The sequence below is a fragment of the Alphaproteobacteria bacterium genome, from assembly GCA_040905865.1.
In the GTDB taxonomy this organism is placed as follows: Bacteria; Pseudomonadota; Alphaproteobacteria; order UBA8366.
On sequence record JBBDQU010000029.1, the window covers coordinates 1 to 40,693 of the forward strand.

At 63.6% G+C, this 40,693-nt stretch carries 43 protein-coding genes and 2 tRNA genes; 24 read left to right on the forward strand and 21 right to left on the reverse strand.

What is annotated here, in order from left to right; all coding sequences use genetic code 11:
• Positions 1-140: 140 nt before the first annotated feature.
• Genes WD767_06020 through WD767_06030 form a run of 3 tightly spaced genes read left to right on the forward strand, consistent with a single transcriptional unit; the run spans position 141 to position 1,698 of the window.
• Positions 141-1,028, forward strand: a complete 888-nt coding sequence (locus WD767_06020; GenBank protein ID MEX2615633.1) for an NAD(P)-dependent oxidoreductase — start codon at positions 141-143, stop codon at positions 1,026-1,028.
• 42 nt (positions 1,029-1,070) lie between these two features.
• Positions 1,071-1,400 carry a type II toxin-antitoxin system RelE/ParE family toxin gene (locus WD767_06025; protein ID MEX2615634.1) on the forward strand — a complete coding sequence of 110 codons (330 nt, stop codon included), beginning with the start codon at positions 1,071-1,073 and terminating at the stop codon, positions 1,398-1,400.
• Positions 1,393-1,698, forward strand: a complete 306-nt coding sequence (locus tag WD767_06030; GenBank protein MEX2615635.1) for a helix-turn-helix transcriptional regulator — start codon at positions 1,393-1,395, stop codon at positions 1,696-1,698. Before WD767_06025 ends, WD767_06030 begins: the two co-directional genes overlap by 8 nt.
• 43 nt (positions 1,699-1,741) lie before the next feature.
• On the opposite strand, the gene WD767_06035 is transcribed toward WD767_06030, so the two are convergent.
• On the reverse strand, positions 1,742-2,659 hold the full coding sequence (locus WD767_06035; protein MEX2615636.1) for a TIGR03619 family F420-dependent LLM class oxidoreductase: 918 nt from the start codon (positions 2,657-2,659) through the stop codon (positions 1,742-1,744).
• Between the two features lie 62 nt (positions 2,660-2,721).
• On the opposite strand from WD767_06035, the gene WD767_06040 reads away from it, so the two are divergent.
• Positions 2,722-4,077, forward strand: coding sequence for an MmgE/PrpD family protein (locus WD767_06040; GenBank protein ID MEX2615637.1), 1,356 nt, complete (start codon positions 2,722-2,724; stop codon positions 4,075-4,077).
• A 2-nt stretch (positions 4,078-4,079) separates the two neighbouring features.
• Here the strand turns inward: WD767_06040 and WD767_06045 are convergent, their stop codons facing one another.
• Positions 4,080-4,898 carry an alpha/beta hydrolase gene (locus WD767_06045; GenBank protein MEX2615638.1) on the reverse strand — a complete coding sequence of 273 codons (819 nt, stop codon included), beginning with the start codon at positions 4,896-4,898 and terminating at the stop codon, positions 4,080-4,082.
• A 251-nt stretch (positions 4,899-5,149) separates the two neighbouring features.
• Here WD767_06045 and WD767_06050 point away from each other — a divergent pair, with 251 nt between their 5' ends.
• The 6 genes from WD767_06050 to WD767_06075 all read left to right on the forward strand — a co-directional run bounded on the left by WD767_06050 (position 5,150) and on the right by WD767_06075 (position 10,681).
• The gene (locus WD767_06050) at positions 5,150-6,169 is read left to right on the forward strand and encodes a hypothetical protein (GenBank protein MEX2615639.1); all 1,020 of its coding nucleotides are present in this window, start codon (positions 5,150-5,152) and stop codon (positions 6,167-6,169) included.
• Positions 6,170-6,294: 125 nt separating this feature from the next.
• Positions 6,295-6,804 (forward strand): tripartite tricarboxylate transporter TctB family protein, encoded by a 510-nt coding sequence (locus WD767_06055; GenBank protein ID MEX2615640.1) that lies wholly within the window; start codon positions 6,295-6,297, stop codon positions 6,802-6,804.
• A 1-nt stretch (position 6,805) separates the two neighbouring features.
• Positions 6,806-8,326, forward strand: a complete 1,521-nt coding sequence (locus WD767_06060) for a tripartite tricarboxylate transporter permease (GenBank protein MEX2615641.1) — start codon at positions 6,806-6,808, stop codon at positions 8,324-8,326.
• 29 nt (positions 8,327-8,355) lie between these two features.
• A complete protein-coding gene (locus WD767_06065) occupies positions 8,356-9,291 on the forward strand; it encodes an alpha/beta hydrolase (protein ID MEX2615642.1) in 936 nt (311 codons plus the stop codon).
• A 5-nt stretch (positions 9,292-9,296) separates the two neighbouring features.
• Positions 9,297-10,205, forward strand: coding sequence for an alpha/beta hydrolase (locus WD767_06070; GenBank protein MEX2615643.1), 909 nt, complete (start codon positions 9,297-9,299; stop codon positions 10,203-10,205).
• A gap of 119 nt (positions 10,206-10,324) precedes the next feature.
• Complete coding sequence (locus WD767_06075) at positions 10,325-10,681, forward strand: VOC family protein (protein ID MEX2615644.1); 357 nt, start codon at positions 10,325-10,327, stop codon at positions 10,679-10,681.
• Here WD767_06075 and WD767_06080 read toward each other — a convergent pair.
• Complete coding sequence (locus tag WD767_06080; protein ID MEX2615645.1) at positions 10,673-11,716, reverse strand: Ldh family oxidoreductase; 1,044 nt, start codon at positions 11,714-11,716, stop codon at positions 10,673-10,675. The two genes, WD767_06075 and WD767_06080, sit on opposite strands and share 9 nt — an antisense overlap.
• Positions 11,717-11,911: 195 nt before the next feature.
• Here WD767_06080 and WD767_06085 point away from each other — a divergent pair, with 195 nt between their 5' ends.
• Entirely contained in the window at positions 11,912-13,105 is a 1,194-nt protein-coding gene (locus WD767_06085) for an MFS transporter (protein ID MEX2615646.1), read from the forward strand.
• Between the two features lie 9 nt (positions 13,106-13,114).
• On the opposite strand, the gene WD767_06090 is transcribed toward WD767_06085, so the two are convergent.
• From WD767_06090 to WD767_06105, 4 genes are all read right to left on the reverse strand, one after another.
• Complete coding sequence (locus WD767_06090; GenBank protein MEX2615647.1) at positions 13,115-14,098, reverse strand: 2-dehydropantoate 2-reductase; 984 nt, start codon at positions 14,096-14,098, stop codon at positions 13,115-13,117.
• Between the two features lie 9 nt (positions 14,099-14,107).
• Positions 14,108-14,797 (reverse strand): alpha/beta hydrolase, encoded by a 690-nt coding sequence (locus WD767_06095; GenBank protein ID MEX2615648.1) that lies wholly within the window; start codon positions 14,795-14,797, stop codon positions 14,108-14,110.
• 15 nt (positions 14,798-14,812) lie between these two features.
• The gene (locus WD767_06100; GenBank protein ID MEX2615649.1) at positions 14,813-15,604 is read right to left on the reverse strand and encodes an SDR family oxidoreductase; all 792 of its coding nucleotides are present in this window, start codon (positions 15,602-15,604) and stop codon (positions 14,813-14,815) included.
• Positions 15,605-15,712: 108 nt separating this feature from the next.
• Positions 15,713-15,789: transfer RNA gene (locus WD767_06105), tRNA-Ile, on the reverse strand.
• Between the two features lie 192 nt (positions 15,790-15,981).
• Here WD767_06105 and WD767_06110 point away from each other — a divergent pair.
• The gene (locus tag WD767_06110) at positions 15,982-16,314 is read left to right on the forward strand and encodes a rhodanese-like domain-containing protein (GenBank protein ID MEX2615650.1); all 333 of its coding nucleotides are present in this window, start codon (positions 15,982-15,984) and stop codon (positions 16,312-16,314) included.
• A 749-nt stretch (positions 16,315-17,063) separates the two neighbouring features.
• Here WD767_06110 and WD767_06115 read toward each other — a convergent pair.
• Positions 17,064-17,957, reverse strand: a complete 894-nt coding sequence (locus tag WD767_06115) for a LysR family transcriptional regulator (protein MEX2615651.1) — start codon at positions 17,955-17,957, stop codon at positions 17,064-17,066.
• Positions 17,958-18,066: 109 nt separating this feature from the next.
• Complete coding sequence (locus tag WD767_06120) at positions 18,067-19,041, reverse strand: mitochondrial fission ELM1 family protein (protein MEX2615652.1); 975 nt, start codon at positions 19,039-19,041, stop codon at positions 18,067-18,069.
• 171 nt (positions 19,042-19,212) lie between these two features.
• Here WD767_06120 and WD767_06125 point away from each other — a divergent pair, with 171 nt between their 5' ends.
• The 5 genes from WD767_06125 (at position 19,213) to WD767_06145 (ending at position 23,206) form a co-directional block, all read left to right on the forward strand.
• Entirely contained in the window at positions 19,213-19,689 is a 477-nt protein-coding gene (locus WD767_06125) for an Lrp/AsnC family transcriptional regulator (GenBank protein ID MEX2615653.1), read from the forward strand.
• Between the two features lie 91 nt (positions 19,690-19,780).
• Entirely contained in the window at positions 19,781-19,966 is a 186-nt protein-coding gene (locus WD767_06130; protein ID MEX2615654.1) for a CbtB domain-containing protein, read from the forward strand.
• A gap of 10 nt (positions 19,967-19,976) precedes the next feature.
• Positions 19,977-20,675 (forward strand): CbtA family protein, encoded by a 699-nt coding sequence (locus WD767_06135; GenBank protein MEX2615655.1) that lies wholly within the window; start codon positions 19,977-19,979, stop codon positions 20,673-20,675.
• A gap of 5 nt (positions 20,676-20,680) precedes the next feature.
• On the forward strand, positions 20,681-21,427 hold the full coding sequence (locus WD767_06140) for a DUF2470 domain-containing protein (GenBank protein MEX2615656.1): 747 nt from the start codon (positions 20,681-20,683) through the stop codon (positions 21,425-21,427).
• A 183-nt stretch (positions 21,428-21,610) separates the two neighbouring features.
• On the forward strand, positions 21,611-23,206 hold the full coding sequence (locus WD767_06145; protein ID MEX2615657.1) for a phosphoenolpyruvate carboxykinase: 1,596 nt from the start codon (positions 21,611-21,613) through the stop codon (positions 23,204-23,206).
• A gap of 6 nt (positions 23,207-23,212) precedes the next feature.
• Here the strand turns inward: WD767_06145 and WD767_06150 are convergent, their stop codons facing one another.
• The 11 genes from WD767_06150 to WD767_06200 all read right to left on the reverse strand — a co-directional run bounded on the left by WD767_06150 (position 23,213) and on the right by WD767_06200 (position 34,601).
• Positions 23,213-23,644 carry a YqaA family protein gene (locus WD767_06150; protein MEX2615658.1) on the reverse strand — a complete coding sequence of 144 codons (432 nt, stop codon included), beginning with the start codon at positions 23,642-23,644 and terminating at the stop codon, positions 23,213-23,215.
• A 21-nt stretch (positions 23,645-23,665) separates the two neighbouring features.
• Positions 23,666-24,259 carry a hypothetical protein gene (locus WD767_06155; protein MEX2615659.1) on the reverse strand — a complete coding sequence of 198 codons (594 nt, stop codon included), beginning with the start codon at positions 24,257-24,259 and terminating at the stop codon, positions 23,666-23,668.
• A complete protein-coding gene (locus WD767_06160; protein MEX2615660.1) occupies positions 24,256-24,879 on the reverse strand; it encodes a nitrile hydratase subunit alpha in 624 nt (207 codons plus the stop codon). Before WD767_06160 ends, WD767_06155 begins: the two co-directional genes overlap by 4 nt.
• A gap of 46 nt (positions 24,880-24,925) precedes the next feature.
• Positions 24,926-25,228 (reverse strand): SH3-like domain-containing protein, encoded by a 303-nt coding sequence (locus WD767_06165; GenBank protein ID MEX2615661.1) that lies wholly within the window; start codon positions 25,226-25,228, stop codon positions 24,926-24,928.
• Complete coding sequence (locus tag WD767_06170; protein MEX2615662.1) at positions 25,225-25,554, reverse strand: ScnB-like protein; 330 nt, start codon at positions 25,552-25,554, stop codon at positions 25,225-25,227. The genes WD767_06165 and WD767_06170 overlap by 4 nt, the downstream gene beginning before the upstream one ends.
• A gap of 84 nt (positions 25,555-25,638) precedes the next feature.
• Entirely contained in the window at positions 25,639-29,070 is a 3,432-nt protein-coding gene (locus WD767_06175) for an acyl-[ACP]--phospholipid O-acyltransferase (GenBank protein ID MEX2615663.1), read from the reverse strand.
• A 1-nt stretch (position 29,071) separates the two neighbouring features.
• Entirely contained in the window at positions 29,072-29,698 is a 627-nt protein-coding gene (locus WD767_06180; GenBank protein ID MEX2615664.1) for a WHG domain-containing protein, read from the reverse strand.
• Positions 29,699-29,785: 87 nt separating this feature from the next.
• Positions 29,786-30,406: a glutathione S-transferase gene (locus tag WD767_06185; GenBank protein MEX2615665.1), complete on the reverse strand. Its 621-nt coding sequence runs from the start codon at positions 30,404-30,406 to the stop codon at positions 29,786-29,788.
• Between the two features lie 25 nt (positions 30,407-30,431).
• Entirely contained in the window at positions 30,432-31,511 is a 1,080-nt protein-coding gene (locus WD767_06190; protein ID MEX2615666.1) for a malate/lactate/ureidoglycolate dehydrogenase, read from the reverse strand.
• A gap of 47 nt (positions 31,512-31,558) precedes the next feature.
• A complete protein-coding gene (polA, locus tag WD767_06195) occupies positions 31,559-34,360 on the reverse strand; it encodes a DNA polymerase I (GenBank protein ID MEX2615667.1) in 2,802 nt (933 codons plus the stop codon).
• Positions 34,361-34,421: 61 nt separating this feature from the next.
• Positions 34,422-34,601: a zinc-finger domain-containing protein gene (locus WD767_06200; protein MEX2615668.1), complete on the reverse strand. Its 180-nt coding sequence runs from the start codon at positions 34,599-34,601 to the stop codon at positions 34,422-34,424.
• A 107-nt stretch (positions 34,602-34,708) separates the two neighbouring features.
• Between WD767_06200 and WD767_06205 the strand changes: the two genes are divergently transcribed.
• From WD767_06205 to WD767_06220, 4 genes are all read left to right on the forward strand, one after another.
• The gene (locus tag WD767_06205; protein ID MEX2615669.1) at positions 34,709-35,749 is read left to right on the forward strand and encodes a lysophospholipase; all 1,041 of its coding nucleotides are present in this window, start codon (positions 34,709-34,711) and stop codon (positions 35,747-35,749) included.
• An 84-nt stretch (positions 35,750-35,833) separates the two neighbouring features.
• Positions 35,834-35,910: transfer RNA gene (locus tag WD767_06210), tRNA-Arg, on the forward strand.
• A 213-nt stretch (positions 35,911-36,123) separates the two neighbouring features.
• Positions 36,124-36,366, forward strand: coding sequence for a type II toxin-antitoxin system ParD family antitoxin (locus tag WD767_06215; protein MEX2615670.1), 243 nt, complete (start codon positions 36,124-36,126; stop codon positions 36,364-36,366).
• A 7-nt stretch (positions 36,367-36,373) separates the two neighbouring features.
• Complete coding sequence (locus tag WD767_06220; protein ID MEX2615671.1) at positions 36,374-36,667, forward strand: type II toxin-antitoxin system RelE/ParE family toxin; 294 nt, start codon at positions 36,374-36,376, stop codon at positions 36,665-36,667.
• A gap of 153 nt (positions 36,668-36,820) precedes the next feature.
• Here the strand turns inward: WD767_06220 and WD767_06225 are convergent, their stop codons facing one another.
• Complete coding sequence (locus WD767_06225) at positions 36,821-37,228, reverse strand: hypothetical protein (protein MEX2615672.1); 408 nt, start codon at positions 37,226-37,228, stop codon at positions 36,821-36,823.
• A 173-nt stretch (positions 37,229-37,401) separates the two neighbouring features.
• Between WD767_06225 and WD767_06230 the strand changes: the two genes are divergently transcribed.
• The 3 genes from WD767_06230 to WD767_06240 all read left to right on the forward strand — a co-directional run bounded on the left by WD767_06230 (position 37,402) and on the right by WD767_06240 (position 40,656).
• Positions 37,402-38,457, forward strand: coding sequence for a Fic family protein (locus WD767_06230; GenBank protein MEX2615673.1), 1,056 nt, complete (start codon positions 37,402-37,404; stop codon positions 38,455-38,457).
• Between the two features lie 379 nt (positions 38,458-38,836).
• Positions 38,837-39,808, forward strand: a complete 972-nt coding sequence (corA, locus tag WD767_06235) for a magnesium/cobalt transporter CorA (GenBank protein MEX2615674.1) — start codon at positions 38,837-38,839, stop codon at positions 39,806-39,808.
• Between the two features lie 17 nt (positions 39,809-39,825).
• Positions 39,826-40,656: an undecaprenyl-diphosphate phosphatase gene (locus tag WD767_06240; GenBank protein MEX2615675.1), complete on the forward strand. Its 831-nt coding sequence runs from the start codon at positions 39,826-39,828 to the stop codon at positions 40,654-40,656.
• The last annotated feature ends 37 nt before the right edge of the window (positions 40,657-40,693 follow it).

The following is a 40,693-nucleotide window of genomic DNA, read 5'->3' on the forward strand; positions in this document are numbered from 1 at the left end:
AGAATCACGCCAACGGAAACACGTAAACAGCGTTAACCTGAGTTCGGGGCCCTGCATCGGACACACCATGAATCAACCCGCCCCTTGCTGTACCGGCAAAAAAACCGAACACTCCGGCCTGAATCTCCAGGGAGGGGCGTATGGCAGCAATAATCGGCTATATCGGCGTCGGCGACATGGGCGGCCCCATGGTGCGCAACATGATGAAGGCGGGATTCGACGTCGTCGTCTACGACACGCAGGCTGACCGGCTGGACGCGCTGGTCGCGGATGGGGCGCGGCGCGGCGCCAGCGCCGCCGATGTGGCGAACCGGGCGGAGATCGTCATGGTCTGCCTGAACACGCTGGGCGCGATGCGCAGCGTCGCCGCCGAAGCGGCAACGGGATCGGCGATCAGGATCTATGTGGACATGTCGACCACCGGCCCGACCCCGGCGCAGGAACTGCGCCGTATCTTCGACGGCACCGGCATCGCGACCCTGGACGCGCCGGTCAGCGGCCATATCAGCAAGGCGGTGGACGGCACGCTGACGGTCATCGCGTCCGGCCCGCGCGATGCGTTCGACGCCTGCAGGCCGGCCTTCGAGGCGATGGGCGAGAACGTCTTCTACCTGGGCGATATTCCCGGCGGCGGCCAGATGATGAAACTGGCCAACAACTACGTGAACAATGTCCAGGCGGTCGGCACCTGCGAGGCCCTGACCATGGGGATCAGGTTCGGGCTCGACCCTTCGGTCATGCTGGACATCCTGAATGTCAGCACCGGCCGCAACAGCCAGACCGAGGGCCCGCTGGCGGAGGCGGTGCGGACGGGCCGGTTCCTTGGCGGCGCCAACATGAAGATCAGCCAGAAGGACATCACGCTCGCGGTCGAGGAAGCGCAGCGCCTGGGCGCGCCGACCGATATGGGCGTGGCGGCGAAGGCGGCCTATGACAACGCCATCGCCCATGGCGGCGACAACGAACGCTCCACCGCGATCATGAAACATGTCGCCGCCAGGGCGGGGCTGACGATTGAGAGAAAATGAAATGGCTATCGACAAAAGTTATCTTATTTGATAATATTTTCCATGCCGTGGACAATCAGTTTTTACAGCGAGGTCGTAAAAGACGAGGCCCTGGGATTGCCGACGGGGATATTGGCGAACCTACTGCATATCCTGGAAATGATCGAAACGTTCGGTCCCTCGCTCGGTCGTCCGCATACAGCGCCACTGGGCAAGGGATTGTTTGAAATTCGTGCGAAGGGCCGGGAGGGAATTTCCCGATCGCTTTTCTGCACCCTGAAGGGTCAGGAAATTGTGATTCTGCATACGTTCATCAAGAAAACGCAGCAGATTCCAAAAAAGCACATGGCAGTGGCGCGCAAACGCATGCAGGAGGTACGCAACAATGACTGACCGACCGACATTCAAGTCATTCCGCGACGAAGCGCTGCGGCGTCCGGACGTGAAGGCCGCCTATGACGAGGTGGCTCCCGCCTATGCGATGAAGCGCGACATGATCGCCATGCGCAAGGCGAGAGGTTTTACCCAGGAAGAGATGGCGACCCTTCTCGGTACCAAGAAAAGCAATATTTCGAGGCTGGAGAGTGTCAATACTGACAGTTCGCCGCGCCTGACAACCATTGAGGAATATGCCCGTGTGCTGGGCTATCGGGTCAGGATAGAGTTCGAACCCGATCCAGCCAAGCCATAGATGCGCCTCCGGTTTCACGGAATACTGCAATCTTTCATGGCAATCACCGCACCGTTTCTCCCGCCAGGTCGAGCACCTGTTCGGCCATGACGGCGAGCATGCGCCAGGATGCCTCGACATCCCGCGTCGCCTCGATATCGTCGTAATAGGTGTCCAGCAGCACATGGGTGCAGCCCAGCGCCTCCAGCGCCCGCATGTCGGCGAGCACCTGTTCGACTGTGCCCTCGCCGGCGATGCGGTCGGCTTCGGGCTGCGGCGCGTCGGTCAGACGCAGCCGGATGCGCGGGCACAGGGCCGGTACCGGCATGCCTTCGGCGGCGGCGATTTCGGTGAGGCGCGGAATGCCGGTATCGCGCAGCCAGGAAAGCTTTATGCGGATCGGATGCCAGCCATTGCCGTAACGGACCGCGCGGCGCATCGCCGCGTCGCTGGCCCCGCCGACCCAGATCGGCGGGTGCGGGTCCTGGACCGGCCTTGGCGACGACCGCACATCCTGAAACCGGACAAATTCGCCCTCGAAACTCGCAACCTCGTTTGTCCATAATTCGCGGATCGCGGCGAGATATTCATTGGTCATCGCGCCACGCCGGTTGAACGGCACGTTCAGCGCCGCGAATTCCTGCTTCGCCCAGCCGACGCCGATGCCCAGGATGCAGCGGCCGCCGCTCAACTGGTCCACATTCGCAAAAGCCCCGGCGGTTTCCAGCGGGCTGCGGTAGGGCAGGATGATGACCGTCGTGCCGATCAGGACCTTCTTTGTGATCCCCGCCAGCCAGCCCATCGTCGTCAGCGGTTCGTGGAACGGCGCGGGATACCGGGCATGCACATCCGCGGTCACCGTGACATGGTCGGAGGTCATGAGCAGGTGATACCCGAGCGCCTCCGTTATTTCCGCCCAGCGGCGCAGGCTCGACGCGCTCGCCGACGGCCCGAAATTGATCAGATTGACCCCGACCTTCATGTTTCATCCCTTCCCTGATAGCGTGTGCTGGACTGACTGTATCGGACCGGCGAGAGGGTGTCATGGACGCAACAACGGAACGGCTCGTCGATTACGCGATGGGCATCGCATACGAAAACCTGCCGGCGGCGACCGTCGCGGCCTGCAGGCAGCGGCTGCTGGATACGCTGGGATGCGTCGCCGGCGCCTATGACCACCCGCTGTCGCAGTCGGTGCGGGCGCTGGCTGGGCGCTACACGATGGATACGCCGGCGACGATTCTCGGCTCCGGCCAGCGGACCGCGCCGGAAATGGCCGCCTTCGCCAATGGCGTGATGCTGCGCTTCATGGACCTCAGCGACATGTACCGGCTGAAAAGCGGCGGCCATCCCAGCGACATCATCGCCGCCGTGCTGGTCGCCAGCGAGATCGGCCGGCGCGACGGCAGGTCGCTGATCGCGGCCATTGCGCTGGGCTACGAGGTGTATTGCAGCTTCTGCGACGGGATCGACATCAACTCCGACGGCTGGGACCAGCCGGTCTACGGCGTCGTCGCCTCCGCCCTGGCCGCCGGCTGGCTGATCGGGCTGGACCGGGAACAGATGGGCCATGCGGTGGCGCTGGCCATCACGCCGAACATGGCGATGTATCAGACAAGGCAGGGCGAGCTCTCCGCCTGGAAGGGCTGCGCCGCCGCCAATGGCGCGCGCAACGGCGTCTTCGCCGCCCTGCTGGCGCAGTCCGGCGTGACCGGCCCCTTCGAGCCCATCGAGGGCAGGGACGGGCTATGGGATGCGGTCGGCAGGTTCGACTGGCCGCTGGAACCCGGCGTTGCGCCCGACCGGATCACCCGCACCCATCTGAAATGCTTCCCGATCTGCTATCACGGGCAGACCGCCGTGTGGACGGCACTGGAACTGCGCGACCGGGCGCCGGCCGACCGGATCGCCGCAATCAAAATCAGCACCTACAACACGGCGAAACGCGTGATGGGCAGCGACCCGAGCCGCTGGGCACCCGAAACCCATGAAACGGCGGATCACAGCCTGCCCTATGTGGTCGGGCTGGCGCTGCTGGACGGCGAAATCGGCGATGCCTCGTTCAGCCCGGCGCGGCTGCATGACCCGCGGATGAAGGCGCTGATGGCAGCGACATCGGTGGAGGAAGACAGCGCCCTGACCGCGATTTATCCGGAATCGTCGCCCAGCGATATCGCCGTGCGCCTGACGGATGGCAGCGAAATCCGCCATGCCCTGCGCTATCCCAAGGGCCACGCCATGGCCCCGATGAGCGACAGCGAGGTCACGGACAAGTTCATCGGGCTGTTCGGCGGCTATCGCAGCCGGGAGGACGCCGCCGCGGTGATCGATCTCGTTGCCCGGCTCGACGACATGACGGATATCGGCGAACTGTTCGCGGTGTTCGCGCGCGGGAACTGATCTTACAGCGCCTTGTGGCCTTCGGTGATGAAGGCCAGGGTTTCCTTGGCGCAGCGGTCCGAATCGCTGGCCGCGACGTGGTAGGAATCGCCCGGCAGGACCAGCAGCCGGGACCGCGCGATGGTCTGCTGCCATTTCCGCGTCGCCTCGACGCTGCCCAGCGCGCTGCCTTCCGTCGTCATGACCAGGGTCGGGCAGGTTATCTTCGGCATGGCGGCGGAAATGTCGGACATGGGGATATTCTGCATGAAGCCGAGCTGCGTCGACGCCGCCGTCCGCCCCATCAGCGCCGTCCACCAGGTCACGCCGTCATCGGGAAAATCACTGCCGAGGCGGCTGCGCATCGTGCGCTCCGCCCAGGACGCCACCCCGCCCGGTTTCCTGAACTCGGCAACCCAGCCCGGCACATTCGCCGCCGCCTCGGCCCGGTCCGGGCGCGGCGTGCCGACCAGGGTCAGCGTCCGCACCATGTCCGGGCGGCGGGCCGCGAAGTGGCGGGCCACCGTGCCGCCGAGCTTTGCCCCGACCAGGTGGAAGCGTTCAATACCGAGCGAATCCATCAGGCGGACGTAATCGTCCACGATCCCGTCGAGCGTCCAGGGAAACGATTCCGGCATCGGCGTGGACTGGCCAAACCCCCGCATGTCGGGCCGGACGATCCGGAAATGGCGCGCCAGATGCGGCACCCAGCCGAACCAAACCGCGCCGCTTTCCGCGTTGCCGTGCAGCATCAGGATCGTTTCCGAGGGACGCCAGGGGTCGGTGAAATCGTCGTCCCGGTAGTGCATGTCGGCTTCGGGGTCCAGTCGGAATACCGGCATCGGCGCCCTTTCTTTTTTATCGGAGAGGCAATCGTAACAGCCGTGCCCCGCCGCGGCCAGCCACCCGTATCAGGCGATCCGGCAAAACGGCAAGGTACCGTTTTTCCTTTATTTTCCCGACCGGCGGGGTGCTTGACCGGTCCGGCGCAATCGACAAGAATTGAGTCATAAAAAAAAGCCTGCCGCATGCGGGGCGCCGGGATCAAAGACCGTAAACACGGCAGTTGTTTCAATAAACGGGAGGAAGAAACATGAGTAAATCCGATAGCAGTTTTTCGCGGCGCGGACTTCTGAAGGGCGCCGGCGCGGCGGCCGGATTTGGCGCCCTGTCGACATTACCGTTCCGCGCGGCCTTTGCCGCCGGGTTCCCGGAACGCAATATCAACGTCTATGTCCCGACCCGCGAAGGCGGCGGCGCGGACCGCAACCTGCGCGCCTTTACCGGCGTATGGAAAAAATATCTGAACACGAATTTCGAACCGACCTTTTATCCGGGCGCGGCGGGCCGGGTCGGCTACGAAACCTATATGGGCAAGGCCGCGGCAGACTGCCATGACCTGATCTTCGGCAATATGGGACCGGAAGTGCTGAACTGGGTGGTGAAGGAACCGACCTTCCCGCTCGATGCCTATTTCTATTTCGCGCAGGTCGATGCCGATCCCGCGGTCATGTTCGTCAGCGACAAGAGCAAGATGCAGACCGTCGACGATGTCGTCGCGGAAGGCAAAAAGCGCACGCTGAGCTGCGCCACCAGCCGGCTGGCGCATCCGGCATCGCTGGGCACGCTGGCGCTCGGCGCCAAGACGGGCGCCAGCTTCAACCTCGTCCCCCTGTCCGGCGGGCGCAACACCCGCGCGGGCGTGACCACGGGCGAGGTCGATTTCGGCTGCCTGCCGGCCTCCAGCGTCATCGCGCAGACGAACCTGAAAGTCATCGCCCTGTTCGAACCGAAGAACACCATGCCGGACCTGATGCCCGACGCGGTTATCGTCAACGACCATTTCGGCATGGACCTGCCGCCGCTGGTGGCGGGCGCCCGCGCCTTCGGCATCAAGAAGGAAGCGGCGGACAAGTATCCCGACCGGTACGACATGCTCGTCTCGTCGCTGGAAAAGGTCTTTCCCGATCCGGAATACAAGGAGGCCGTCATCAAGACCAAGGCGCCGTGGGAGCTGATCGGCTATGGCGACCGCAAGGCCTGCGCCGAATATGTCGAGAACATCACGCGGATCGGCACCGAGTACAAATCGCTGCTGACCGGCAAAAGCTGACCACGGCGACGATTAACCAGCGGACGATTGCGCAGGCGGCCTGATCCTATTCATGCCGCCTGCGGTCCGTATCCCTTCGTATCTGGTCCCCCCTAGCGGAGTGCGCCCCTCCGGCGCAGCATGTCATGGCCGATAAATTCGAACCGACGCCGAAGGCGAAACCGATCGGTGGCGAACTGCTTCTTCCCGCCGCCGCGATCCTGTTTTCGATCTATTATTTCACCACCATCACCGAGGTCCCGTTTTCCGCACAGGTCAGCGCGCTGTTCGTCGGATCGGTCCTGATCCTCCTGTGCTGCCTGCTGTTTATCCGCACATTCCTTCAGGTCCGGCGCGGCGAGGCGACGCTGGGCATCGGCGGGCTGATCGAACCGGTTTCCTATATCCCGATCCGGCTGGGACTGCTGGCGCTGACGCTCGGCTTCATCTTCCTGGTGCAGTGGCTGGGCTTTACCCTGACCACCTTCCTGTTCCTGTCGCTGGCGATGATGCTGCTAAACGGGGGCCGCAGGAAACGCTTCATCGTCGCGGTTTCCGCCGTGCTGTCCTTCGGCGGCTGGCTGCTGTTCATCTACGCCTTCGACACCCGCTTCCCGGCCGGTCCGTTCGAGAACCTGATGGCGTCGGTGCTCTGACATGGAGTTTTCCCTCGATATCTTCATCGAACAGTTTGCGCGGACCTTCACCTTCTGGTGGGTGATCCTGCCGTCGATCTTCCTTGGCCTGGTCGTCGGCGCCATTCCCGGGTTCAGCGCCGCCAACACGATCATCATCCTGCTGCCGCTGACCCTGGCGATGGATCCCGAAACGGGGCTGACCTTCATGATCGCGCTGTATGCGTCGTCCCGCATGGGGGCCGGCATTCCCGCCATCCTGGTGAACATTCCCGGCACCGCCGGGGCGGCCGCGACGCCGCTGGACGGCTACCCGATGGCCCGGCAGGGCAAGGCGCAACAGGCGCTGGCGATTTCCTTCGTTTCCTCCGTGCTGGGCGGGCTGCTGACCACCATCGTCGCGCTGCTGGCGATGCCCTGGCTGTCGCAGGTTGCCTATTACCTGCACAGCGTCGAGATGATCGTGATCATGATCTTCGGCATTTCGCTGATCGCGACCATCGCGGCGCGCGACACGCTGAAGGGGCTGATCGCGGGGTTCTTCGGACTGATGATCGGCTATGTCGGCGCGGATGTCGTCTATGAGGCGCCGCGCGGCACCTTCGGATTCCTGGAACTCTATGACGGCGTGCCCCTGATCCCCGCGCTGGTCGGCCTGTTCGCCGTGTCGGAGGCCTTCGCCGTCATCGAGGGTGAATCCATCCTGACCCAGCGCGGCCGGGAACTGATGCAGAAGGGCGGCTGGGGCGGCACCATCGACGGGTTGCGGGAAACCCTCAAACGCTGGTGGCATGTGGTCTGGACCAGCATGATCGGGCTGGTCATCGGCGTCGTGCCCGGCGCCGGGGCGGCCATCGCCTCCTTCGTCGCCTACCAGCAGTCGCGGACGTTTTCCAAAACACCGGAACTGTACGGCACGGGCCATATCGAGGGCCTTATCGCGCCGGAAGCGGCCAATAACGGCGTTACCTCCGGCACGCTGATCCCGCTGCTGGTGATCGGCGTGCCGGGCGGGGCGACCGCCGCCATCATGGCGGTGGTGCTGCAGTATCACGGGGTCACCGTGGGGCCGGACCTGTTCATGAACTCGCCGGAACTGGCCTATGGCCCCTTCACCGCGATGGCGGTCACCTATGCGCTGATGATGCTGACCGTGCTGCCGCTGGCGCGCTACATGTCGAATATCACGGTGGTCTCGACCGTCTACATGGCGCCGATCATCATCGCCTTCACGCTGGTCGGGGCTTTCGTGCCGCGCGAATACACCTTCGACATGTACCTGGCGCTCGGGTTCGGCGTGATCGGCTATATCGCGCGCAAGACCGGCTATCATGTCGCCGCCATCCTGATCGGCGTCATCCTGGGGCCGCTGCTGGAGCAGTATTTCCTGCGCGCTTTGCGCATCGCCCAGGGCGACGTCATGGTCGTCTTCTCGTCGACCATCGGCAACATTCTCTGGGCGATGCTCCTGCTGTCGATTATCTTCCCCTACCTTATGGAAGCGCGACGCCGAAAGGCGCGGGATCGCGACGCCACCGCATAAACCACACCCAACCGGGAGAATTTTTACGAATGAACCAGACCGTCGATGAGAACGCCGAGATCCGCGCCGAAGAATTCTGGGGCAAAAAAGGCGACGTGAACCTGTTCATCTTCCGCAAGCAGCTTGCCGCGCCGGCCGAAGCGCCGCGCCCGGTGCTGTTTCTGGTCCACGGGTCGTCGTTTTCGGCGCGGACGTCATACGACCTGGACGTTCCCGGACATGGCGAATATTCGCTGATGAATGTCTTCGCCCGGTACGGTTACGACGTCTGGACCATGGACCATGAAGGCTATGGCCGGTCGTCCCGCACGGACGGCTATTCCTACATCGCCGACGGGGTCGAGGACCTGAAGGCCGCGATGCCGGTCATGGAGGCCGCGACGGGGCAGAAATCCTGTTCCTTCTTCGGCTCCTCCTCCGGCGCGCTGCGGGCCGGCGCCTTCGCCAATGCCTGCCCCGACCGGGTCGCGAAGCTGGCCATGGCCGCGTTCGTGTGGACCGGCAAGGATTCGCCGACCCTGAAGAAACGCGCCGAGCGGCTGGACGAATGGCGCGCGACCAACCGGCGGCCCGCCGACGAAGCCTCGTATCGCGGCATATTTTCGCGCGATGTGGTCGGCCTGACCATCCCCGAACTGCCGGCGGCCGCGGCGGCGGCGGAAATGGCCAATGGCGGCGGCAGCGTGCCCAACGGCACCTATATCGACATGTGCGCCAACCTGCCGGTCGTCGACCCGCTGAAGGTCGCCTGCCCCGTGATGATCTTCCGCGGCGACCATGACGGCATCGCCGCCGATGCGGACGTGCTCAACTTCTTCTCCGCCCTGCCGAACAAGGACAAGCAGATCGTCATGATGTCCGGCCAGGCGCACAACACCGGCATCGGCATCAACCGGCACCGCTTCTGGCACGTGTTGCGGTCGTTCCTGGAAATGCCGGCGCGCCTCGACAATCTGAAAGGATGACCGCCATGTGGCAGCAGGAATACTGGGCGGACAAGGGCGGCGTGAAGCTGTTCATGTTCCGCAAGCGCCTGGATGCGCCGGCGGCGGGCGAAGCGCCCCGGCCCGTGCTGTTCCTGGTGCACGGCTCGTCCTTTTCCGGACCCAGCGGGTTCGACCTGCATGTTCCGGGGAAATCGGACTATTCGCTGATGGAAAAATTCGCCGAATACGGCTTCGATGTCTGGACGCTGGACCATGAAGGGTATGGCCGCTCCGACAGGACCGAGGGCAATTCGGCGATTGCCGAGGGCGCGCGGGACCTGCATGCGGGGATGGCGGTCGTGACCCGGGAAACCGGCGTTGCCTCGGCGGCATTCTACGGCTCGTCTTCCGGCGCGCTGCGGGCCGCCGCCTTCGCCGACAGGCATCCGGAATATGTCGAACGGCTGGCCCTCGACGCTTTCGTGTGGACCGGCGAAGGCTCGCCGACGCTGAAGGAGCGCGCCAAGAAACTGGACCAGTGGAAGGCCAGCAACACGCGCCCGGTCGACCGCCCGTTCTTCCATTCGATCTTCAACCGGGACATGCCCGGCACGTCGGAGGAAGGCGTGGCCGACGCGCTGGCCGACCGGGAACTGAAGCTGTGCGATTCCGTGCCGACCGGCACCTATCTGGACATGTGCGCCAACCTGCCGGTCTGCGACCCGACGAAGGTGACCTGCCCCGTGCTGATCATCCGGGGCGAACATGACGGCATCGCGACCGAGGAAGACCTGCTGGCCTATTTCCAGGCGCTGCCGAACGGCGACAAGCAGTTTTTCGTCATTCCCGGCGGCGCGCACGTCTCGTTCCTGGGCGTCAACCGGGCCCGGTTCTGGCATGTGCTGCGCGACTTCCTGACCCTGCCCGCGCGGATCGATACGCTGGGCGAATAGGCGCCGGCCGGGGCTTGCCGTCGACGAATACATGACGGTCGCGCAATATCGTCCCTCTCCACCCCGATTTGCCGTAGGTTTGGCGGATATCGCCCGCAAAACGAAAAGGAGGCTTCGCCATGTTCCGGATCATCAGCGCGGTCACCCTCGTCACGCAGGATATGGCGCGGTCGGTCCGTTTCTATGAAAGCCTGGGCTTCGTCGCCCGGGACGGCGCCAGCGACGGTTTCACGAGCTTTCCGGTCGGGCCGACCTGGCTGAACCTGATCGCGGCGACGGAACCCGCCGCCGCGCCGCTGCCGCTCTGGGGCCGGACGATCATCCATGTCGACGATGTCGACGCCATGTATGACCGGGTCCGGAAGGCGGGACACGAAACCGAGGCCCCGCCGTCCGACGCGCCCTGGGGCGAACGCTATTTCCACATGAAGGACCCGGACGGCCACGAACTCAGCTTCGCGAAGCCGCTACCCTAACGGCGCAATGCCGTGTTTGGACGCGTTCTCGTTCAGGTCGATCAGCGTATCCTGCGGCAGGCGCACGCCGTTCCTGCGGTTTTCCGCATCGGCCCGCGTTTCCAGTTCGCCCGGATAGAATATCTCGTCGACCCCTTCGGCGCGCGGCGTGTCCTTCAATCCTTCGATCATCCGTTCCATGTCCGCATTGAATTCGGCGAGCGGCCGGCATCTGGCGATATCGATCGCCATCGCCAGATGGCCGACATTGCTGGCTGCGTCCGCCTGGTAGGGGCCGTTGACCTGCGGCCCGAAGCCGCTGCCGCTGAGCACGCCGGACAGCACATCCATCATCGCGGAAATCGCGTAGCCCTTGTGCCCCGCCATCGGCAGGATGGTCCCGGCGATTCCGGCGACGGGATCGGTGGTCGGGTTGCCGTCCAGGTCCATCGCCCAGGTATCGGGGATCGGTTCTCCGCGCTGCCGGGCGAGATAGAGCTTGCCGCGCGCCACCGCGGTATTGGCGATATCCAGCACCATGGGCGCATAGCGGCCGCCGGGGGCGGCGATGGACCAGGGGTTGTTGCCCACCGTCTTTTCCCGGCCGCCCCAGGGCGCCATCGCCGGGCTGGCATTGGTCGACAGGAAGCCGATGCAGCCTGCCGCCGCCGCCATGCGCGTGAAATACATCGCCGTGCCGAAATGGCCGGAATTGCGGACCGATACGGCGCCGATTCCGTGGATCTTCGCCCGCCGGATCGCATCCTGCATCGCCAGTTTCGTGATGACCTGGCCGATACCGTCGCGGCCGTCCAGCACCGCCAGCGCACCCGCATCCATCACCCATTCCGGTTCCACGTCGCGTTTCATGGCCCCGGTAACGAAGCGGTCGCCATACCAGAAGGTCCGCATGACGCCGTGCGACTGGTGGCCCCACAGGTCGGCCTGCACCAGCGTATCCGCCAGCAGCGTTGCGGATTCCGCCGGGACGTCCAGGGCGCGATAGCTGCGCTCGGCAAAGGCGAGAAGTTCTTCGGCGGAAAAAATATCATTCACGGCGGGATTCTTTCTTCAGGGGACGGCATCGCGCCAGCCTACCGCATGCGGGAGGGAGCCATGCAAAAAAAGAGGCTTCCGAAGCGGTTAATAGGGAATTAGGGTTAGGGTGCTATTCTGCGCAACCTGTCGACCCCTGCCGGTACGGCGCGCCGGGCGCGATCAACCAGCGAACTCTGTATTGGGAAACATTCGGTGAAGTGGCTTCTGCTCGCGCTTGGTTCGATGTTTCTGCAACAGACGTTCATTGCACTGGGCAAGGTCCTGCCGGCGGTCGTGGCGCCCGCGATCTTCGACGACCTCAAGATCGATCCCGCATGGCTTGGCATCTACTTCGCCATTTCCGCCGCCGCCGCGCTGGTTGTCCAGACCGGCTGCGGCAGTTTCATCCTGCGTTACGGGTCGCTTCGAATCAGCCAGTTCGCGCTGATCACCCTGGCCGTCGGCATGGCGATTGCGACCCCGGGTTATCTGATCCTGTTCGCCCTGTCCGCCATTATCGGCGGCGGCTTCGCCCTGTCGACGCCGGCGAGTTCGCACCTGCTCGGCCGCTATTCCCCGCCCAGATACGCGCCGCTGGTGTTTTCCATCAAACAGACCGCCGTCCCCGCCGGGCTGCTGATCGCCGGCCTGATCGGTCCCTATCTGACGGATCATTTCGGCTGGAAAGGCGCCCTGCTGGTCATCGCGGCCGCCTGCGTCGTCTTCGCCATCATGCTGGAACCGCTGCACAAGGAATTCGACAGCGACAAGGACATGACGCGGAAATTCCGCTTTTCCGATTTCAAGAGCACCATCATGCTGGCCATCGGTCTGCCGGAAATGCGCAGTCTTTCCATCGCCTGCTTCATTTTCAACGGGCTGCAGCAGACGGTCACGACCTATTTCATCGTCTATCTGGTGTATCTGGGCCATACGATGGCCGCCGCCGGGATCGTGTTTTCCGTGGCGACGGCCGTTGCCGTGCCGGGCCGTATCTTCTGGGGCTGGCTGAGCAGCGGATACGTGTCCCCCCGGATACTGATGGCGATCCTGTCCATCGGCATGGCGGCGACGGTGGCCGCGACATGCCTGTTCGAGGCAAGCTGGACGACGCTGATGCTCATGGGTATCGCATCCGGCGTGACCGCCACGGTGTTTTCCTGGCACGGCGTGATGCTGGCCGAAGCGGTGCGCCTCGCGCCAAAAGGCGCCGCGGCCGCGGTGACCGGCGGCATGCTGTCCTTCGGGCAGCTTGGCGCGCTGACCATGCCGCTGGTCTATTCGCTGCTGCTCAGCGTGACCGGCAGCTACCGCATCGGTTTCCTGGTCTGCGCCGTCCCGGCGCTGGTCGTCGGCGTTATGCTGTTCTTCCCGCCCCGGAAAACGCCGGCCGCGCCGAACACCTGACCCCGGTGGTTATTCCGGCAGCAGGCCCGCCAGTCTGGCCCGCAGCTTTACCAGCGCCAGCACCGTGTCGATGGTCGGCGTATCGACCCCGGCCAGTTTTCCGACCTCGGCCACCGCGCCGACGATGGGGTTGATTTCCATCATCCGGCCGCGCTCCAGATCCTGCAGCATGGACGATTTGTGACCGGCGGCGCCGTGTCGCGTCCCCACGATCCGTTCCTCGATCGACGCGTTGGGTTCCGCCCCCAGCCCCCGGCCGACCGCGATAACCTCCGCCATGACCTTGCGCAGGATATCCTCCACCCCGGGATCGTTCACCATGTCGCCCATGGTGCCCATCGTCAGCGCGCTGATCGGATTGTAGGCGGCGTTGCCCATGATCTTGACCCAGATATCGCGCCGCAGATCGGTGCGAAGCCGGGCGTCGATGGCGGTCTTGTCGACCACGGCCTGGAAGCGTTTCGCGCGTTCGGATTCCGAATTGTCCGGCTCGCCGATGTAATAGCGCATCTGGCCGCCGGATTCGATTTCGCCGGGCGCGGTGACCTCGCTGGCGACATAGGTGATGCAGCCGATGGCGCGTTGCGGCCCGATTCCGTTCCACTGCTTGCCGTCCGGATCGACCGCCTTGATCTGGTAGTCCTCATGGGCGCCGGCCAGCTTGTAGAAATACCACCAGGGCACGCCGTTCATCGCCGTCACCACGGTCGTATCGGGACCGAGCAGCGGCTGCATCGCATCCACGACGCCCGGCGCCTGATGCGATTTCAGCGAAACGACCACGTAATCCTGCGGCCCAAGCGTCGATGGATCGTCCGTTACCCGCGGACGGGTGACGAATGACTCGCCCTGCATGGTCAGTTTCAGCCCCTTGTCGCGCATCGCTTCCAGATGCGCGCCGCGCGCGACAAGGCTGACATCGACCTCGTTCCGGCTGAGCAGCGCGCCCAGATGACCGCCGATCGCGCCGGCGCCGAATATGGTGATTTTCATGATCCGGTCCTACTTGCCAATGATGATACGCGTCAGTTCGTCCGGCGTGCTGAGCATCGGATAATGGCCGGTGTCGATGACATGCCAGCGCGCCTTCAGCCGGTCCGCCGCACGGCGCTGATGCGCCTCGCCCGGGTTCTCCGCCTGCGGGCACCAGATGACATCCGCGTCCCATTCCTGGTCCCAGAATTTCGGCAGCTTGACCGGCTGCGTGAAGACCAGGGCCGGGTGCAGCGTAACCCGGTCCAGCGCCCAGTTGCCGATTTCCGGGTCGAGCGACTTGAGCAGCCGGCCGGCCGCATCCTCCCGGGAGGGGCCGAGCGAGATATCCGTATTGATCGACGCCTGGCGGGTCACGATATCGCGGATCTTCTCGCCGTCGAACAGCGCCAGCGCATCGGCGAAGACCAGCCGTCCGATCCGGTCCCGCGCCAGTTCGGCGAGTTTGGCCAGGACCATGCCGCCGGCGGAGGTGCCGACCAGCACGACATCCTCCAGGTCCTCGTAATACAGGAACTTCGCCAGCTCCTCGGCCTGCGATTCGACCGTGATGCCGGCGCGAATCTGGTCCGCCCGTTCGCCGCAGCCGTCCAGCGACGGCGCAAACACGAGATGCCCCGCCGCGCGCAGCCGCGTCGCCACCGGTTTCCATATCCAGCCGCCCTGATAGGCGCCGTGAATCAGCAGAAATGTCGTCATGATATGGACTCCCGATCAGTAGAAGATGCCGGGCGTCGACCCGCCGTCGACGGCGATGGCCTGCCCCGTCAACGCCGAGGCATGCGGCGAGGCGAGAAACAGCACCATCGGCGCGATGTCGCCCGGCTCGACGATCCGGCCAATCGGGAAATCCGCAACGAAGGTGGCTTCCGCTTCCGCCAGGCTGACGCCGAGTTGCCTGGCCCGCGCTTCCAGCCGCGCCGGATAGCGGTCGGTCTTGGTGAAGGGCGGATGAATCACGTTGACGGTAATGTTCTCCGCCGCCACGTCATTGCTGAAATGCTTCACGAAGGCGGTGATCGAGGAATTACCAAGGCCGCTGGGCAGCGAGGTCTTGCCCGCCGCCCGCGCCGCGGCGCCGCCGATACAGATGATCCGGCCGCCGCCCGCCTTGCGCAGCCAGGGCAGCATCGCGCGCGAACAGCGCATATAGGCCAGGGTCTTGCCCTGCAGCCGTTCCATCAGTTGATCGTCGGTCAGGGTCTCCAGCGTGCCGCCAACGGTCGTCGAGGCGTTGTTCACCAGGATGTCGACCCCGCCGAAGGCCGCCCCCGTTTCATCCACCGCCCGGCTGCAGCCTTCCGCGGTAAACAGGTCCGCGGCAACCGTATTGGCCTGCACGCCCAGCGCCTCGATTTCGCCCTTTACCGTTGCAAGCGCCTGCGTATCGCGCCCGACGATGGACACATTGGCGCCTTCCCCGGCGAAGGCGAGTGCGATGCCCCGCCCGATTCCCCGGTTGCCGCCCGTCACGACAACAGATTTGTTCTTCAGCCCCAGATCCATGACCCCACTCCCCCCAGATGATGCGAATTTAACCGGACTATAACGCTCCAGGCGGGCGGCACCAACTCCCCGGAAAAACCATCGGCTGCGGGCTGGACAACATGCAGTTGGTGGGCCCGGTAGGACTCGAACCTACGACCCGACCGTTATGAGCGGTCTGTTCTAACCAACTGAACTACGGGCCCAACGGGGGCTTCTATACCAGCGGCGGCCCGCGCCGACAATCTTATGTCGGCAGCCTCGTCCACAATGCCCGGGCGCCGGGCGCAAATTGACGGCAGATCGCCGCCAGGCGCGGAACCCGATTGTGTTTCAGGCGCTTCCCGATCACATTGTTGCGTGACCGATACGGACACTTTAGCGGACAGGAGCGGACGATGACCGACGCTGCGGAAATGGAAATCACGGTGCAGGCATTCGACGCGCTGCGCCGCGACGGCGCCGCCATGACAATTCTGGATGTGCGCAATCCGCCGGAAATCGCCGTCTGCGCCTTCGACGGCAGCACGAATATTCCGATGCATGACATTCCCGCGAACCTGGCCAGCCTGCCGGATGACGGCAGGCTCGTCGTCGTCTGCCATCACGGTTCCAGGAGCCTGCAGGTTACGGCGTGGCTGCGCCGGAACGGCCTGACCAACGCGGTCAGCCTGCGCGGCGGCGTCGATGCCTGGTCGAGGGAAATCGACCCTTCCATGCCGCGGTACTGACATCGCAACAAAAATGGATACCACGGTAAAAAAAAGCCGGTAGGACAAAGTCCTACCGGCAGTTTGAACAGGGAGGCTTCACGTCTGGAAGACGAAGAGTCTTACAACTCTAACTCCCGGGTATTCGCCCGGAAGTCGAAGCATGTGTTACTGCGATACAGTAACGAAGTAGTTGTTAGATACGGTGCTCAGGCGGATACTGCCAACGTCATTTCATCAAATCTGCCATGCAGTGAGTGCATGCCTGAAATTTCCGGGTAATGTTTCCGGCTTTTACGATACTTCGAATCCTATATTTCGCCCTAGCAAATCGTGATTAATCGGAATCACCCGGGTGATTCCGATTAACACGTGAATCTGCTTTTAAAGTGATAGGGCAGATTCACGCCTTTTATCTGACGCAATTATTGCGTCAGATATCAGATAAAAGGCGATCTGCTCTAATGGCGGGACATGTTCGAATGGAACCTGTTGCCGTTCCAATCAAGCCTCATGTGTCAAAGAAAAAAAGCCGGTAGGACAAAGTCCTACCGGCAGTTTGAACAGGGAGGCTTCACGTCTGGAAGACGAAGAGTCTTGCAACTCTAAATCCCAGGCTTGCACCTGAAAGTCGAAGCATGTGTTGCTGCAGTGCAGCAACGAAGTGATTTAAAGGTATGGCCCCCGCGCGAATTCCGGTAACGGAGATTTCTCAATCCTGCCATGCACCGGTTGCATGCCTGTAACGCAGTGTCTCAAGCGAATGCCTACTACTTTGATTCTTCTACTTTTTTTAGAAGAAAATCACGGAAGATGCCGATCCGCTTGGAGTGGCGCAGCTCCTCCGGATAGACAAAATAAGCCTGGATCGTCGGACCGTCGATATCCGGCAGCACCTTTACCAGGTTCACGTCGTCGGGAATCATGTAGTCCGGCAGCCCCGCCAGGCCAAGTCCGCTACGAACCGCGCGGTAAATTCCATAGACATTGTTCACCCGCAGGGCGGGACGCCGCGCGACCCCTTCCAGCGTGCCGAGGTCAAGCAGCCAGTTTGTTGTCGGCGTCGGCGGCGGCAGGTCGTCCCCGTATACGATAAGCCTGTGATCGTTGAGGTCTTCGGGCGTTTTCGGCGTCCCGTGGAGATCCAGGTATTCCGGCGAGCCGTAGATATGCATGGTCAGCGTCAGCAACTGGCGCTGGATCAGGTCGGCCTGTCGCGGCGGCGTCAGGCGGATACCGATATCCGCCTTGCGCATGGAAACATCCAGTTCCGTATCGGTCAGGATCAGGCTGAAATCGATTTCGGGGTACAGTTCTATGAATTCCTTGATCCGGGGCGTCAGCCAGGTCGACCCGAACGAAACCGTCGTCGTCACCTTCAGCGGTCCCGACGGCCGCTCGCGCGTTTCGCTCAGCTCCGCTTCGACAAGCATAAGTTCGTTGAACACGTTCTTGACCGTCGAATACAGCATTTCGCCCTGCTCGGTCAGTATCAGCCCCCGCGCATGCCGGTGAAACAGCATGACGTTGAGGCTTTCCTCAAGCGAACTGATCTGCCGACTGACGGCGGACTGGCTGAGATTCAGGGTTGCTCCGGCGTGCGTAAAGCTGCCCGCCTCCGCGACATCATGAAAGATGCGCAGCCTGTCCCAGTCCGTCTTCATAGATCCTCGACCCCCGTCCGCATCTTTCTTGTTAATTCAACCGTTATATTGGAGGTTGAAGGACATTATCAATAACATCAGCAACCGGACAATTGGCCCCACCCCCTGATCAGTCCAGCGGACCCGGGCTGGAAAGGCCCATGCGGCGACGGATTTCCCGCCCGACCCAGGCGGTTTCGTTGAAGGTTTGACAGGACCAGTCGGCCACCGCGCCCGTGAACGGCCGGGTAATCCCCTCTGTCCTCAGCAAATCGTGAAAGCGGCGGAATTTCGCGCTGCCGCCCGGCAGGTCGTACACATACACCGGCTTTCCGGTCGCGCAGGCCTCCGACACCATACTGACGGAATCGCAGGTTGCCACGATCCGGTCCGCCAGCGCCAGATAACCGAAATACGGATTGCCGCCGGTGCCGTCCCAGATCACCGCGCCGCTATCCCGAAGCGTCGCGCGCAATACGGCCTCGTTCGCCGCGCCCGTCCGCCGCGACGGCGTCACCAGCAGCGTCCCGCCCGTGTCACGGGCGAACGCGGCGAGCCGCGCCGCGAAATCGCCAATGATCTCCGGCGTCACCCGGTAGACCCTGTTCGGGCCGCCGACCAGCACGGCCGTAAACGGGCGCGGCCGTCCGGCCAGCACCGCGGCGTATTCCGCACCCGCATCGCGCAGCCGTTCCGCCGTGACCCGGTGCAGCGCGCCCTTCGTTTCGATGACATTGGGCCCGGAGAGCCGGTCATGCCGCGCCACGACAACCACATCGAAGGCCTGCGGCGGCACATGCGGGTCCTGGACATGGACAGTGAAGCTGCGGCCGCCGCTGCGCCGCTTGATCTCCCGCGCCGGGCCGATGGCCTTGCGGCCGCAGGAAATCACCAGGTCGGGCCAGGGCGGCGACAGGGTGTCGTCGTCGCGCGCAACGCCCAGCACGCCGGGCGGCCAGAACCGTGGCGGCAGCCAGCGCCAGGGCGGTTGCAGCGCGACAGTCTTTTCCGCAAAGGGAAGGCCGACGGCCTCAGCCAGGCCGACAGCCTGCGTGACCGTGCCGGCCATGCCTTCGGTCAGGACCCAGGCGGATTTTTCGGACATCGGGTGCGGCGCGCCTTTCCGGGCCGGTTGAGGGAGCGGTCGGATAGTCGACGCCAATATGCCGCTCCGGCGGAATCCGGGCAAGCGGACAGCGATCTATTGCGTGGCATCCGCTTTTTTGTAATATTATTACCCGCCCGTTCACCATCAGCCGCCGCGTCAGGATCAGCCATGAGTCAGGTCAAGCTGGACCGAATCGATCGCCGTATCCTGCGCGATCTTCAGGAAAACGGACGCATGACCAATGTGGAGCTGGCGCGACGCGCAGGGATTTCCGCGCCGCCCTGCCTGCGCCGGGTCCGCGCGCTGGAGGAAGCCGGCTACATCCACGGATATCACGCCGATCTGGACCCGGAAATGCTGGGGTTCGGCGTCATCGTCTTCGCGCAGGTCGGCCTGACCCGCCAGTCCGAGGCCGATCTGGTCGCCTTCGAGAGGCTGGTCGCCTGCTGGCCGGAAGTCCGCGAATGCCACATGCTAGCCGGGGAGACCGATTTCCTGCTGAAAATCGTCGCCCATGACTGGGATTCCTACAACCGGTTCCTGACGGCAAAACTGACGGCCGCGCCCAATGTCAGCCAGGTCAAATCGGCGCTGGCGATCCGGCGCTCGAAGCAGGAAGCCGGCGTTCCCATCGAAGCGGACTGAAGGCCCCCCGCGGCTGCGTGGCGATTGACGCGCCGGCCACCCTGTTTTAGGTTCGTTACCGAATTCTTTCATGTTCCGGGCAGGAAAAACCATGCAGCAGACCATGCCTTCGACCCATAGCGGCGCAACCGCCGATCTGTCTTCGCGAATTGCGGCGGCGTCCGTCGCCGCGTTGTTCGGCGCCTTCCTGCTGGTCGGCGTCGGATTCGCGCATTCGGATATTCTGCACAACGCGGCGCACGATTCGCGCCACACATTTGCTTTCCCCTGCCATTAGGCGCGACGCCATGATCCGGCGGGTCCTCTTCGCTGCAATCCTGGCCGGGCTGGTTGCCGGTATCGTCGTCACCGCCGTTCAGCAGACCCGCATCACGCCGCTTATCCTGCACGCGGAAACCTTTGAAGCGTCCGCGCCGCCTGCCGTGGAGGGCCACAGCCATGCCCATGACGCCGCGCCCCATGGGCATGACGCCGAAGCCTGGGCGCCGGATGAGGGGCTGGAACGCATGGGGTTTTCCCTGCTGGCCAACATCCTGACCGCGACGGGGTTCGGTTTGCTGCTCACCGCGGGATTTGCCCTCTACGGCAAGCCCGTCGGCGTCACCAGGGGCGTCATGTGGGGGCTGGCGGGGTTCGGCGCCTTCTGGCTGGCCCCGGCGCTGGGCCTGCCGCCGGAACTGCCGGGGCTGCATGCCGCCGAACTGTCCGATCGCCAGGCCTGGTACGCGGGAACCGTTATCGCGACCGGGAGCGGCATCGCGATGCTGGCGTTTCTGCGCGGCCGGATCGCAAAGGGCGCCGGCGTGCTGCTGATCCTCGCGCCGCATGTCATCGGCGCGCCGCATCCCGAAACCCTGGGCGGCGGAACGCCGCCGGAACTGGCGGCGATGTTCGTCATGGCGTCGCTTCTGGGCGCGGCCGTGCTGTGGGTCGTCCTCGGCGGGGTCAGCGGATACCTGTATGACCGCCTGGCCAAAACGGCCTGATCCGCTTGCCGGAAAACGCCCAGAACCCGCCACCGGGCGATACCGCACGCAGCCTGATTCGCGGCGCGCACCGCGCCGCGCTGGCGACCCGGATGCGCGATACGGACGGCGCGCCCTATGCCTCGCTGGTCCTGACCGCGGCGGCGCATGACGGATCGCCCATCCTGCTGATCTCCGGCCTTGCCGAGCACACAAAGAACATCGCGGCGGATCCGCGTGTTTCCCTGCTTGTCGACGGAACCGCGGGGTATGACGACCCGCTGACCGGACCGCGCGTGTCCGTCCTGGGCCGCGCCGTCGTCACCGACAGCGACATCCTGCGCGACAGGTACCTCGCCCGGCATCCGGCCGCCGCCGTATATGCGGGCTTCAACGATTTCGCCTTTTATGCGATCGAAATCGAGCGCGCGCATCTGGTCGCGGGATTCGGGCGAATCGACTGGGTTACGGCGGATCAACTGCTCTTCGACACGGGACCGGCCGCCGCACTGGCGCAGCGGGAAGCGGATATCGTGGCGCACATGAATACCGATCATGCCGATGCAATTGCCCTCTATGCCAGGGAGTTGCTGGGCTGCGACGGGGAAGACTGGCGCATGACCGGCATCGACCCGGAAGGCATTGATTTGGCGTGTAAAGAAATTTCAGCGCGCCTGGCGTTCGACAGCCCGGTCTTCGGCGCCGACGATGCCCGGCTTGCCCTGGCGGGGCTGGCGAAACGGGCGCGGCAATCCGCCACGCAGGGAATCTGACACATTCAGCCGCAAGACGGTTGATTTCCGCGGTATTCGGCCGATATCTTCCGCTACCCGAATGTGTAATGCATTTGGGGGTCTTTCGGCATGCCGGTATCGGCGATTGTCGGTAAAATCGCATTCCGGCCGGAATGCGGGGGAAGGATTCTTTTAACCAGCGGTCGTTCGGAGGAACCATACGTGCCACACATCAGCAAGTACGGGCTGGACAAACATGGGGTCATCAATAGCGCGAACCGCTATTGGAATCAGGGGGCGGAAGCTCTTTATGAAGCGACGATCCGTCTGGGTCTCGGTACTGTTTCGCAAGGCGGCGCCTTATCGGTCAATACCGGCAAATACACCGGCCGGTCGGCCAACGACAAGTTCATCGTCGATTCTCCGGCCAGCCACGACAACATCTGGTGGGGGCCGGTCAACAAGCCGATATCGCCGGAACGCTTCGATGCGATGGAAGCGAAGATGCTGGCCTACTACCAGAATCGCGACCTGTACATTCAGGATCTCTATGCCGGCGCCGACCGGGACTATCGCCTGTCGGTCCGGGTTATCACGGACAGCCCGTGGCACAGCCTGTTCGCGCGCAACATGTTCATCGAGGTTCCCGAGGGTGAACGCCAGGGTTTCGTGCCGGATCTGACGATCCTGCATGCGCCGATGATGCAGGCGGCCGGCGCCGCCGACGGCGTGAATTCCGAAGCATTCATCCTGATGAATTTCGAACGTCAGATGGTCCTGATCGGCGGCACGCGCTATGCCGGCGAAATCAAGAAATCGGTGTTCAGCTATCTCAACTATATCCTGCCGGAACGCGGCGTCCTGCCGATGCACTGTTCCGCCAACCAGGGCGATGACGGCGCGACCAGCATCTTTTTCGGCCTGTCCGGCACCGGCAAGACGACCCTGTCGGCCGACGGCACCCGCGCATTGATCGGCGATGACGAGCATGGCTGGTGCGACAACGGCGTCTTCAATTTCGAGGGCGGCTGCTACGCCAAGGTCATCAACCTGTCGCAGGAAATGGAACCGGAAATCTACGCCACCACGAAACGCTTCGGGACGGTGCTGGAAAATGTCGTGCTGGACCCGCACACGCGCGTACCGGATTTCGACGATGGCAGCCTCGCGGAAAATTCCCGCGCGTCCTATCCGATCGACTTCATCGAAAACATCGTGGAAAGCGGCCGGGGCGGCCAGCCGGCCAATGTCGTGATGCTGACCGCCGACGCCTTTGGCGTGCTGCCCCCGATCAGCCGGCTTTCGGCCGATCAGGCGATGTACCACTTCCTGTCGGGATATACCGCCCGCGTTGCCGGCACCGAACGCGGCGTTACCGAACCGCAGGCGACCTTTTCCACCTGTTTCGGCGCGCCGTTCATGCCGCGGCATCCATCGGTCTATGCGAAGATGCTGGGCGAACGCATCGCCAGGACGGGCGCGCGTTGCTGGCTGGTCAACACCGGCTGGTCCGGCGGCTCGTACGGCACCGGTTCGCGGATGAAAATCTCGCATACCCGCGCCATGGTCCGCGCGGCGCTGGACGGACGGCTGGCGCAGGTGGCGGAAACGAAGGATCCGAATTTCGGCATGCTGGTCCCCGACGCCTGCCCCGACGTTCCCGCCGAGGTACTGCAGCCGCGCAACACATGGCAGGACAAGTCGGCCTATGATTCGACCGCCGGCGACCTGCGGGGTCGGTTCGAAGCGAACTTCAAGCAGTTCGAATCCTATGTCGATGACGGCGTCAAGAAGGCGGGTATCTACAAGGCGGCGTAACGCCCCTCAACCGAAGATCCGGTCCGCGAACGCGGCTATGACGGCATAGCGCGCCGTCTTGCCGGTTCCGGCCAGGATCACGAAGACCCAGAAATTTACCCGCAATAGCCCGGCCGCGAAGGTCAGCGGATCGCCGATAACCGGCAGCCACGCAAACAGCAGCGACCACAGGCCGAAGCGGCGGAACCGTTCCGATGCGCGGGTCAGCGTTTCCGGCGATACCGGAAACCAGCGCCGGTCCCGCCAGTGCAGGCAATAACGCCCCAGCAGCCAGTTCACGACCGCGCCCAGCGTATTGCCAAGGCTGGCGATGGCGACCAGCAGCGCGAGTTCCGCGCCATCCGCCACGCTGAGCGCCGCCAGCACCGCTTCGGAGGAAACCGGAATAAGCGTCGCGGCCAGCAATGCGGTCGCGAAAAGGCCCAGGTAGCCGGTCATCGGTCCGCCGCCGCGCGCGGCTTATTGCGGTTCGAGGATCAGCGAGGGCGGCGTATCGCGCATCGACTGGATCCGCCACTGGTAGACCCTGGGCGATCCTTCCTCCCGCGATTGCGGGGCATTGTGGGAGACGACCTTCGCGTTGGTCCATATGCGGAACACGCCCCGCACATCGAAGCCGTAATCGATCAGCGCATCGACAAGGTTTTCCGGCGGACGGCTGCCGAAGACCTCTATCAGCCCGTCCCGGCGCCGCTTCATGGCCAGGAACACCGCATTGGACCGCACGAAGCTGAAGGTCTTTTCCCGCAGGATATCGCCCTGGCGATCGAACTCGACCCCGTAAATCGCGCCTTCCAGATGCTCGATCTTCCTGAAGCCGGAATCGCGCGCGAGGTCGCGTTCGTAAATCGCGGCGTTTTCGGCCAGGTTTTCCTGCGTCACCTCGCCAAAGCTCAGCTTGCGCAGCAGCGGCACCGCCAGCAAATTGCCCGTATAGCGAAAGGCGAACTTGCCGCTCTCGTCGATATTCAGGTCGGCCTCGAACTTCGCCGGCACATAGCAGCCGCCGGCGAGCAGCAGGATCGCAAGCAGGGAAAGGACGCGAATGATCATGCGCGCGGCAAGGCTACCCCGACCATGCAGTCCCGCGTGACGAGCGCGGCGAGCGCCGCCTCATCCATCCCGTCCGTGCCCTCGGGCCGCATCGGCAGCACCATGTAGCGCATGTCGGCGGTACTGTCATGGACCCGCAATTCGACATCGTCCCCCAGCGCCGTGCCGAATTCGGACAGCACCTTGCGCGGTTCGCTGATCGCGCGGCGGCGATAACTGCGCGACTTGTACCAGTCCGGCGGCGTACCGAGCAGCATCTTCGGGTAGCAGGAACACAGGGTGCAGACGATCAGATTATGGACCTTCGGCGTATTCTCCATCACCAGAATCGGGATCGGGCCGATATCCATGCCGATTTCCGCCGCCGCCGCCTTCGAATCGGCGACCAGCCGCGCCTTGAAACCCGGGTCGGTCCAGGCCCGCGCCACCAGGGTTGCCCCCCGCGCCGGGGTGATCGAATCCATGAAGTCGATCTGGGCGCGCAGTTCCGCCGCCGTGATGATGCCTTTCTCGATCAGCAGTTCGGCCACCGCCATCTGCATGATCTGGTGGTGAGTCAGCCTCGAATCTTCCAGGTCCGGCTGCGGCGGGTGGTAGTGCAGCGGATCGACCGCGTACATGCCGTGGTCGTCTCCATGTTCATGGCCATGATGATGGTCGTGTTCGTCATGCATGATCCGATCCCTCCGCCGGCACCAGCCAGTGTTCGTAGATTTCGATTTCGCATTTGTCCTGCGCCGGACCGTCATAATCCGGCCACAGGTCGGTCTGCGCGAAGCGCACCCGGTACATCGGCGTCAGCGGTCCCTCATAGGCGCCATAGGCAAGTTCTTCGGGATTCCGGAAATCGCCGCAATAGCGCACGACCGTGCCGGACTTGCCCCGGCAGTAGAACGGCGTACGGCAATGTCCCGGCGGGTATGCGGTGCGGACCCGGACAGCATCGCCGGGACTATAGCGCGCGCTCACAGCGGCTTGTTGTCCTGCCGCGCCTCGATCTCGGCCATCTTGCGGCCCAGTTCGTCCACGGTGAACACCTTCTTCTGCAGCATGTTGTTGGTGACCGACGCGATCCAGCGTTCGTAATAACTGTAGCGTTCATAGGCATCGGCGCCCAGATCCTCGATCCCGCGCCGCATCTCGTCGGTCGTCAGCAGCTTGCGTCGGCTGTCCGACAGCAACGTCTTGATCGCGTCGACCCGTTTCTCCCAGGGCTCCAGACTATGACCCGCCTGCGAGATGGGGTCCGTCTCCGGAACCCCGCCCATATCGTGATGCCGCCGCCTGTCCGTCATGTCGCAAATCCTCCAGCGTATAGTATTAATCGGGATCGTTCGCCGTGCAAGGCGTCGCGCGGCAATCTGTAGCAATCCCGGGTGCTAACCGGCTTCCGCGAGCTTTTGGACCGCGGCATAATCCGTCTTGCCGGAGCCCAGAACCGGTACGGAATCGACCCTGACAACCGTCCGCGGCGCCGCGATCTCGGCGATGCCCTTCTCGCGCCCCGCAGCGGCCAGGGCCGCGGCGTCCGCATCGGGGCAATCGGTAACCAGCACGATCTGCTCGCCCCTGCGCGGGTCCGGCAGGGTCACGGCAGCGTGGGCATGACCCGGCCAGACCGCGCTGGCCAGTTCCTCCGCCGCGCCGAGCGACACCATTTCACCGGCAATCTTGGCGAAGCGCCTGGCCCGCCCGATGATTTTCACGAAGCCCTCGTCGTCGATTTCGACGATATCGCCCGTGTCGTACCAGCCGTCGGGGACGGGTTCGAGCACGCCCGGGTTTTCCGCCCGGAGATACCCCAGCATCACGTTGGGGCCGGATACCAGCAGCCGCCCGCCGGTTTCGATGCCGGGCACCGGCTCCAGCCGGCAAGCGATCCCCGGCAGCAGCCGGCCGACGGTTCCGGCACGGAAATGCATCGGCGTGTTGGTGGCCAGCGCCGGTGCGGTCTCCGTCGCGCCGTACCCTTCCAGGATACGCAGCCCGAATTTGTCCGCCCAGGTGTCGCGGGTTTCGGATCGCACCTTTTCCGCCCCGGCGAAGACATGCCGGATGCTGTAGAAATCATAGGCATGGGCGACGCGGGCATAGCCGGACAGGAAAGTGTCGGTGCCAAACGTGATGGTGGCGTTCATATCGTAGGCCAGCGCCGGGACCACCCGGTAATGCAGGGGCGACGGATACAGGAACGTATGGATGCCGAACAGCACCGGCAGGATCGTGCCGCCGGTCAGGCCGAAGGAATGGAAGACCGGCAGGGCGTTCAGCACGCGGTCGGAAGCATTGAAATCGACCCGCGCCGCAAGCTGGTAGCAGTTCGACAGGATATTGGCGTGCGACAGCACGACCCCCTTGGGCGTTCCCTCCGATCCGGAAGTGAACAGGATTGCCGCCGGGTCCCGCGGCGACGCGGGCGACGCGCGCCACCTGGCGAAGCGCCCCGCGATAAACGCCCGTATCCGGGCGGCGGGACCGATCCGGCCGCGCAAATCCTCCAGCCAGATCAGCCGGTGGTCCTCTTCCAGCGCGGCAACCGCATCCTGGAGCTTGCCGATTTCCACGAAGCGCCGCGAGATGACGATGCTACGCAGCCGGGCGGCCTTGCAGGTTGCCAGCAGGTTCGCCGTGCCGGATGAATAGTTCAGCATGGCCGGCACCCGCCCATAGGCCTGAAGGCCGAAGAACGCCGCCAGGACGCCCAGCGAATTCGGCAGGAACACGCCGACCCGTTCCCCCGGCCGCGTTTCGGCGGCGATCCCGCGGCCCAGCGCCAGCGCGGCGGCGATCAGGCGGTTGTAGGTCATCGGCTTGCGGGCGACATCTTCGGCAATCGCCGCGCCGCCGCCATATATCCCGCGCGCATCGACCAGCGCGTCGAACAGCGTCTGGTGTTGCGGGCGGGTTTCGAAGATCAGGTCGGACAGCTCGTCATACAGCTTCAACCCGATCTGCTGCCGGCGGTCGCGCCCGGTTATCCCCTCGGGAATTTCGATCCGGCGCGGGGGCAGGAACGTCATGGTGATCTTCGGGAACCAGCGCAGCCGCACCTTGCCGCGCAGGCGCGAGAACGGCGTGTATTGCGCGCCGTCGATGCGCACCGGAAGGATTTCCGCATCCGCCTTGTCGGCGACCATGCCAGGGCCTTCATGCACTTTCATCAGGGAACCGGTCACGGTAATTCGCCCTTCGGGGAAAATCACGCAATGCCGGCCCTCGGCCACCGCCTTCACCATTTGCTTGATGGCCAGTGGATTGGCGGGATCGATCGGCAGCGCATCGAACAGCGACACGAACGGTTTCAGCCACCAGCGCTGCGCCATCTGCGTATTGATCGCGAATGTCGGCTTGCCCGGCAGGAAGGCGGCAAGCAGGGCGCCATCCAGGAACGATACGTGATTGGCGACGATCACCGCGCGGGGCCCGAGCGCGTCGATATTCTCCCGGCCCCGGATTTCAACCCGGTAAACGCGGCGCAGGATCCAGCCCAGGCATGCCTTCAGCAGCACATCGGGCAGCAGCCCGCAAATATAGACGACGACAAAGAAATTGGCGCAGGCGACGATCAGGAACAGGGCCGGCACCGACGCGCCCGCCGCCAGCAGGACCGACGCGATCAGCGATCCGCCGACCATGAACAGGGCGTTCATGATATTGTTCGCGGCGACCATGCGGGAGCGTTCGGTATGGTCGCTGCGGGTCTGGACCATCGCGTACAGCGGTACGATGTACAGCCCGCCGGACACCGATACCAGCAGCAGGTCGGCCAGGATCCGCCAGTTGCCCGCATCCGCGACGAAGGCGGCGGCGTCCATCAGCGTATCCGGCGGCGTCAGCCCGGCGACGGCGGCGTACAGGTCCAGCATGAAGACGGAGATGCCGAGCGCGCCGAGCGGCGCATAGCGCGCGTCGATACGCCCCTTCAGCAAACGGTTGCACAGCAGCGAGCCGAGCCCGATACCGACGGAGAATACCGTCAGGAACAGGGTGACCACCGTCGCGTCGCCGCCCAGGACATCGCGCGCCAGCGCGGGGAACTGCGCGAGGAAGGTCGCGCCGACAAGCCAGAACCAGGAAATGCCGAGGATCGAGAGGAAGACCGTGCGCTGTTCGGCGGAGCGGACGACGATCCGCCAGGTTTCCGACAGGAAATTCGTGGCGATCCGCAGCGCCGGGTCGGCTGGCCCCGCGACCGGGATATAGCGGCTGCCGCCCCAGCCGACGACCGCGAGCGTCAGGACGGTCGCGGCGATATAGGCGATGCCGTTAACCTGCAGCACCAGCAGCCCGCCGACGACAGTACCAAGAAGAATGGCGAGAAAGGTGCCGGCCTCGACCAGCGCGTTGCCGGCGATCAGTTCGTTTTTCGCCAGATGATCCGGCAGGATCGCGTATTTCAGCGGCCCGAAGAACGCCGACTGCGCGCCCATCAGGAACAGCACGCCGAGCAGGAACCAGGTATCGCCGGCGTACAGCGCGGCCACCGCCATGCCCATGATCGCGATTTCCGCCAGCTTGATCCGTCGGATCACCGATGATTTTTCGAACTTGTCGGCAACCTGCCCGGCCGTGGCCGAGAACAGGAAAAACGGCAGGATGAAAATGCCGGCGGCGGCGGTGACCAGGATCTGCCCGTTCAGCCCCGCCTGTTCCGCGATCCGGTACAGCAACAGGATGGCCAGGGCGTTCTTGAACACATTGTCGTTCATCGCGCCCAGAAACTGCGTGACGAACAGCGGCAGGAACCGCCGGGTCTTCAGGAGAGCCGCGATACCGGAATTTGTATCGGGGCTCGCTTCGGGATTCGCCATGTCATACTCCTGCCGCAAGGAATTTCGCCTGCCGCATCCGCAACCCGGCAACATAGTTTTCGACCAGCGAACTGGCCATGTCGGCGACGGACTGCGCCGATATGACCGGCAGCTTGCCGGATTCGCCGAGCGAACAGATACCGTGCAACGAGGCCCACAGCACCCGCGCCGCCTGCGAGCAGCCGGCCGCGTCATCGGCGGGGAACAGGGGGCGCAGGGCGGCTTCCAGCACGGCCAGTACGCGCGCCACCCTGGCCAGGTACCAGTCCGGCAGCGGCGCTTCATCGGTGCGGCGGTGCTCGAAGAGAGCGCCCCAGAGATTTCCGTTTTCCGCCAGGAACCGCAGATAGGCCGCCAGCATCGCCGCCAGGTCGCTGTCCGGATTTCTGCCGCTGACCGTGGGCGCCAGTGCGTCGTGCAGCATGTCCAGCGTGGCGCCGTTCACATGCACGATCAGCATGTCGAGATTGTCGAACAGGTTGTACAGCGTCCCGACCGCATAGCCGATATCGTCGGCCACCCTGCGCGCCGTCAGCGCCGCCAGCCCGCCCGTTTCGAGCCGCCGCTGCGCCGCCGCCAGCGCCATCCGCCTGATTTCATCCCGGCTGTGATCCGATCGGCGTCCCATGCCGCCTCACTTTCGTTCAATAAATTGAACATAGTTCATTTATTGAACGAAAGCAACTCCCCGTGGCGGGTAGCATCAAATTCCCGGCTACGACAACGGTATCATGCAGTGTTTTCGGTAGGCGGGGCGCTCGGTCAGGCGCCGGTACCAGGCGTCGAAATTCGGCATGGCGGGCCGGTCCTTGACCAGCATCATCCAGCGATGCGCCTGGGGACCGAGCGGAATGTCGCCCATGGTGAAATCCTTCCCGGCAATGAAGTCGCGCCCTTCAAGGTGCCGGTCCAGCATCGACCAGATGCGGATGCCTTCCTGGATCGCCCTGTCGATCTGCGCCATGTCGCGGTCTTCCGGCTTGGTCCGCACGAGTCCCCAGAACACATCGCGCATGAACGGATTGACCGCGTTCAGCTTCCAGTCCATCCAGGCTTCCGCGACAGCGCGGTTTTCCAGGCTTTCCGGATAAAGCATCCCGAAGGAATGTTTCGCGCAGAGATACCGGGTGATCGCGTTCGATTCGAACAGGGTGAAATCCCCGTCCACCAGCGTCGGCACCAGCCCCATCGGGTTCATCGCCCGGTATTCCGGGTCGTCATTGCCGCCGAAGGAACCGCCCCAGTCGACCTGTTCGTATTCGAGGCCGATTTCATCCGCCGCCCAGAGCGGCTTCATGACATTGCCGGATGTGATCCGGCCGATGATCTTCAGCATGCTGTTCGCTCCCCCGCGCCGGAAATCACGACGCGCTGATATCGATGATCCGGTTGCGGCCGAACCCGACGGAATCGCCGCAGGCCAGAATTTCCTCCCAGGTATTGTCGTCGATCGGCACGCCGTTGGCTTCGCGCTCCGCCTTGCGGATGCGCTCCGGGTCGCCGGGGACGAGCACCGGCTTCGCCGGGTCGATCGGCTTCGCGGCCTTCACATATTCCAGGGTCGCGTTGATTTCCGAGGTGAAGAATTCATGATCGATCAGCTTCTCCGGGTCGATGATGATGCTCAGCATGCTGTTCAGGATCGCGTCGCGCGGCTGATTGGTTTCCGGCCGCATCGTGTGGCCGCCGCACAGCACCCCGGCCAGCAGTTCGTTCATCAGCGCCAGCCCGCCGCCCTTGTGGCCGCCGAACGGCATCGCCGCGCCGAAGGGCGGCGTATACATCACGTTCGGGTCGGTGGTTTCGTTGCCGTCCGCGTCGATCAGCGTGCCGGGCGCAACCTGCTCTCCCTTGTTCTTCGCCACCCGCACCTTGCCCATCGCCACCACGCTGGTCGCCATGTCGAGGATCGTCATCGGATTCCTGTCCGTCGCCGGCAGGCCGATGGTATAGGGGTTGGTCGAATAGCGGGCCTCGCGCGCGCCATAGGGGGCGACATGCGGTTTGTGCCCGACCACGTTGGTGTGGTGCATCGACACGAATCCCTGTTCCGCACAGCGTTCCGCCCAGGCGCCGATGCGCCCCAGATGGAAGGACCGCCGGGTCGCGACGATGGCGCAGCCATGCCGGCGCGCCCGCTCGATGCCGAAATCCATGGCCTCGCCGCCGATGACCTGGCCAAGGCCGGCCTGCCCGTCGACGACGATCATCGCGCCGTTGTCGACGATGATCTTGGCATGGGCGTTCAGTTTCGCCTCGCCTTCCCTGGCGCAGGCGACATAGCGGTGCAGCATGCCGACCCCGTGGCTGTCATGGCCCATCAGGTTGGCCGTCACCAGATTGTCGGCCACGAGTTTCGGTTCGTCCCCCGTGCTGCCCGCATGGGCGCAGATTTCGGATATGATGGTGCGCAGCTTGTTATGGTCGATCGTGACGGTCATTCGTTTTTTCTCTTTCAGGAAGCAGAATTCGGGCGGGGATACCGCCGTTAATGGGCTTCGTCCCAGTTGTCGCCAGAGCCCGCATCGACCACCAGCGGCACCTTGAGCGTCAGGCCCGGCTCGGTCGCCTTCTCCATCACGGCGCCGACGACGCGCGCGGTTTCCTCGACCTGCCCTTCCGGCGCCTCGAACAGCAGTTCGTCATGCACCTGCAGCAGCATCAACGCATCCAGCTTCGCCGCCCGCAGCGCCGCCGGCACCCGGATCATCGCCCGCTTGATGATATCGGCGGCGGAGCCCTGCACCGGCGCATTGATCGCCTGGCGTTCGGCGTAGTTGCGGCGCATCGGGTTCTTGTCGTTGATCATCGGCAGGTGGATGCGGCGGCCGAACAGGGTCGTCACATAGCCGTTGGTGCGGCATTCCTCGCGCGCGGCCTCCATGTAGTCCTTTATTCCGGGGAAGCGTTCGAAATACGCCTCGATATAGGATTTCGCCTCGCCCTGCGGAATCGACAACTGCCGCGCCAGCCCGAAGGGGCTGATGCCGTAGATGATGCCGAAATTGATCGCCTTGGCGTTGCGGCGGACAATCGGGTCCATGCCCTCGATGGGCACGCCGAACATTTCGCTCGCCGTCATCGCGTGGATGTCCAGCCCGTCGCGGAAGGCCTGCACCAGCGCCTCGATACCCGCGATATGCGCCAGCACCCGCAATTCGATCTGGCTGTAGTCCAGCGACAACAGCTTTTTCCCGGGCGCGGCGATGAAGGTCTGGCGGATGCGGCGGCCTTCCTCGGTCCGGATCGGAATGTTCTGCAGGTTCGGATCGGTCGAGGACATGCGGCCTGTCTGCGCCCCGGTCATCGCATAGGAGGTATGGATCCGCCCGGTTTCCGGGTTGATCTGCTCGACCAGCGAATCCGCATAGGTGCTTTTCAGCTTCGACAACTGCCGCCAGCTGACGATCCGGACCGGCAGGTCATGCCCTTCGGCGGCGAGGTCCTCCAGCACGCGGAAATCGGTACTGTAGGCGCCGGTCTTGGTCTTCTTGCCGCCGGGCAGCGACATCTTGTCGAACAGGATCTCGCCCAGTTGCTTGGGCGAGCCGATGTTGAACTTTTCCCCGGCCAGTTCGTGGATTTCGGTTTCCAGCGCCGCCATGCGGGTCGCGAAATCGCGGCTCAGTCCGCGCAGGGCTTCCGGATCGACCAGCACGCCCTCGCGCTCCATCTTGGCCACCACCGGCAACAGCGGCCGCTCGATGGTTTCGTACAGCGTGGTCATCCGCTCCTCGATCAGCCGCGGCTTCAGCACCCGGTGCAGTTGCAGGGTGATATCCGCGTCCTCGGCGGCGTAGTTGCACGCGGCCTTCAGCGGCACATAGTCGAAGGTGATCTGGTTGCGGCCGCTGCCGGCGACATCCTTGAAGGGGATACAGGTATGGCCGAGATGCAGTTCCGCCAGTTCGTCCATGCCATGCCCGTGCACCCCGCCGTCCAGCACGAAGGACAGCAGCATCGTGTCGTCGACCGGCGCGATATCGATCCCGTGGCGCAGCAGCAGCAGCGCGTCGTATTTGATATTGTGCCCGATCTTGAGGACCGAGGGGTCCTCCAGCATCGGCCTGAGCAGTTCGAGCGCCCGGTCGCGCGGCATCTGGAGCGGCGCGTCCTCGCCGGCGCCGCCGCCGCCATCGCCCAGGTCGAAGGCGCCCTGTTCCTTCGCCGACTTATGCGCCAGCGGCACGTAACAGGCGCTGCCCGGCGCGACCGACATCGACACCCCCACGAGTTCGGCGCGCATGGCGTCCAGCCCGGTGGTTTCCGTGTCGAAGGCGACCTGCCCGGCCCTGACGGCCGCCGCGATCCAGCGCGACAGGGCGGCTTCGTCCTGCACCAGTTCGTATGCGGCTTCGGCTTTCGGCGCACCCGCCGCGGACGGCCCCACGCCGTGCCGGCTTTCGATCCGGGCAATCACCGACTTGAACCCCTGCTCGCGCAGGAAGGCGATCACCCGGTCCACATCGAGCTCCTGCAGCGCGAAACTGTCCAGGTCGCGGTCAACCGGCACATCGTTCTTCAGCTGCACGAGTTCGCGGCTGATCCGCGCCTGCCCGGCGAATTCGATCAGGTTTTCCCGGCGCTTGTTCTGCTTGATCTCCCCCGCCCGCGCCAGCAGCGTATCGAGATCGCCATATTCCGTAATCAGCTGCGCCGCCGTCTTGATGCCGATGCCGGGCACGCCGGGCACGTTGTCCACGGAATCCCCCGACAGCGCCTGCACCTCGACCACCTTGTCCGGGCCGACGCCGAACCTTGCCAGCACGCCCTCCGGCCCGATTTCGACATTCTTCATCGTATCCAGCATGGTCACCTTGTCGGTGACGATCTGCATCAGGTCCTTGTCGGACGACACGATGGTGACATCCGCGCCGCGTTCGCGCGCCAGCCGGGCATAGGTCGCGATCAGGTCGTCGGCCTCATACCCCTCCATCTGCACCGAGGGCACATTGAAGGCCTCGACCAGCGCCTTGATCAGGTCGAACTGCGGCACAAGGTCTTCCGGCGGCGGCGGCCGCTGCGCCTTGTAGGCGGGGTAGATATCGCTGCGGAAGGTCTTTCGCGCGGCATCGAAGATCACCGCGATATGGTCCGCGTCCGTATCCTCCATCAGCTTCATCAGCATGTTGGTGAAGCCGTAGACCGCGTTGACCGGCGTGCCGTCGGGCCGGGTCATCGGCGGCAGCGCGTGGAAGGCGCGGAAGATAAAGCCGGACCCGTCGATCAGGAAGACATGCTTCGGCGCGGTGGCGGCCCCCGTCTTCGGCGCACAGGCGACCTCGGTCATTGGCGCGACATCGGTTCCGGTCATCGATTCGCCGCCCGGGCAGTGTTGCCGCCTGGCGCCATCAGTGCGCGACCGACCGCTTGGCGCCGGCCTTCAGCGCATACCGCTTGTCGCAATAGGGGCATTCGACGAATCCCGCGTCGCCAATGACCAGATATACCTTCGGATGGCCGGCAGCCCCGCCACCCCCGTCACAACTCACATGCGCGGTCTCGGTCTCGACGGTTTCCGGCGCGTCCATTTGGGCGATTCCCCCTGTTTCCTCAACTTCGTACAAGGCCTTCGCAATTGACCTTGCCGCTTTTTCGATGATACCCAAGGTGACGGAACAATCAAAGCCATTCGCACATGTCCGCTGTACGATCCGCATTGCACAAGGCACGCCGCCAGACCCGCGCCGCTTCGTGGGTCGTCGGCATCTGCATGATGGCGCTCGGCGCCTGCGCGCCCCGGATCGCGCCCATGGGAGCCGCGCCGCAGGCCCCGACCCTGGCCGAAGACCATATCCAGACGGCGGACGGCATCCGGTTGCCGCTGCGGTACTGGCCGGCCAAAGATTCCGCGCCCCGGGCCGTCATCCTGGCGCTGCACGGCTTCAACGATTATTCGAAGAGTTTCGAGAATCCCGCCGCCGCCTGGAACGAGGCCGGGATTTCGGTCTATGCCTATGACCAGCGCGGCTTCGGCGATGCGCCGCATCGCGGGATGTGGGGCGGCATCGAGGCGATGACCGGCGACCTGATCGTCACCAGCCGCCTGCTGCGCCGGCGCCATCCGGGAACGCCGCTCTATCTGCTCGGCGAAAGCATGGGCGGCGCCGTCATCCTGGCCGCCTACGCCGACGGCGGAGGCGGCCGGCCCGAGGCCGACGGCGTGGTCCTGTCCGCGCCGGCGGTCTGGTCGCGCAACCACATGCCGGTCTACCAGCGCGCGGCGCTGTGGCTGGGCGCGCATACGACGCCCTGGCTGACGCTGTCGGGGCGGGGGCTGAAGATCAAGCCGTCGGACAATATCGAGATGCTGCGCGCGCTGGGCCGCGACCCGCGGGTGATCAAGGCGACGCGGATCGACGCGCTGTGGGGGCTGACCGACCTGATGGACCGGGCCCTGGCCGCCGCCCCCGCGCTGGATACGCGGGCGCTGATCCTGTACGGCAAGACGGAAGACCTCATCCCCGACGCGGCGCAGCGCGACCTGCTGGCGGTGCTGCCGGATACCGGGTTGTGGCGGCATACGGAATACGCGACCGGCTATCACATGCTGCTGCGCGACCTGAACGCGGCGGTCGTGCTCCGCGACATCACCGACTGGGCGCTTGCCGCGCCGGAAGCGCCGGTCGAGGACGGCACGGCCATCGCCGAACGCCCCGGCGGGGCCGCGCGGCGATAATCACGCGAATCCGGCGCCGCGGGACAGATCGCGAAAACCCTATGGCGTCCGCGGACAAGCTGTCCTATACATGGTCCCGGTAAAGCGCCAGTAGCTCAGCTGGATAGAGTGTCGCCCTCCGAAGGCGAAGGTCAGAGGTTCGAATCCTCTCTGGCGCGCCATCTGCAACGCATTGATTTAACACTGTATTTTTCAGCGTGAAATTACGTTTATAGTGAACGACCGCATAACTATTTAAAACAGCACACGTTTTCGAGTTCGAGCCCGAACGCCCAGCGCCTCTTGTCGGGAGCCAGCCGTTTTAGCGAGACATGGTAATTGACAAATTTTGTCAATTTATGCCATAATATCAAGATAAGAATGGAGAACTTGATATGGCTACAATGAACGTATCCCTGCCTGACGCCATGAAGGACTGGGTTGAAGCGCAGGCGCAGTCCGGCCGTTATGGCAATGCAAGCGACTACGTGCGTGACCTCATTCGTCATGACCAGGAGCGCAAGGACAAAATCGCCCACATGCAAACACTTGTGGACGAAGCGCTGGAAAGCGGTCTCAGCGAAAAATCCGTTGCCGATATTTTAAAGCAGGCCCGCGCATCGGCGCAGGCTTCATAGGGAGACCATGGCCTATAAGCTCAGCGTCAAAGCCGAAAACGACATCCACAACGCATACCTGGAAGGCATTCGGTTATTCGGCGTCGAGCAGGCCGAAAAATATTACGCCGGTTTGGAGCGCGCATTCGAGTTTCTATCGGATACCCCCAAAGCGGCAAGAGAGCGTCTTGAAATTACGCCGCCAGTAAGGGTTCATCCCTATCGGTCGCACATTATCATCTACCTGATCGACAACGATGATGACGTTCTAATCCTCCGTGTCCGCCATGGCCGCGAAGACTGGAACGACAACCCTGTGTAACGCAAAAATCTTATAATTCCGGTCGCGGCGACGGATCGTTATGCTCAGGAAGCGTCTCAAGTACGGAAGCCCAGTGCTCGAAAGTTTCGAACACAGAGTTCGAACTTTCTCCGCTCAGGCGCGCCAATTTGCTTTTAGAGGTTGAGAAGTCCGCTAAGACCTTGAAAGTAAGGCCAGATCGGCGGTTCCAACCCCCTCATTCCGGACATAAGCGAGGCGGTCGGCAAAGGCGAGTTTGAGCACTGTTTTCTTGTGCTCCAAACGGTCGGAAGCCCATAGTTTCTGCGGGTTTCCGAGGAAATCGAGGGCGGTTCCAAGTGAATCGTCGAAGCCCCTGACCGGACGACCGCATTGCGCGATTTTTTCCTGCGTTTCGATCCTCCGGGATTCCATGTCCCTGATGCGCTTTTCGTAAGCATGGATCACGGAAGGATTGTCCAAATCCACAATCCGGTCGAGCAGTTTTTCAACGTCCTTTTCGATTTTCCTGATCTCCATTTCCAGCGACTGGCTTCCGGCTTTCCGGGAGTGAAGACGTTCGTCCCACAGCTTCCTGAACATCGCATGGGCGACCGTGAACAGACCCTCGGTCGGCTCCCGAGAGGACCCGATAGCTTTGCGCCGGACCCGTAACCGGCTGTGGGAGCCGGTTCGGGCGCATCAGAAATGAGGTGCAAAATCGGGTCTAATCAGGTATTATCGGGTATGGAATCGGATATAAGGGCATCCTCATCATGAAGGAGCCCAAGCTCAGTATCGGCCCGGACCTTGTGAAGCTCGTCGCGGAAATCGACGAGTTCAAAGGCCGCTGGGAAGCCCTCAAGACGCTCTCGCCGGATCGCCTCAATGCGCTGCGCAAGGTGGCGACCATCGAGAGCATAGGCTCCTCGACGCGGATCGAGGGGGCGAAACTGAGCGATGCCCAGGTCGAGACGCTGCTTTCCAACATTGCCATCCAGTCCTTCAAGACAAGGGATGAGCAGGAAGTGGCAGGATATGCCGAAGCGATGGACCTCGTCTTCGAGTCTTTTGCAAACATGGCCCTCACCGAAAACCATATCCGCCAGCTTCACCAAACCCTGCTGCGCCACAGCGACAAGGACGAGCGCCATCGCGGCTCCTACAAGACGCTGCCCAACAACGTCGTCGCCTTCGATGCGGACGGGCGCGAGATCGGCATCGTCTTCGAGACGACCTCGCCCTTCGACACGCCGCGCGAAATGGAAGCGCTCGTCGCCTGGACACGCAAGGCGCTGGATGAGGAAGCAATGCATCCGCTCCTCATCGTCGCCATCTTCGTCGTCACGTTTCTGGCGATCCATCCGTTTCAGGACGGCAACGGGCGGCTCTCACGCGTGCTCACCACGCTCCTGCTGCTGCGGTCAGGTTATGTCTACGTGCCGTATGCCTCGCTGGAGCGTGTGATCGAGGAAAACAAGGACCTGTATTACCGGGCGCTCCGGCGTACCCAATCGACGCTCAAGGGCGAGAAGGCGGATTGGGAGCCCTGGACCGGCTTTTTCCTGCGCTGCCTCAAAAAGCAGAAGGACAGCCTGGCGGTGCGCCTCGACAAGGAACGCAGCGCACAAGATGGCGACGCTGACCTGCCCGCGCTCTCGATTCAGGTGCTCCGGGCGCTGCGGGCCGAGGAACGCCTGAATATCGCGCAGTTGACGGAAGTCACCGGGGCCAACCGCAACACCCTCAAAAAGCGCCTGCGGGAGCTCGTGACGGCCGGCCGGGTGCGCCAGCACGGCAAGGCGCGCGCGACATGGTATTCGCCGCCTTGAGGCTGCGCGGCGTTGCGGCGGGACAAGCCCGGACACTCGCAGCGATGGGCTGATTCAAGCTTACTCCGATGGAATAGTCTCGTTGGGGTAAGCACTACTATCTTGATGGAAGGCCGTAGTAAGTGCAGGGTAGGTTTTCCTGCGCCGTCGTCGATGCTCGCAGCCTGATCACCCAAACCGCATTTCATGGGGCCGTGCTGCAGAGACGACGCAAAACCTGGCAGAGTGTTGGTGCCTTGAACAGTATGTACAGCACTCGGAAAATAATTTGGACAGTAAAAGGAAATTATATTTTCTGTCTCTGTCGTTAAGAGTTGTTATTAACCCGCTGTATATTTAGATTTTTATTGTTGGAAACTCTCTATTACTTGGAAATAACATGATTCGTCAATATACGGCAGCTTCCGGAAAGCTGGTGCTGAAGGACAACGGATTGGATGACATCGAGAATGCGGTCTGGATCGATCTCATTTCCCCCAGCAACGAAGAAGAACGGGCATTGGAAAAACAGCTCGGGATCGATGTGCCGACGCGTGAGGAAATGAAAGAGATCGAGATATCCTCGCGGCTCTATACCGAGGAAAACGCAGCCTTCATGACCGCGACGATTCCGGCGCAATCGGAAAGCGATGAGCCGGTCATCGAGCCTGTTACCTTCGTCCTGGTCGGGAACCGGCTCATCACAGTACGCTATCACGAGCCCCGCGCCTTCCAGACCTTCGCGGCGCGCGCGGCGAAGGTTTCTACGGGGGCAACGTCCGGCAGTCTCGTCATGGTCACGCTGCTGGAGACGGTCGTGGACCGACTGGCCGACGTACTGGAACGGCTTGGCCGGGATATCGACGGCATCTCGCGCGATGTCTTCCAGCACCGCAGCGCCAAGCCGACCAAGACCCAGGACTTCCAGGAAGTGCTGCGCAAGATCGGCCTGAAGGGCGACCTTACCTCCAACATGCGCGACAGCCTGGTGACGATCCAGCGGCTGATCGGCTTCCTTGGCCATGTGCTCGCCCAGCGCAAGGCGGAAAAGAGCCTCACCGCGCGCGTGAAGACCCTGTCTCGCGATGCTCACTCACTGACCGATCACGCCAGCTTCCTCTCCCAGAAGATCACCTTCCTGCTCGACGCCACCCTCGGCATGATCAATATCGAGCAGAATGCCATCATCAAGATATTCTCCGTCGCCGCTGTCGTGTTCCTGCCGCCCACGCTGATCGCCTCGATCTACGGCATGAACTTCGAGCACATGCCGGAGCTGAACTGGCTGGTGGGTTACCCGTTCGCGCTCGTGCTGATGGTGGCATCGGCAATCCTGCCGTACTGGTACTTCAAGCGCCGCGGCTGGCTATAGCGGTGTGGGAGACGGGCTTGCAGGCAGTCGACGACGTACCGATCTGGCATCTGGCGGTGCTCGCGCTGGTTCAGGGGGTGACCGAATTCCTTCCGATCAGCTCCTCTGCGCATTTGATCCTCGTCCCCTACATGACCGGATGGACGGATCAGGGCCTTGCCATCGATGTGGCGATGCATATCGGCACCTTGCTCGCCGTCCTTGTGTATTTCCGCCGTGATGTCGCCCGTCTGGCAGTGGGCACGCTCAACTTCCGCAGCGGATCAGAAGATGCCCGTCTCGCCGGCCAGCTCGTGCTGGCCACGCTGCCCGTGGTGGCGGCCGGCTACGTGCTATACGACCAGATCGCCACGCAGTGGCGCAGCGTACCGCTTATCGTGCTGACCACTGCCGCTTTCGGGCTGCTCCTGTGGGCCGCGGACCGGCGCGCACAGAGCAATGCCGGCGGGCTACCAGGGCTGGGCTGGGGGCAGGCGGCTGTCATCGGGCTCGCGCAGGCTCTCGCCCTCGTGCCGGGGGTGAGCCGCTCGGGCATCACCATGACCGCCGGGCTCTTTGCCGGGCTCTCGCGCACCGAGGCCGCGCGCTTCTCACTGCTTCTATCGATTCCGACAACGGCTGCTGCGGGCTTGCTGGCAACCGTTGAATTGGTCCGCTCGCACGATGCGGCGATGCAGGCCAACGCGCTGTTTGCCGGAGCACTCGCCTTTGCCAGCGCATTGGCGGCGGTCACCCTGCTGATGCGCTGGCTGCGGCGCGCGACATTTACGCCCTTCGTCATCTACCGGCTGGCGTTGGCCGCGCTGTTGGCGGGCATGTTGCTTCTGGGGTTCTTGCCATCCGGCTAGGGCAGATCGCCTTTTATCTGACGCAATAATTGCGTCA

Bases quoted from the DNA above. Each gene is read 5' to 3' on its own strand.
- WD767_06020 (MEX2615633.1), top strand. From the start codon at position 141: ATGGCAGCAATAATCGGCTATATCGGCGTCGGCGACATGGGCGGCCCC.
- WD767_06025 (MEX2615634.1), top strand. From the start codon at position 1,071: ATGCCGTGGACAATCAGTTTTTACAGCGAGGTCGTAAAAGACGAGGCC.
- WD767_06030 (MEX2615635.1), top strand. From the start codon at position 1,393: ATGACTGACCGACCGACATTCAAGTCATTCCGCGACGAAGCGCTGCGG.
- WD767_06035 (MEX2615636.1), bottom strand. From the start codon at position 2,659: ATGAAGGTCGGGGTCAATCTGATCAATTTCGGGCCGTCGGCGAGCGCG.
- WD767_06040 (MEX2615637.1), top strand. From the start codon at position 2,722: ATGGACGCAACAACGGAACGGCTCGTCGATTACGCGATGGGCATCGCA.
- WD767_06045 (MEX2615638.1), bottom strand. From the start codon at position 4,898: ATGCCGGTATTCCGACTGGACCCCGAAGCCGACATGCACTACCGGGAC.
- WD767_06050 (MEX2615639.1), top strand. From the start codon at position 5,150: ATGAGTAAATCCGATAGCAGTTTTTCGCGGCGCGGACTTCTGAAGGGC.
- WD767_06055 (MEX2615640.1), top strand. From the start codon at position 6,295: ATGGCCGATAAATTCGAACCGACGCCGAAGGCGAAACCGATCGGTGGC.
- WD767_06060 (MEX2615641.1), top strand. From the start codon at position 6,806: ATGGAGTTTTCCCTCGATATCTTCATCGAACAGTTTGCGCGGACCTTC.
- WD767_06065 (MEX2615642.1), top strand. From the start codon at position 8,356: ATGAACCAGACCGTCGATGAGAACGCCGAGATCCGCGCCGAAGAATTC.
- WD767_06070 (MEX2615643.1), top strand. From the start codon at position 9,297: ATGTGGCAGCAGGAATACTGGGCGGACAAGGGCGGCGTGAAGCTGTTC.
- WD767_06075 (MEX2615644.1), top strand. From the start codon at position 10,325: ATGTTCCGGATCATCAGCGCGGTCACCCTCGTCACGCAGGATATGGCG.
- WD767_06090 (MEX2615647.1), bottom strand. From the start codon at position 14,098: ATGAAAATCACCATATTCGGCGCCGGCGCGATCGGCGGTCATCTGGGC.
- WD767_06095 (MEX2615648.1), bottom strand. From the start codon at position 14,797: ATGACGACATTTCTGCTGATTCACGGCGCCTATCAGGGCGGCTGGATA.
- WD767_06100 (MEX2615649.1), bottom strand. From the start codon at position 15,604: ATGGATCTGGGGCTGAAGAACAAATCTGTTGTCGTGACGGGCGGCAAC.
- WD767_06110 (MEX2615650.1), top strand. From the start codon at position 15,982: ATGACCGACGCTGCGGAAATGGAAATCACGGTGCAGGCATTCGACGCG.
- WD767_06115 (MEX2615651.1), bottom strand. From the start codon at position 17,957: ATGAAGACGGACTGGGACAGGCTGCGCATCTTTCATGATGTCGCGGAG.
- WD767_06120 (MEX2615652.1), bottom strand. From the start codon at position 19,041: ATGTCCGAAAAATCCGCCTGGGTCCTGACCGAAGGCATGGCCGGCACG.
- WD767_06125 (MEX2615653.1), top strand. From the start codon at position 19,213: ATGAGTCAGGTCAAGCTGGACCGAATCGATCGCCGTATCCTGCGCGAT.
- WD767_06130 (MEX2615654.1), top strand. From the start codon at position 19,781: ATGCAGCAGACCATGCCTTCGACCCATAGCGGCGCAACCGCCGATCTG.
- WD767_06135 (MEX2615655.1), top strand. From the start codon at position 19,977: ATGATCCGGCGGGTCCTCTTCGCTGCAATCCTGGCCGGGCTGGTTGCC.
- WD767_06150 (MEX2615658.1), bottom strand. From the start codon at position 23,644: ATGACCGGCTACCTGGGCCTTTTCGCGACCGCATTGCTGGCCGCGACG.
- WD767_06155 (MEX2615659.1), bottom strand. From the start codon at position 24,259: ATGATCATTCGCGTCCTTTCCCTGCTTGCGATCCTGCTGCTCGCCGGC.
- WD767_06160 (MEX2615660.1), bottom strand. From the start codon at position 24,879: ATGTACGCGGTCGATCCGCTGCACTACCACCCGCCGCAGCCGGACCTG.
- WD767_06170 (MEX2615662.1), bottom strand. From the start codon at position 25,554: ATGACGGACAGGCGGCGGCATCACGATATGGGCGGGGTTCCGGAGACG.
- WD767_06175 (MEX2615663.1), bottom strand. From the start codon at position 29,070: ATGGCGAATCCCGAAGCGAGCCCCGATACAAATTCCGGTATCGCGGCT.
- WD767_06180 (MEX2615664.1), bottom strand. From the start codon at position 29,698: ATGGGACGCCGATCGGATCACAGCCGGGATGAAATCAGGCGGATGGCG.
- WD767_06185 (MEX2615665.1), bottom strand. From the start codon at position 30,406: ATGCTGAAGATCATCGGCCGGATCACATCCGGCAATGTCATGAAGCCG.
- WD767_06190 (MEX2615666.1), bottom strand. From the start codon at position 31,511: ATGACCGTCACGATCGACCATAACAAGCTGCGCACCATCATATCCGAA.
- polA (MEX2615667.1), bottom strand. From the start codon at position 34,360: ATGACCGAGGTCGCCTGTGCGCCGAAGACGGGGGCCGCCACCGCGCCG.
- WD767_06200 (MEX2615668.1), bottom strand. From the start codon at position 34,601: ATGGACGCGCCGGAAACCGTCGAGACCGAGACCGCGCATGTGAGTTGT.
- WD767_06205 (MEX2615669.1), top strand. From the start codon at position 34,709: ATGTCCGCTGTACGATCCGCATTGCACAAGGCACGCCGCCAGACCCGC.
- WD767_06215 (MEX2615670.1), top strand. From the start codon at position 36,124: ATGGCTACAATGAACGTATCCCTGCCTGACGCCATGAAGGACTGGGTT.
- WD767_06220 (MEX2615671.1), top strand. From the start codon at position 36,374: ATGGCCTATAAGCTCAGCGTCAAAGCCGAAAACGACATCCACAACGCA.
- WD767_06225 (MEX2615672.1), bottom strand. From the start codon at position 37,228: ATGTTCAGGAAGCTGTGGGACGAACGTCTTCACTCCCGGAAAGCCGGA.
- WD767_06230 (MEX2615673.1), top strand. From the start codon at position 37,402: ATGAAGGAGCCCAAGCTCAGTATCGGCCCGGACCTTGTGAAGCTCGTC.
- corA (MEX2615674.1), top strand. From the start codon at position 38,837: ATGATTCGTCAATATACGGCAGCTTCCGGAAAGCTGGTGCTGAAGGAC.